Source organism: Ruegeria sp. CDSA077, assembly GCF_059612265.1.
Map to the genome: position 1 here is coordinate 895,570 of NZ_JBXWQG010000001.1, position 56,202 is coordinate 951,771.

Genomic DNA, 56,202 nt, shown 5'->3' on the forward strand with positions numbered 1-56,202 from the left:
GCGTGGATTGGGACCGGGCAATCGACTTTCCGGCAACAAAAATGTCCGTCCCCGAGGCTGATGCATATTGCAGACAAGAAGGCCAACGCCGCCTGAAGTGACTGTTGTGTGGCCGGGCAATCAGCCCGGCCCGCCATTCAACGATTACGAAATAACCCGCCCAGAATGCCTCGGACGATCCTGCGCCCGGTTGTTCCCTTAAGCTCTTTAATGACGGCCTCGCTCATGGCGGTGGCAAAGGTGTCTTTCTTTCGCACGATCCGCGAAGAAGACCGCGTTACTTTGCTACCTGAGTATCGGCGAGCCGTGGCAAATTCGCGTTCTGCAATCGATTGAGACTCAAGCTGTTCTTCTGCCTCGGCTGCGGCCTGTGCTGCGGCATCAGTCCGTGCCTGGAGTATCTCAAAGGCTGATCTGCGATCTATGCGGGTTTCGTATTTGCCTTTCATCGGAGACGCATTCATTACCGTTTGCCGTTCGGCAGCGGTAATCGGCCCCAACTGTGACCCAGGGGGACGGATCAAAGTGCGTTCGACGATGCCCGGAACCCCTTTCTTTTGCAGCATGGATGTAACCGCCTCGCCCACGCCAACCTCACGGATGGCGGCCTCTGTATCAAAGGTTGGATTCTCGCGGTAGGTTTCGGCCGCAAGGCGAAGGTTTTTCCTGTCTCGGGCGGTGAAGGCTCGCAAAGCATGCTGTACCCGGTTACCCAACTGACCCAGAATGTCTTCTGGGATGTCTGCCGGGTTTTGCGAGATGAAATAGACCCCTACGCCCTTTGATCGGATAAGGCGGGCGACCTGCTCGACCTTGTCCACAAGCACTTTGGGCGCGTCTTCGAACAACAGATGCGCTTCGTCAAAGAAAAATACCAGCTTGGGTTTGTCCGGATCGCCGACTTCGGGCAACTCTTCAAACAGTTCGCTCAGCAGCCATAACAAGAACGTCGCATACAGTCGAGGTGATCCCATCAGCTTGTCAGAGGCCAGGATGTTCACCATGCCATACCCGTTGGCATCGGTGCGCATAAGATCGGCCAGTTCCAGGGCAGGTTCGCCAAACAGATTGGTGCCCCCTTGATTTTCAAGAACCAACAACCGTCGCTGGATGGCACCGATCGAGGCGGTTGAGACATTCCCATAGCGCAGCGAAAGATTTGCTCTGTTCTCTCCGATCCAGACCAACAGGGCTTGCAGATCTTTCATATCCAACAGGGGCATACCTTCTTCATCGGCAACCCGAAATGCAATGTTAACAATGCCTTCTTGTGCTTCGCTCAGGTCCATCAACCTGGACAACAACAAAGGTCCCATCTCGGATACTGTGGTTCGAACCGGATGGCCTTGCTGACCGAACAGATCCCAGAAAGTGACCGGGCAAGCGGCATATTCGTAATCCGTGAATCCGATGGTTTCGGCACGCTTCTGAAATGCCTCATGTAGCTTGTGACTTTCACTGCCCGCCAACGCCAACCCAGACAGATCACCTTTGACATCAGATAGAAACACCGGCACCCCGGCCTTGGAAAACCCCTCGGCCAGGATCTGAAGCGTCACGGTCTTGCCAGTGCCGGTTGCACCGGCAATCAGGCCGTGGCGGTTGGCGTATTTCAACGACAACGTCTGCGGTTGGCTATAGTCCGCGCCACCACCGCCAAGAAATATGTTCTCACTCATATGCTTAAGGCCCTGTTTCCTACCGATCTCCGCCCAGCATACAAAGTTAACCTTTGGCTGCGATAGTTTTCTGGTTGTTCGTGTATGAGAATTGCGCGGTCAACAAACTTCCTCCCTGTCGACTGGCCGCGCGTTCACGCGCGGCCCTTTTTCCACCATAGCTTCATAATTAAATTTTCAGGTTAGCAGTTGACCACCGCGCCGCCCTCTCGTAACGTCTGCTCATAATTAAGTCGGCCGGTCCGACGGGGAGAAAAATTCATGAAAGGGAGCCGCTCCACCGGCTCCCTTTTATCTTGGCCACACGTGTTGCCCACGGGGCCTCAGGCGAGATTCCGATCACTTCTGTCTTTTTACGCTGCATAATGCCTGACACTGCGCGCCAGTGGTGCTAGACCCGGCGAAAAGCCACATCAACAATCACGAGGCAATCATGTTCAGGACACCGATAAAGCTTGTTGCGGCAGCTTTTCTTTTTAACGGCGCCGCCCTGGCGCAAGAGACCACCGACACGACAGAACCTGCCACCGAATCCCCTACGACCGAGCAGGTGGACAATGGTCTCGACCTGGGGCAGCCGGTCGATGAAACCGTCAAGGTCGGACAGCGCTATGACAAAGAAAAATTCGGCGACTGGAGCCTGAACTGTTTGAAGATGAACGCGGGCAAAGATCTGTGTTCGCTGCTGCAGGTCATAAATGGCCCGCAAGATGTGCCTATGGCTGAGTTTTCCATGTTCCGCCTACCCGAAGGCGGTTCGGCCGTAGCCGGAGCAAATATCTTGGTTCCGCTTGAAACCCTGTTGCAAGCGCAGCTGACCCTCTCAATCGACGGGGCGCCTGCCAAACGCTACAACTATTCGTTTTGTAACCCTGTTGGCTGTGTTGCCCAAATCGGCCTGACCCAAGGGGATATCGACGCAATGAAGCAGGGCAGCAAGGCGACTTTGACCATCGTTCCAGCGCCCGCGCCGGATCAGGTGATCGAACTTGACCTATCTTTGTCCGGGTTTACTGCAGGTTACGACATTGTTGATGTCGCAACCAACTGAAGACTACATTTCGAGAAAGCCGTTTAACCCAGCGGCTTTCTCAAACCCGCTTCAAGGCAAGTACTGCGTTCAGACCTCCGAAAGCGAAAGCGTTGCTTAGCGCAACCTCAACTTTCGCTTCGCGTGCCTCGTTGGGCACAACGTCCAAAGCACATTCCGGATCAGGTTCTTCGTAGCCAATCGTCGGTGCAATCACCCCATCTCGCAGGGCCATGATACAGGCCAAAAGCTCTACCGCGCCGGTTCCGCCAATCAAGTGACCATGCATCGACTTTGTGGATGAGATCAAAAGTTCGTCCGCATGCGGGCCGAAAACGCCAGCTACAGCGGCACATTCCGTTTTGTCATTGGCCGCAGTACCTGTGCCATGGGCGTTGATATAACCCACCTGATTGGCATTCAGGCCAGCATCAGACAACGCCCCTGACATCGCACGGGCAGCGCCCTGCTTGCTGGGCATTACAATGTCTGATGCATCCGAGGTCATCGCGAAACCAACAACTTCGCACAAAATTTCTGCCCCACGCGCCTTCGCGTGTTCGTATTCCTCGAACACGAAGATGCCCGCTCCCTCTCCTTGCACCATACCGTTTCGGTTGGCGCTAAAAGGACGACAGGCATCCTTGGACATCACCCGCAGCCCTTCCCAGGCCTTAACGCCACCAAAGCACAACATGGATTCTGAGCCGCCGGTGATCATCGCAGGGGCCGCCCCGCTGCGCACCATCTGAAAGGCTTGCGCCATCGCATGGTTCGATGAGGCACAAGCAGTCGATACGGTAAAGCTGGGACCTTTGAGGTTATGTTCCATCGATACGTGGCTTGCCGCCGCGTTGTTCATAAGTTTAGGAACAACAAATGGATGGACCCTGTTCTTCCCGTCCTCATAGACTGAACGGTAGTTGTCGTCCCAGGTCGAAACGCCACCACCTGCTGTTCCCAGAACCACGCCAGATCGTGCAGCCAACTCACCGTGGAATTCGATCCCGGACTGATCTATGGCCTCTTTGGCCGCGGTCAAGGTAAACTGGGTAAACCTGTCATACAGAGTCATCTGTTGGCGGTTGAACCGACCCTCGGCTTCGAACCCCCGGACCTGCCCACCGATCTTGATCGCCAACCTGTCGACGTCTCGAAATTCAAGTTCCGAAATGCCACAACGGCCTTCCCGCATCGCCTCAAGCGTATCTGGAACTGAATGACCAAGCGAATTGATCGTGCCTGCCCCGGTTATTACTACCCGTTTCATTTGCTTGGGTCAGACCTTTTCTGCCACAAGCTTTTCGATCCCAGCAATGATCGCGGCGACATTTGAGATGTCAAAGTCACTGGCCGTTGGTTCATTGGCATTGAACGGAACGGTAATGTCGAACTCTTCTTCGATGGCAAAGATACTCTCAACCAGCCCCAGGCTGTCGATCCCCAGATCTTCGAGCGTACTTTCGGGCGTCACATCCGAAGGCTCCAACACGGCTTGTTCGGCAATGATGGCAATGACGCGGTCGGTGATGCTCATATCGATCCTCTGATTATCACGTTGAATGTGATTTAATCGCTCGGAGGCTGTTTGGAAACAGCCTTTTTCAACGCCTCCACGTCACGAAGCATCCGCGGCAATCTGCGCTGCGCCTTATAGACATCAGTAAAGGTTTCCATCTTCACAGCCGGGTAGCCCATCAACACACGACCGGCAGGTACGTTTGACAGGATTTTGGTACCACCGCCGACAATCACCCCGTCGCCAACGAAAATATTGTCCGAGACGCCTGACTGCCCACCCAGAACCACGTTATTGCCAAGCTCAACCGAACCGGAAATACCAGACTGACCACACAGCAGACAGTCATTACCAACGCGCGTGTTGTGGCCGATATGGACCTGATTATCCAGTTTTGTGCCATTCCCGATGCGGGTATTACGAATGGTCCCGTTGTCGATCGTACAATTCGCACCGATCTCGACATCGTCGCCAATTTCCACAGAACCAAGCGAATGAATGCGCAGCCAGCTTTGCGCGCTGGCGTCTCCTGCATCCCCCAAGGTCTTGCGCGCGTTCTCTACCCCCGATACTTCGGGCGTAACAAAACTGAACCCGTCGCTACCGATCCTTGCCCCTGGTTGCGCGATAAAACGATCCCCGATCTGCACACGGGCACCAATGCTGACCATTTCGCGCAGAACGGCGTCTTCGCCCAACACAGCATCCATGCCTATGACGCAATGCGGTCCGATATTCGCCCCTCTGCCGACCCGGGCCCGTGCACCAATGACTGCCAGAGGGCCGATTGAGACCCCATCTGCCACATCCGCAGTTGGGTCGATGACTGCCGAAGGGTGAACCCCGGACCCAAAGCCCTGCCCTTTATCCAGCATGGAGGTGATCCCGGCCATCGCCATGCGCGGTCGTCGAACGAATATTGCTGCCTTAAGTCCCAACGCCTGCCAGTCAGCACCTTCCCAAAGGATGGCGACCTGCGCCGAACCCGATCCCAGATCCTCGGCATATTTCGGCGACATCGCCATCGCCAGATCGGTGGCAGTTGCATCCGACGGTTCAGCAGCAGCATGTACGACCAAGCTGGCGTCGCCCTGGAACTCAGCGTCAAGGGCATCTGCGATTTGTTGAACTGTATATTTCATGTGGGGCTTCCCGGAACTAGGACCTGCCCCCGGTGATTACCCCTGAACGTCCGGCAGGACCACCCCTGCTTTCTGCAGAGCATTCCAGATTTTCTGATCACGGCCATAGACGTCGCGTCGGTACTGTACCTCACCTTTCGGGCCAATAAAGGCAGTGCGGTAAATCAAGTGGACAGGAACATGCTGCTCAAGTTTCACAGTGGTCTCTTTTCCAGTCGCGAGAATCCGATGGAAAAATGCCTTTGGGTTTTCTTCTTGCTTCGCCAACAGTGCGTAAGCGAATTCGAAAGGCTGCGCCAATCTGATACAGCCATGCGAGAAGGCACGGGATTCCCGAGCGAACAGACTTTTCTGCGGTGTATCATGCAGATAAATGTTGTGCTTGTTGGGGAACATGAACTTCACCAGCCCCAGGGCATTGCTTTTGCTGGGCGGTTGGCGCATCGCAAATGGAAAGTTGCTTGCGGTGAACTGGGTGAAATCTACTGCCCCGCGATTGACCTGGCGACCACTGCGATCGGTAATCTGAATATGCCCGACGGCATTTGGATTGGACTGCAGCTTTGGCAAGTATTCCTTGGTGATGATCGAGCGTGGAACATACCAGCTGGGGTTAATGACCATATGCTCCATCTTGTCGGAAAACTCGGGGCTCCGACGATCATGGGTGTTCTTGCCGATCACAGCGCGGGTTTCAAAGGTAATAAAGCCGTCATCAACAATCTTGGCTGAGAAATCAGCCTGATTGACCAGAATGTGGCGTTCACCGCGCTCGCGCGGCAACCAGCGCTCACGCTCCAGCGCGACATAGACGGCCTTCAGACGTTCCGAGGCAGTGCGGTTCAGCTCAGTAATTGTGCCCGGACCCGCGACGCCATCTGCGGCAAGACCATGTGCGGTCTGAAACCGTTGAACACCTGCCAGCAAGGCATCGTCAAAAACCGGACTGGCGGTTGGGTTCATAAAACCCATTTCAACCAATCTGTTACGCATCGCTATTACGGCGGGTCCCGTGTCTCCCAGCTCTAGCTTTGCTTGCGGAACAGTAGTTCCCCAACCGCCTTGGCGAACCAATTCTTCCAGCGCAAGTTTCTGCTTCATCAAAGCCCGGTACTGGGTCGAGCTTGGCGCCAACTGATCGAAATAGGCTGCATCCTCCGAGGTCGTCAGTCCACGCAGATGCCCTGCTGTCGAGGTCGGCTCGACCTTCCTGACCAATCCATCGTCTATATCGGATGGGCGTAAAAGGCCTGTCCTCATGTCCTGAGCATAGGCTGCAAAAACGCGCGTCAACTCGACCTCGACGGCCCCAAGCTCACGCGCTGATTTTGCTGATTGAAGCCGGTCAACCAAGCCCTGCGCATCATAGGCGTTCGCGGGTAGCCCGTGTAATTCGACCGCAGAAAGCCCCTCAATCAACCGTTGACGACGTTCAGCATGTGCAGCCGTGTCGCCAACCCAAACAGGTACGAATCCTCTTTCACGGTAGAAATCGGCAATCTCAGACCCGGAAGGTGCAAATTCGGCAACCGCCATCTGGAATGCGGTTTCAGGCTTGGCCTCAGTGTTCGCCATCGCCGAAGACGTCAGAAAACATGCGGCCAAAGCAATACCGGTGCTTGCACGAAGAACAGAGAACATTTGGAGCCCTTGAATTTTCTATATAATACGCCGTTTCAGGCAATGCCGAACAATTATGGTTTTGCTTGAAACCCATTGTCTATTCACAAATGCATCAATTTCGTGCTTATACCCAAGCGTGATGCTTGTTTGCATCGGACAGGTTTCCGCGACGGCCTAAGACGTTGGATCTTTGCCATTTTGCACCACCTGCGCAAAAAACTGCCGAAATTTCCCCCTTGAAAAGATGAATTTGAAAGACTTCTTGGCCGCCCTTCACGACTGTGTCATAAATCCCTCATCTGGGATGGGAATAAATTAATACAGCGCGCGTAACATCGTGTGCAGGCAGGAACAGTACGGGACGAAACACAAAATGACGACGAGCAGTTCCTCGGGTTTGACCCGGCGTGCTTTATTGGGCGCATTCGCAGCTACAGCAGTTGTAGCAACTCCAACCTACTCCAATGCAGCAGGATTCCTTCGTGGCGGTGGTGATATTCGCCGTATTCGCATGTATTCCGGACGCACTGGCGAGCGGATCGATATGATCTATTGGGTTGACGGTAAATACATCAAAGACGCGGTCAAAGAAGTGAACCACTTCATGCGCGATTGGCGCACCGACCAGGCCAAAGATATGGACCTCCGCACGATCGACATCATGGCGGCGTCGCATAATCTGTTGGATGTCAACGAACCCTATATGCTGCTGTCGGGCTATCGCTCGCCACAGACCAACGCGATGCTGCGGTCACGGTCGCGACGTGTTGCCAAAAATTCGTTGCACATGAAAGGCCAGGCAGCCGACCTCCGCCTGTCATCTCGTTCGGTCTCGCAAATGGCCAAAGCGGCGATGTCTTGCCGTGCTGGTGGTGTTGGCAAATACCACCGCTCGAACTTCGTGCATATGGATTGCGGTGTGGTAAGAAGCTGGGGCGGTTGATCCGCCCCGCCCGTCGTCAAGAGAAGTTTGTCGGTCACGTAACCGTTTGAATGAGCAGATTTATCTGCCATTGCGGAGGTGCCATTCCACTCAGGCAGCCTCATAAACCCTGCGCAAACCGGCTGTTGCAGGTGATCTTCAATACGAGCCCAAATATTCAAGAAATGGCGCACCTGAGAGGATTCGAACCTCTGGCCTCTGCCTTCGGAGGGCAGCGCTCTATCCAGCTGAGCTACAGGTGCCTGAGCCGTTAGCTAACCTTGTTCCGGGCCGGGTGCAACTGAAAATCGACCCGGATCAAACAGGTTTCACGCGAACAGATCATGCGCAAGTTCAAGCGCTTCGATCAGGGTATCGACCTCATCTTTCGAGTTATAGAGACCAAAACTGGCGCGGCATGTCGCGGTGACTCCGAGGAAATCCATCAATGGTCCAGCACAATGGTGCCCGGCCCGAACAGCGACGCCCTTTTTATCCAAAATCGTCGAAATGTCATGTGCGTGGCCTGCACCGTCCAAAGTGAAGCTAAAGATCGCCGCTTTGTCCGGCCGTGTCCCCTGAAGCTGAATCCAATTCAGCCCTGCAAACCTCTGCATCGCATAGTCTCGGATCCCGGCCTCATGAGCAGCAACGTTGTCCATCCCCAAATCCATCAGATAGTCCAGAGCGACGCCCAGTCCGATGGTTTGCACGATGCCAGGAGTTCCCGCCTCGAATTTCATCGGTGGATCATTGTAGATCACCTGATCCTTGCTGACCTCTTTGATCATGTCACCGCCACCGATAAACGGGCGCATTTCGGCCATCCGGTCAGATTTGATGTAAATCGCTCCCGATCCCGATGGGCCATAAAGCTTATGCCCGGTGATGGCGTAGAAATCGCAGCCGATATCCTGGACATCGACCGGCATATGCACGGCGCCTTGACTGCCATCCACCAGCACCGGGACGCCTTTGGCATGGGCGCCTTCGGTGATTGCTTTGACATCCACAACCGTGCCCAACACGTTCGAACAATGGGTCACCGCGACCAGCTTGGTTTTTGGACCGATGGCATCAATGACAGCTTGCGGATCAAGCCCGCCCTCCGCATCCACATCCACCCATTTCAGCACTACTCCCTGACGCTCGCGCAGGAAATGCCAGGGTACGATGTTTGCATGATGCTCCATCACACTCAGGACGATCTCGTCCCCTGCCTGAAGACGCGGCATCGCCCAGCCATAGGCGACCAGATTGATGCTTTCGGTCGTGCCCGAGTTCAGAACAATTTCATCTTCATCCGTTACGCCCAGAAATCGGGCAATAGTTCCACGAACGGATTCGTATTTCTCGGTCGCCAGATTGGACAGATAGTGCAGCCCGCGATGCACATTTGCATATTCTTCGGTATAAGCCCGCGTCACAGCGTCAATGACAACCTGTGGCTTCTGAGCTGATGCTCCATTGTCCAGATAGGTCAGCGGCTTGCCGTTTACCTCTCGGGATAGGATCGGAAAGTCAGCGCGAATTTTCTGCAGATCGAACATCGTATTTTTCTTCCCTAGACCGGGCCGTTGGGTGTGAACATGAGGACAAATGAAATTGAAATCAGTGCGGATAACAGAATGACCCCAAAAGATTTCAGCATCGAGTTGAACTTATGAGCTTCATTCAGGAAGTGCATTGAGACGTAAAGGCTGACAAGTGCGGTCGCCAGCAAAAACATGACCATCATAAATGGAACAACCATCGAAACGATCAGCGTCACCGACATCGCTGCGATCTGAAGGAATTGCAGCCAGATCGTCAGGATCAGGATATCTTTGAATGTCGCAACGCCCCCGATAGTACGACCAACAAAAAGAAGAGCCACCACGCTGAGCAGCATCGCGCCTGACGAACGCAAAAGGTTCAGAATAACAGGATCAGAAACGGGAAGCGGTTCACCCTGCGGGACAGGGACCATCTGTTCGATACCAATTTGGATGGCACCGTTCAGAACGACAGCCAGAAAGAATGCCAGCCAGACAACTTCACGCCCGGGACGCAGATCCAGCAGCCGTCTTGCCGCTTCGGCAGGGTTGGTCAGGGTCAGAACAGCAATCTGACTCAGCACAGCCGGATTCATTCCGCATACCTTTGCGCTTGCCTAAGGCCCGAAAACCAGAACCACAGGAATACGACGAACCAGACCAACCCGACAGTGGTCATGGTTGTCCCCGGACCGATAAAACCAGCGACAAGGCCGTTCAGCAAAATCAACGGCGTCGAGGATAGCAACGCCCAGAACAGAGCCAACCTTGCGCCATAGGCAGTCCCCTTACCGCCGAACAGACGCGCCGCACCGTGGGACACGAAGGCCAGAAGGTAGAAGAACAGCGGCAAGATAATGACCGTTCCAAGCAAGGCACCGCCCAACAGCATGTTAAGCTCGAGGTCTTCGAGATGCGCCCGCCGCGACAAACGTGGCAGTTGCGCAATGAATGCCACCACGCAGAACGCCATTACAAAGACCAAAGCGCGGTCCTCACGTTCGCCCAAATCCAGAAGCCGGCTTACAACCCGGCCTGGTCCACGGTATGTGGCCACTATATCCGACGTTACCGGCATCAGCTTCGCCGAGAAAGCCAGCCTTCAAGGCGGTCAACCATAGCCTCCGCAAGGCCTTCATCCTCGATCTCTTCCACAGCCTCGGCCAGGAACGACAAGGTCAGCAAATTTGTTGCCTCTTTGACGGGCACACCCCGAGACCGCAGGTAGAACAGAGCCGTTTCATCAAGCGCACCTGATGTCGAACCGTGCGAACAGACAACGTCATCGGCATAGATCTCAAGCTCGGGCTTGGCGAGGAACTGACTATCATCATCGAGTAGCAAAGACTGGCTGATCTGATACCCGTCTGTTTTCTGGGCGCCCTCTTTCACAAGGATCTTGCCCTGAAACACGCCGGTCGCGCCGTTCCGCAGCACCTTCTTGAACACCTGGCGGCTTTCGCAACCAACCGCGTCATGGGTGACGAATACCGTGTCGTCATGGTGAAAGTCGCCATCTCCGACGCAGGCACCGGCGACGTGCGCCACCGCATCATCGCCGGTCAATTCGATCACCTGTTCGTTCCGGGTCAGAACACCGTTCATGGTCAGGGTGAAGGATTTGTAGACCGAATTGGCACCCAACCGTGTAAACATATGCGTTGCCGCACGACGCTCGTGGTCACGACCCTGGGCCCGCACATGGTGCAGCGAGCCACCATCGGCAACGTCAATTTCCATACATTTGTTGAAACGCGATGCCGCCGGCCCGTTTTCGAGAATGGTAACCTCGGCGTCAGTTTCGACCCGCACTACGTGATGCAGGATCGCATCCGAATCCTCGGACGCATGGCGATAGATCAGGCTGATCGGTTTCGATGGCTTACCGGTCACATGGATGGCCACGCCGTCTGATGCAAATGCGGTGTTCAATGCGGCCAGAGGGCGCTGAACCGGGACTTGTCCATTTGCTTCAAGAACGCCGTACAAGTCTTTGGCCCAATGGATATCTTTGCAGCAAATATCTTCAAGCCGGTCGATCGAAACACCTTCGAGTGTCAGATCATCGGACTCTTCGGGATTGAACACTCCGTCAACGAAGACAATCTTCAAGCGGTCGAATTCATCGAACATTTGCGGCTCGTCCGACTCGAACAGCGCCGCATGCGCTGCATCAGCCGATACGAGCGTATCGGGTTGGGTGTATTTCCAGTACTCGTCGCGCCGGCTGGGCAAGCCCATTTGACGCACACGGGCAATCGCGTCCTCGCGCGCAGCGCGAGTACATCCGGCATCGGGCAACGACAGGACGGCCAACCGCTCCTCTGTCGCAGTCTGTTTTGCTTGGGGCAACGCCATCAGTTCACCTCGGCCAAAATGTCGGCATAACCGTTGTTTTCAACCTCAATTGCCAACTCGGGACCGCCAGTTTTTACAATCCGCCCATCGGCCATGATATGTACGACATCAGGTTTGATGTGGTCCAGAAGGCGCTGATAATGCGTGATAACAAGGAAGCCACGCGCTTCGTCGCGCAGCGCGTTCACGCCCTCGGCAACCAGTTTCATCGCGTCTACATCCAAACCGGAATCTGTCTCGTCCAGAATGCACATTTTGGGCTCGAGCATGGCCATTTGCAGTATTTCGTTGCGCTTTTTCTCACCGCCAGAAAAGCCAACATTCACAGGGCGCTTCAGCATATCCGCATCGATCTTTAACGATTTGGCCTTGGCGCGCACCTCTTTCAGGAAATCGGCTGCTGAAAGCTCTTCTTCCCCGCGGGCCTTGCGCTGTGAATTCACAGCGGTGCGCAGAAAGGTCATGTTGCCAACGCCCGGGATTTCAACCGGATATTGGAACGCCAGGAAAACACCGGCTGCTGCGCGCTCTTCCGGTTCCATCTCGAACAGGTTCTCACCACCAAGGGTCGCCGAGCCTTCGGTCACTTCATACCCATCCCGGCCGGACAGCACATAGCTGAGTGTCGATTTGCCCGAGCCATTCGGCCCCATGATCGCATGTACCTTGCCAGCCTCAACCTTCAGGTCGACACCTTTGAGGATTTGCTTGTCTTCTTCTTCAAGTTTGACGTGCAGGTTTTTGATTTCCAGCATGTTTATTTCCTTTGGCGTATCGCAAGAGGGTCATGCCCCCTGTATGTTCTGAATTCAGGGAAAGTCGGGATTAACCCACAGATCCTTCGAGACTGATGGCCACCAACTGCTGGGCCTCCATCGCAAATTCCATTGGCAGTGCCTGTAGCACGTCCTTGCAGAACCCGTTGACAACAAGGGCCACGGCCTCTTCCTCGTCCATTCCGCGCTGACGGCAATAGAATAGCTGATCATCATCGACCTTCGACGTCGTCGCTTCATGCTCGACGCGCGATGAGTTGTTCTTGACCTCGATATAGGGCACCGTATGCGCCCCGCATTTGTCGCCGATCAACAGGCTGTCACACTGGGTGTAATTGCGGCTGTCCTTGGCTTTCGGATGCATCGAGACCAACCCGCGATAGGTGTTCTGTGCCTTGCCCGCGCTGATCCCTTTCGAAACGATCCGAGACTTGGTGTTCTTGCCGAGGTGGATCATCTTGGTGCCAGTGTCGGCCTGCTGATAGTTATTGGCAATCGCGATCGAATAGAACTCACCCTGGCTTTCATTGCCGCGCAGGATGCAGGACGGGTATTTCCATGTCACGGCCGAGCCGGTCTCCACCTGCGTCCACATTACCTTGGACCGGTCGCCGCGGCAATCCGCGCGCTTGGTCACAAAGTTATAGATGCCGCCCTTGCCATTCTCATCCCCGGGGTACCAGTTCTGAACGGTCGAGTATTTTACCTCGGCATCTTCCTCGATAATGATTTCGACCACGGCAGCATGCAGCTGCGCAGTGTCGCGCTGAGGCGCAGTACAGCCTTCCAAGTAGCTGACATAGCTGCCTTTATCGGCAATGATCAGGGTGCGTTCAAACTGACCGGTGTTCTCCGCATTGATGCGGAAATAGGTGCTCAGCTCCATCGGGCAGCGTACGCCCGGCGGGATGTAGACAAATGACCCGTCCGAGAACACGGCCGAGTTCAGCGTGGCATAGAAATTGTCCGATACCGGAACCACCGTGCCAAGGTATTTCTTGACCAGCTCGGGGTGCTCTCTGATCGCCTCAGAAATCGAACAGAAGATCACTCCGGCCTTTTTCAATTCGGCCTGAAAGGTTGTGCCAACGGACACCGAGTCGAACACCGCATCCACGGCCACTTTGCGCCCTTCGGCGGGCATATCCTCGGCACCTTCGACGCCAGCCAGAATCATCTGTTCTTTCAGTGGGATACCAAGCTTTTCGTAAGTAGCCAGCAGCTTCGGATCCACCTCATCCAGCGATTTCGGCTTTACCTCCATCGATTTCGGACGGGCATAGTAATACTGGTTCTGAAAGTCGATTTCGGGATAGCTGACCATCGCCCATTTCGGCTCTTCCATCTTGGTCCAGCGTTCGAACGCGGCCAGACGCCATTCGGTCATCCATTCCGGTTCTTCATTCTTGCCCGAGATCAGACGGACGATATCGGGGTTCACGCCTTTTGGGGCGTATTCCATCTCGATATCGGTGTTCCAGCCGTATTTATAGGTTCCGGCCTCGCGCACCGCATCAACGGTTTCCTGATCGACACCTTCTTTTACCTGAGTCTGGTCCAAAGCGGCCATGACTTATCCTCCGTCAGATCACGCGGCACGCGCGCGATGCTTTTTCTCTTTTTCCAGCCACGTATCCGCAAAACGCAGCACATCATCTTCTGTCGTCCAAGGGCCGAGCGATACGCGAATTGCGCTGGCTGCCGTTACCTCGTCATATCCCATTGCCGTCAGAACTCGGCTGGTCTTTACCTTGCCACTTGAACAGGCCGAACCTGCGCTGATCGCAAATCCAGCCAGATCCATCTGCATAACCTGCGTCTCCCCTTTCCATCCGGGAGTTGCGAAACACAAAGTGTTGGGGAGTCGCTCCTGATCTTTCCCGACAAAAATAGTCGCTTTCGATCCGGCCTCAAGTGCGTTCTCTAGAATATTTCTAAATTTAGCAACATTTTCCCAAACACCGTTAGCCAGATCTTTCACTGCGGCCTCGGCAGCGGCACCAAAACCCGCGATTCCAACAACGTTTTCCGTCCCGGAGCGCCGGCCCATTTCCTGCCCGCCGCCAACCGCAAGCGGGTTGATGTCCAGCCCTTGTTTTAGGATCAGGGCGCCAACACCCTTAGGACCGCCGATTTTATGCGCCGAAAGAACCGCCATATCCGCATCGCTCCAGGCGAAGGAAAAGGGAATACGGCCAACAGCCTGTGTAATATCCAGCAACAACCAATCGGCGCGCCGTGCGCCATAGGGCCACTGACCTTCGACCTTTTTCGGTGGCAAGGTAACGATACCTGTTTCCGAATTCGCCAACCCCATTGCTAAGATGTGACCAGGTCCGAACGGGCGTTCGTTGCAGTTCGATAGATCAAGATGCGACCAAAGCGCGTCATGCGCCGTTGCATCGACGAACACATCGCAATTATTCGGTCTATTCTGCAGGACCCGAGCCGCTTCGGTCGCACCTGAGGTGAAAATAACTTCCTGCGGTCGGCACCCGACAGCTTCGGCCACCTGCGACCGTGCACGCTCGACCATGGCCTTTGCCCCTCGTCCTTCAGCGTGAACCGACGAAGGGTTACCGATCTGATCCATTGCCGTGATCATCGCATCGCGCGCTTCGGGGCGAATTGGCGTTGTGGCGTTATGATCCAGATAAACACGATTCATGGATGCACCTTTTGGCAGCCAAAGGGACTTGGACAAAGCAAATTCATCTTACTCGTCCACGACCGCAAACAGATTAGGAACAGCCGGACAGGGCGCCAAGTCGTTCCTGATCACATCAGAAAGCCGCGTTTGATGCAGAAACACATAAACATGGGCACTCAGCCCTTCCCACAATCGGTTGGTCAGCGATTGCGCACGACTGCCCGATGAGGCCCCGGATGCCCCTGCCCCTTTTTTCAACGCGTCTACAGTTTCGTCGACGGCGGACAGAATTTCGACTACACGGATTTCCGACGCAGGGCGCGCCAACCGATAACCTCCGCCCGGACCGCGCACTGACGAGACAAGCTCGGCCCGGCGCAGCTTTACGAACAGCTGTTCAAGATAAGGCAACGAGATGTCCTGCCGTTCGGAAATTTCGCTCAGCGTTACCAGTCCGTCAGAAGACTGAAGAGCGATATCAGCCAAGGCCACCATCGCGTAACGACCCTTGGTCGAAAGCTTCATTCTCATTCCCTTATGGCAGTTAACGCGCGAAATCATTGACGCCGCCGCTGCCAGTGCGTATCTCCGACTGACAGCGCCCTTGCGCCGACTATCACAATTAGAACCGTTCTAAGGTGTCCGACGATTATCGTCAAGTATTTCCGGACACCCAGAAGAAAAAGACAGGACCTATGCACACATGCCCGAGGTGATTTTTCCCGGACCCGAAGGCCGCCTGGAAGGCCGCTACCACCCGCAAAAGGAAAAAGACGCACCGATCGCCATCGTGTTGCACCCGCATCCTCAATTTGGCGGGACCATGAACAACAAGGTGGTCTATAATCTGCACTATGCGTTCTACAACATGGGTTTCACCGTGTTGCGGTTCAACTTTCGCGGTGTTGGCCGCAGCCAGGGCGAATATGACCAGGGCGTAGGCGAGCTGAGTGATGCGGCATCGGCACTGGACTACCTGCAGTCGATGAACAACAATTCGAAACACTGCTGGGTCGCAGGGTTCTCGTTCGGAGCCTGGATCGGGATGCAGCTGCTTATGCGCCGCCCTGAGATTACCGGTTTCATCAGCGTTTCTCCGCCAGCCAACATGTATGATTTCTCGTTCCTGGCGCCCTGCCCCTCTTCGGGTCTGATTATCAACGGATCCTCTGATCGGGTAGCCCCGCCTGCAGACACCACTGCATTGGTTAACAAGCTGCATGAACAGAAGGGCATCACAATCACCCATAACGAAGTTGAGGGTGCAGACCACTTCTTTCAGGATCGCCACATGGATACGCTGATCACTGATGTAAGTGACTATGTGAAACGGCGGCTGACAGAGAACACGCGCTAATGTCCGACACGATCATCAGGCTTGCTTCCAAGCTGGCCGAAGACACAATGAAAGTGATGGACGAAACCGGAAACGACCGCTTCTTCATGGAAGTTGGCGAAGTGATCGGGGCGTCCTCACAAACATTGGAAGAAGCATTCCTGACCGAGATCCGTGTCCGGATGGCCGAACGTAAGGCCCGCAAGTTTGTCGTCGAGAAATTGACCGAACATCGGTCAAAACTGAAAGCTATAGAAAAACAATGACGCAAAGATTGTCCGCGCAAATCGACTTCCTTAAACGCGCGGACAGGCTGAAATCTGTCAATCGCGCCAACGCCTTGTTGGATCAGTCCCGCCCAGAGAACGCGGCAGAGCATAGTTGGCAACTGGCGCTTTGGGCCCTGGTTTTGGAACCGCTTGCCGGGTCAGGCGTAAATATCGACCGGGTGATCAAAATGCTACTGCTGCATGATCTGGTCGAAATCATCGTAGGCGATCACCCAATTCACTTGAAAACAGATTGGAAAGCACTGGAATTGGCGGAACAAACAGCTGCTGAAGAGCTGTTTGGCATGCTGCCTGCGGATCAGGCCACGACGTTTCTTGCTCTTTGGCAAGAATTCGAAGCCGACGCCACGCCGGACGCGAAATTCGCCAAGATTCTGGATCGGTCGCAACCGATGTTTCAGGTGCTGTGTGCAGAACGGCCAAACCCAGAGCATTTAGCTGTCGTGAATGACAACCTGAAACAAGGTCGCGCTGCCTATCTGCAACAAGCTTTCCCGGACGCATATAATCTTGCCCAAGCACTGCTGAATGGAGGCAAACTCGAAACCTCCGAGCTTTCTTTGCGTTTGGGTTTCTTGTCCGAAACTGACCAACTCAAATCGGTTCAGCGCGCATCGCGTCTGCTCTATGATAACCGGTTTGAGAATTCAGCCGAACATTCCTGGCACATCATGCTTTTTGCCTGGGTCCTGTCCGAATATGCAGCCTCATCCGTTTCTGCAAACCGCGCCCTCAGAATGCTTTTGCTGCACGACATTGTTGAAATTGACGCCGGTGATCACCCAATTCATGGGCAGGTCGACCACGCGGCACAAGCCGCCGAGGAACTTGCTGCGGCGCAAAGGTTGTTTGGAATGCTCCCAGAGGTGCAAAATCAAGAATTCATGTCGATCTGGCAGGAGTTTGAACAGGCTGAAAGCCCCGATGCCTGTTTCGCCAAAGCGATTGATCGCTTCCAAACCCCGGTTGGCAACCTCGAGACAGGAGGCGGTTCCTGGATTGATTACAACGTCACATACGAACAAATCCACAGCCGTGTGGGCACGGTGATTATTCCCGGTGCACCAGCCCTGTGGGCATGGCTGGATCCGTTGCTTCGGGGTTACTTTTCTGAGACTGCAGAAGGCTGAAAACACAGCGGAAAAAGGAGCATAACACCCCTTTTTCCTGTATTCGGCAGTCGCTTAAACCGATGTACCAATCAATCGCTCAACATTTCGGGCTGCTTTTGTTTCGACGGACCCCCCGCCAGCAAGCCACCCAAGCGCAACAATAAGTGCCGAAAGAGCGATGACGTATTTCGCAAATTTCGTCATGGCGATACTCATAAAAAAACACGATAAAACCCGGACAAAGTATCACATTGCCGAAAATCCACATAGTCGGGTAATCCTGACCCCTGACGGATGCCTGTAAACTCCTGCTATCGCTTGCGCGTATCGGTCATTTCGTGCTCAACCCAATGCAACCTTATTGAATGCGAGACCACCGTGCCCAAAGCATATCTTCTACTGCTGTTGGCAGTTGTTGCCGAAACGATTGGTACAACTGCACTTCAGGCCAGCCAGCAATTCAGCCGGTTCTGGCCGTCAGTGCTTGTGGTTGTTGGCTATGGAATTGCCTTTTATCTGATGGCCCTCACGCTCAAATACATGCCGGTTGGTATCGTCTATGCAATCTGGTCCGGTCTTGGAATCGTGCTGATTGCCATCATCGGTTTCATTGTCTTTGGTCAGAGGCTGGATTTACCCGGGATTGCTGGACTCAGCATGATTTTGGGTGGAATACTAATCATACACCTCTTTTCCGGTACAGCAGGACACTGACGATCGGTTAGGGCTGGCATATTTCGCCGAGCCGCGTTATGCGCGCGTCAACTTCCCGTTCAAAGGCTGACCTCTCATGGACCTGCGCAATATCGCAATCATCGCTCACGTGGACCACGGCAAAACGACGCTGGTCGATGAGCTGCTAAAACAATCCGGTGCGTTCCGGGAAAATCAGGCTGTCGCAGAACGCGCCATGGACAGCAATGACCTCGAGCGTGAGCGTGGTATCACCATCCTTGCAAAGGCCACTTCGGTGGAGTGGAAAGGCACGCGGATCAATATCGTCGATACGCCGGGCCACGCCGATTTCGGCGGCGAGGTTGAACGCATCCTCAGCATGGTCGACGGCGTTGTCCTGCTGGTCGATGCTGCCGAAGGTCCGATGCCGCAGACCAAATTCGTGACCTCCAAGGCGCTGGCGCTGGGTCTGCGTCCGATTGTGGTGCTGAACAAAGTCGACAAGCCCGACGCCGAACCAGACCGCGCGCTGGACGAATGCTTTGATCTGTTCGCAAACCTTGGTGCCGATGACGATCAGCTTGATTTCCCTTCAATGTACGCCTCAGGCCGGTCGGGCTGGGCAGATATGGAGCTGGAAGGACCCCGCAAGGATCTGTCAGCACTGTTCGACCTGATCGTTGACCACGTCCCTGCTCCCAAACAGATCGAACGCAAGGGCGAACCCTTCCGGATGCTTGCCACGACACTGGGCAGCGACCCGTTCATCGGCCGCATTCTGACTGGCCGTGTCGAAAGTGGTACGCTTAAGGCAGGTGACACCCTCAAGGCGCTCAGCCGGGACGGAACACTTATCGAGAACTTCCGCGCCTCAAAAATCCTGGCTTTCCGCGGTCTGGGGCAGCAACCCATTGATGTGGCCGAGGCGGGCGATATCGTCACCATCGCAGGTATGAGCAAAGCGACCGTGGCAGATTCGCTTGTTGCCCCGCAGGTCGAAGACGCTCTGCCTGCGCAGCCGATCGACCCGCCGACAATCACAGTGACCTTTGGTATCAACGATTCGCCCCTTGCCGGCCGAGACGGTAAAAAAGTTCAGTCCCGTGTCATTCGCGACCGCTTGATGAAAGAAGCAGAATCAAACGTCGCCATTCGCATTACCGACACTCCGGGCGGTGAGGCCTTCGAAGTTGCGGGACGCGGCGAATTGCAGATGGGTGTTCTGATCGAAAACATGCGCCGCGAAGGGTTCGAGCTGAGCATCTCTCGCCCACAGGTCCTGTTCCGCGAAGAAGACGGACAGCGCCTGGAGCCCATCGAAGAAGTCACCATTGACGTGGACGACGAGTATTCCGGCTCGGTCATTGAAAAGATAACAGGTGTCCGCAAAGGTGAACTGGCCGAGATGCGGCCTGCTGGTACAGGCAAAACCCGCATCATCGCCCATGTGCCGTCACGCGGGTTGATCGGTTATCACGGTGAATTCCTGACAGATACACGCGGTACTGGCGTTTTGAACCGTGTGTTCCACGACTGGGCACCGCATAAAGGACAAATTCCGGGCCGCCGCGCAGGCGTTCTGATCTCGATGGAGAACGGACAGGCAGTTGCATATGCCCTTTGGAACCTCGAAGAGCGTGGCCGCATGTTTGTTGGCCCTCAGACCGATGTATATCAGGGCATGGTAATCGGCGAGCATTCGCGCGACAACGATCTTGAGGTTAACCCGCTGAAGGGGAAAAAACTGACCAACGTCCGGGCCAGCGGATCGGATGACGCTGTGCGCCTGACACCCCATATTCAGTTCTCGTTGGAAGAGGCGATCGCCTATATCGACGATGACGAACTTGTCGAAGTGACCCCGAACGCAATCCGTCTGCGCAAACGCTTTCTGGATCCGCACGAGCGCAAGCGTATGGCAAGATCTGCCTGATCATTGCAGTGATGCAGTTCACAGATTGGAAACAATAACACAATCGTGACATATTTGCGCACACGCGTATTAAGGCCCATCCTGGAAGGCTCGCTCTCAAAGCGGGCCTTCTTTTTGTTTTACCTACACTTTCTTCTTTAAGTTGTTTCACTTTTAACATTCACAATTTTAGGAAACTTGTAATTCTGGCTCAAAAGGGATGTATTTGTGTCCAAAGTATGGCACCTGTTTGCCTGCCAAGTTTTGAGTAATGAGTATCAAGGAGTAGCGCCATGCGCATTAAGTCTCGCTTACTTTCAATAGTATTTGTTTCAGCAACATTCCCAGTTATTTCAGCTGTATCCGCTTCAGCTTCAGACATGTGTACAATACGAACAGCCAAACAGTCGGTATCGACTGAAACGCTTTGTGCATGTTCTGTTGTAGACGCCCGGATGCTGCGCTATTTGCAGCGACGCTCAGATTTCGAGGACATCTTGTCCCGTACATTGGAGAGTTGCCCAGCTTTTGCAGCAGTTCTAACTGACTTTCCAACCGCATCTATTCTCGGAAATGAGCAACGATCAGGAGACGGCCCTGCTGATGAAAATGGCGGTGGTGGTTCCGGCGGCGGCGGCGGTGGTACCGGCGGTGGCGGCGGGGGCGGTGGTACCGGCGGCGGCGGCGGCGGCGATGGTGACGACGGCGACGATGGTGATGACGGCGACGGTGGTGACGGCGGTGACGGCGGCGACGGTGGTGACGGCGGCGACGGTGGTGACGGCGGCGATGGTGGTGACGGCGGCGAAGGTGGTGACGGCGGCGAAGGTGGCGACGGCGGCGAAGGCGGCGAAGGTGGCGACGGCGGCGAAGGTGGCGACGGCGGCGAAGGTGGTGACGGCGGCGAAGGCGGCGACGGCGGCGAAGGTGGTGACGGCGGCGAAGGTGGTGACGGTGGACCCAAGGGCAACCGTTCTGGCCATAGCGACGGAACCAATCCAGGCGGCCAATCTCAGAACCCGAACGGTACCAACAATCCGGGCAACCCTAAGTAAGCTAATTTAGTACTACAGAAAATGGCGAAGCTGCTGCTTCGCCATTTTTGCATTCTAACCAGCTGAGATTAGCTTTCCTCAGCTTCTGCCGAAGACCCCAACCCATTTACTGGGCCGCCGAGGGTCCTGCATCCGCAGAAACAGATATCGTGTCGCCGACCAGGGCTTGATGCGGTTGGTCAAGTTATCCAGAACCAGATCGCCACTGGCCGAGCGATAAACCAAAACCGCATGAGAATTTCGCTGCGTATCCAGTACAGTTGCGATCAAAAGTTTGCTCGGATCGACGCCCGCACGGATAAGATCCCTTTTCTTCAACAGAGCAAAGTCTTCGCAATCTCCACCGCGCGAAGTCGGCAGTGCCCAACGTTCACGAGTTCTATATTGGGCCTGATCAGTAACTGAGCGGGTGGTCGCGTTTACCTGCCGGTTGACCTTTTTGATGATCTGCATCTCTTGCTGGCTCGACATTGAATTCGAAGCCTTGCTGGAACATGCCCAAGAGTATTGACGGCACAGTTGCCGCGCTCCAGACGGCGGGGGCGATGATGCGACTGTGCGGATAAAGTTGCCTTCCCGCGCTTGCGCATCTGGTGCCACAACCGAGGTCCCCAACACCAATGCGAGGATTCCTAAAGTTCTACCAAAACCAGTCCAGATCCGCGCATTAACGGCCCTAAATTCCGTACCCATGGTCGCCATGCCTGTCCCTCGATCCGTGTTTTCCCTGCGATTGCCGCAAAACAGGACCATATTCCGTTTTCCGAAACTATCGGTAAACACGCCTAATTGTGCAATCTGTCTCAAATCTTGCAACGAAAAGAGGCGGAATTCCGTCATTGAAAATGGCATTTTTGGGTAAGAATCTGGCGCTGCTCGCCACATTCGAAACACGAACCCCTTGGCAGGCCCGACATCAAGACCTGTTAACTACTTGTAAATAAAAAATTTATGGGACTTCAGGTCGACGCTTGCCGCAACGTCATAATTGGGCGGCCATCTTTTGGCTGAAAACCGCCCAATGAATAAGCTGACAGGGGTATTAAATCCCTGATCGCACGGGGTGATTCTAATCTGTGATCTCTACGACCACCAATTCCCGCTCACTTGCACCACGCGCGTGATCCAGTGCTTGCTGATATTCCACCGAATTATAACACTCTACAGCGGCTTCCAATGAGGGGAATTTGGCGACAACGTTGCGCGGCCGTTCTTTGCCTTCCAACTGCACGTATCGCGCCGCACGCGCGATAAACGTACCACCGTGTTTGGCAATCGCAGGCCCGGCGAGCTCGGCATATTTTCCATAGGATTCGGCGTCAGTAACACTGACATGTGCAATCCAAAGTGCGGACATTTTGTTAACCTCCAAGAATATTCTCTGCAGCCTTGATCGCGGCATCAGCATTCGAAGCGTCCTTGCCACCACCCTGCGCCATGTCAGGGCGTCCACCGCCACCTTTTCCACCAAGTTCAGCAACCGCCGCCCGAACCAGATCCACGGCCGAGATTGCATCCGTCAGATCAGCTGTGACACCGGCCGCGACGGCTGCTTTGCCGCCGGTATCCGCTATCAGCAACACAGCACCCGATCCAAGTCGGCTTTTGTGTTCGTCAATCAGCGCGGGCAAGTCCTTGCCAGATACGCCAGTAAGGGACTGAGCCAGGAACGAGATACCGTTTACCGTTTTGGCCTCAGCGCTACCGCCCTGCCCCGAACCACCAGCCATCGCGAGATCGCGGCGCAGCTGCGCAACTTCATTTTGAAGGGATTTACGTTCATCCAACAGAGCTTTGACACGAGATACAACGTCATCCGGTTGCGCTTTCAGTTCAGATGCGATCTGCCCCAAACGTTGGTCCTGGTCGGTCAGGTAAACCATGGCTTCGTCACCGGTAAGCGCTTCGATCCGCCGGACACCGGCACTGCTGGCGCTATCCCCCAATACAACAAGCGCGCCAATATCACCGGTCTGGCGAACATGCGTTCCACCACACAGTTCGATCGACCAGGTCTCACCATCCTGGCCTTTGCCAGTTGGCGCTTTGCCCATCGAAACCACGCGAACTTCGTCGCCGTATTTCTCACCGAAAAGGGCCTGCGCACCCATTTCCCGGGCATCATCTGGTGTCATGATCCGGGTCTCGACGGTCGAGTTCTGGCGGATGAAAGCGTTGACCGAGCGTTCAACTTGCCGAATTTCCTCGGGGCTCATCGCCTTCGCGTGGCTAAAGTCGAACCGCAGCCGGTCAGCCGCATTCAAAGAGCCGCGCTGCGCAACATGGTCACCCAGTGTTTCCCGCAATGCTTCGTGCAGCAAATGTGTGGCCGAATGGTTGGCCCGGATGGCGGTGCGGCGAACATGGTCTACCTCAAGCTCAACTGCGTCTCCCTTGGACAAGGTACCGTGATCGACCGTGACCCGATGCGCATAGATTTTGCCATCCGCAAATTTCCGGGTGTCCTCGACCCGCGCGACATCATCACGCTCTTCCAGACGACGAATTTCGCCGGTGTCTCCTATCTGACCACCGGATTCACCATAAAACGGGGTTTGGTTCACAACGACCCAGCCGGAACAACCTGTCTCGATCTTGTCGACCAAAGCGCCATCCACGACCATTGCCGCGACCTGTCCTTCAGCCTTTTCTGTATCGTATCCAAGAAAATCCGTAGCGCCCGCGATATCCAGAACGTCAAACCAAACGGCTTGGTCCGCTGCTTCCCCTGATCCAGCCCAGGCAGCGCGTGCCTTGGCCTTTTGCTCGGCCATCGCCGTTTCAAACCCGTCGGTATCAACCGTCCGGCCTTTTTCACGCAGTGCATCTTGTGTCAGATCAAGCGGAAAACCGTATGTATCATACAGCTTGAAAGCGGCCTCTCCAGACAGTGCCGCACCCTCTGGCAGGTCAGAGACCTCGTCATCCAACAACTTCAGGCCGCGATCCAATGTTTGCTTAAAGCGGGTTTCTTCCAGCAACAGCGTCTCTTCGATCAGCGACTGAGCCTGGCCAAGTTCGGTGTACTGAGCACCCATCAGTTGGACCAATGTCGGCACCAGCTGATACATCACCGGATCCTTCGCACCCAACAGATGCGCATGCCGCATCGCACGACGCATGATCCGCCGCAGCACATAGCCGCGCCCGTCATTGCTGGGCATTACCCCGTCTGCAATCAGGAACGAGGTCGACCGCAGGTGATCCGCAATCACGCGGTGATGTACGTTTTGATCCCCATAGGGATCGACATTGGTGGCACTCGCCGAGGCCTCGATCAGGGTCTTGAACAGATCGGTGTCATAATTGTCATGGCTTCCTTGCAATAGGGCACCAATCCGCTCCAGCCCCATCCCGGTGTCGATAGACTGCATGTCGAGCTCGACCATCGAGCCGTCCTCGAACTGTTCGTTCTGCATGAAAACGATGTTCCAGATTTCGATGAACCGGTCACCGTCTTCCTCGGGCGAACCCGGAGGGCCGCCCCAGATATGATCCCCGTGGTCGTAGAAAATCTCGGTGCAGGGACCGCACGGGCCGGTCGGTCCCATCTGCCAGAAATTGTCACTGGTTGCGATACGGATGATCCGATCTTCGGGGACGCCCACCTTCTTCCACATCTCGAACGCTTCGTCATCGGTGTGGTAAACCGTTGTCAGAAGGCGGTTTTTATCGACCCCGAATTCTTTGGTGATCAATTCCCATGCGAATGGAATTGCTTCGGGCTTGAAGTAATCGCCGAACGAAAAATTGCCCAACATCTCAAAGAATGTGTGGTGACGCGCAGTATAGCCGACATTGTCCAGGTCGTTGTGCTTGCCACCGGCCCGAACACATTTCTGTGCTGTCGTCGCGCGCTGATAGTCACGGGTTTCGACACCGGTGAACAGGTTTTTGAACTGCACCATACCCGAGTTGACGAACATCAATGTTGGGTCGTTGCGCGGCACCAGGGGACTGGATGCCACAACTTCGTGCCCCTGTTTGGCAAAGTAGTTCAAAAAGGTCGATCGGATTTCGTTCAACGTTGACATAGGGCTCTCTCGGCGCGCAATCAGTTTGTTTCAAAAAGGGTTTATCCGCCTCCCCCGGGATAGTCCACAGGCGAGCGTCGCAGAACGGAACAAGGCGGCCCCGACGGACCGCCTTGTTCGGAATATGGTTCGTTCTTAGGAAAGAGCTGCGAAAATCGCTTTCTTCCCGAACCACTTATGCCTCGAGGATATCATCCTCTTCCGCGCCGGGCGGCGCATCGAATTCCAGCCCATGTGCCGCGCGAATCTTGTCCTCGATCTCAAACGCGATGCGGTTGTTGTCGCGCAGATACTGCTTGGCATTCTCACGCCCCTGCCCGATCCGCTCATCACCATAACTGAACCACGAACCCGATTTCTCGACCACACCGGCCTTGACGCCCAGATCCAGCAGCTCGCCCATTTTACTGATGCCTTCGCCATACATGATGTCGAATTCAACTTGCTTGAAGGGCGGTGCCACTTTGTTTTTAACGACCTTCACACGGGTCTGGTTGCCAACAACCTCATCCCGGTCCTTGATCGCACCGATCCGACGAATATCCAAACGGACCGAGCTGTAGAATTTCAGGGCGTTACCACCGGTGGTGGTTTCCGGGCTGCCGAACATCACGCCGATTTTCATCCGGATTTGGTTGATGAAGATCACCATACAGTTCGAGCGGCTGATCGAACCCGTCAGTTTACGCATTGCCTGGCTCATCAGCCGGGCCTGCACACCAACGCTGCTGTCGCCCATATCGCCTTCGAGTTCAGATTTCGGCGTCAGCGCCGCGACCGAGTCAACCACGACCATGTTCACCGCGCCCGAACGGACCAGCGTATCGGTAATCTCAAGCGCCTGTTCGCCAGTGTCAGGTTGCGAAATCAGCAACTCGTCCAGGTCGACGCCCAGTTTGCGCGCATATTGCGGGTCCAACGCATGTTCCGCATCGACAAATGCGCATACACCGCCATGTTTCTGCTGTTCTGCGATGCAGTGCAGTGTCAGCGTAGTTTTGCCTGAACTTTCCGGGCCATAGATTTCAACGATCCGGCCCATCGGCAGGCCGCCGATTCCCAGAGCGATATCCAGACCCAGCGATCCGGTCGAACTGGCGTCGATGTCCTGCTTGGAATCCTCGCCTAGCTTCATGATCGAGCCTTTGCCGAACTGCCGTTCGATCTGTGCCAGCGCGCTGTCGAGCGCCTTTTGCTTATCTGCGTTTTTCTTGTCGCTCATCGTCAGAAGATCCGCCATTGTCCTGTCGCCTTCCCTTTTGTCACACCCTTGAACGGGCGGCAATCGCTGCTTTGTTCGCCTCTTGTTCCTTATGGGACCAAAAAGAGAACATTTCAACTAAAACTTACATTACTTACTGTTCTGTAATTGTATTAAGGAGTCGTTTACGCCAATCTGAGCTGGAGATAATTACTGCCGATGGACGAATAAATGCTTGTTTTTTATGAAGAACGCCTTGCGTTTCTGGCTGTCCCAAAAACCGGCAGCACCGCTTATCATACGGCTTTGCGGGACCGTGCCGATCTGGTTGTCACCGATCCGCCAGATCTGAAACACGCACCTGTCCGCCGGTATGATCGGTTTTTCCAGAACATTTTCCGTAAAATGTACGATACTGAGATGGAAATCATGGCGGTTGTTCGTGAACCGGTCGATTGGCTAGGCAGTTGGTACAGGTTTCGCGGCCGCCAAGAGCGTCTTGACCACCCGCATTCAACACATGACCTGAGCTTTGATGATTTCATCCAGGCCTATATGCGCACACCCCGACCTGAATTTGCCGATGTCGGCAGTCAGAGCCAATTTTTTCGCACCCGCAACAACGGGCGTGGCGCCACCCATGTCTTCAAATATGAAAACCAGGACAAAATTCTCGATTTCCTGCAAAACCGCTTGAATATGGATATCCGGCTGCAACGCGAAAACGTGTCACCCACACGAGACCTAACACTGGGCGCAGAGACATTGACCAAGTTCCGCAACACACACTCCGCGGAATTCGATTGCCACGCCTCGGCACTTTGAAACCCTAATTGATCTGCTGAAAAACAGCTTCGGTCAGTTGGTTTAGTGAAAATGGTTTGGGCAGGAAAGTTGAATCGGAAATCTCTGGTCCGGAATCGCCAAACGCACCCTCTGTGTATCCAGACATGAATATGACCCGGACATCTGGCCTGTTCTGCTTAGCCATACGAACCCAGGTCGGACCATCCAATCCGGGCATGACCACATCGGTGACGAATGCGTCGACATTCAATGTGCCATCTTCGAGAAGCCTCAGAGCCTCTTCTCCCGAATCGGCCTCGAGCACAGTGTAGCCTTTCAACCTCAGTGCGCGGGTAGCAAAGGCCCGAACCGGGGCTTCGTCTTCGACCAGCAGCACGACACCCTCACCCTGGCGAACCGTTGGATTCTCAGGGGATTGCGCAGGTGCTGCCTCGGTTTTTTTGGGGGCGGTTGAAACCGGCAGGTACACAATAAACTCGGTCCCTCTCCCCTGTATGCTGTCGACAAAAATAAAACCGCCGGTTTGCTTTACAATTCCGTAGACAGTCGACAGGCCCAAACCTGTCCCTTCACCCGTGCGTTTGGTTGTAAAGAAAGGCTCGAACACTTTCTGTAGCTTATCGGGGGCAATCCCCGTACCGCTATCAATGACTTTGACGGTGACGTATTCACCAGGTTGTACCGTAGCGCGATCCCTTGTGAAGCGTTCTGTCAGCACGACCACTTCGGTTTCGATCCTGACCTCACCACCTTCAGGCATTGCATCGCGGGCATTTACGACAAGGTTCATCAACACCTGCTCTAGCTGGCGTTTATCCGCACGAACCGCTTTCAGAACGGGATCGTGGCTGAGTGTCAGCTTAATCTTTTCTCCGACCAGACGATTTAGCAGATGAATAAGGTCTGAGATCGTATCTCTGAGATCCAGAATTTCCGGCTGCAAAGTCTGTTTGCGCGAAAAGGCCAGCAGTTGGCTCACCAAAGCTGCAGCACGGTTTGCGTTCTGATTGATTTGTACAAGATCCCCGTAGTCAGGGTCATTCTGGTCGTGCCGCAAAAGCAGAAGATCGCAATGTCCGGAAATCGCCGTTAGCAAATTGTTGAAATCATGCGCTACACCCCCAGCGAGTTGGCCAACGGCTTGCATTTTTTGTCCCTGCACAAATTGCGCCTCTAAAGTCTTGAGTTCGGTAGCATCATTCAGAACCGCAATCAGTCTGACTTCTCCCTCGCTCAGCACACGTTTCAATGTGACCTGTACGAATATCTCGCGGTCTTCCCGTGTCAGCCTCAGGAATTCAGATCGTGAAACGGCGCCCTCATTTGAAGCCAGCGTCAGCCAGTCCAGAACCGGATACCCCAGACCATGCATGATATGCACAACATTGGATTCTCCGGGCTCTATGTTTCCGACAAGACGCGTTGCCAGCCTGTTGGCCTCAAGGATGCTCCCGTCGGGAGACAGGGTCATTACCGGGACCGGAAGATCCACAAATGACGCGCCAATTCCACTTTCCTGTGCACGATCAAGCGGTAGAACAAGCAGATCGCGCGTGGTTCCCGACCGAGACAGTACGGCCATCGTAGCCGGAATTGGCCCCTGTGCCGTCTGTACCTGCACAACCTCACCCAATTCGGGCTGCGCGCCAGTCAGAACCTGTGCAAGGTTGTCGGGTCGTTGTCCCAGGATTTGTTCCGCCGCCCCGTTGATCCGCAGCAATGCTCCGTTTCTGCCTTCGGTCAAAATGGGTACAGGCACAGCATCCCACTGACCTGTTCCATCCAGATGAAACCGCCAAAAGAAAAAGTTATTCCCAACACCGAGAACAGAAATCGGTACGGTTGTCTCTAAAGTGACAACGTCTTCTCTTGCACGGCCATGGATCTCGGCCAAAGACTGCAGGCGCAGCAGAATTGCCGACGGATTGGCAAAAATAGACTTTAGACCTTCATCCAGCCGATTGCCGGGAAAAACATGAAGCTGAGCCCGGGCATGAGAATTGCAAATCAGAACATCACCCTGTGCATTGGCAATCGCGCAAGGGTACAGCTCTTCTTCGGCAAAAACCTCCATAACCCTAAGCTCTCGACGTACCGAGGCGTCGGAAATCAGCGCCCTCACCACGACCAACAGTGATGCAGCAAGCAAAGACACACCTGCCACCACAAGGCCGAGATTCCAAGCTTGGGGGATGATTCCTGCCAGCGGCAGCAGTGAGAGCAACACCCCTAGCGCAACCAATGGCGCTAGACGCAAACCACTTGGTGTATTTCGTAACTTTGGGTCAGAATAGAAATCTGCGGTATCGGACATTAAATACTCAACTTGCCGGGTTAGGTGTAACCCAACGCAAAAGGATTAACGCCCACTTAACTAACAAAGTGAGCAATTCTCCTTTAGGTTGCTATTTGTCCGACGACTACCGCGTCAAGTGTGACGTGAAAAACCCGTCAGTACCGTGTGATACATACCACGTTTTGCGAAACTTCTCGGTCCATTCGGAGTGCGCCGCCACGAACGCATCGACCACTGCACCGTTTTCGACCTCGAGCATGGAACATGTTGCATATGCAAGAACACCCGCTGGCCCCACCAAAGGCGCGACATCATCAAGGATCGTCCGCTGCGTTTCCGTAAGCCGGTTCAGTCCATCTTGTGTAAGAGACCATTTTCCCGCCGGGGCGCGACGCCAGGATCCGCTGCCTGAACAGGGGGCATCCGTCAGCACAATGTCGAATGGTGCCTGCGCAGAGATCTCGTCATTGGTCAGGAGCTTTATCTGTGCACCCGCTCTTTCGGCTCGGGCGGGCAAATCACGCATTCGCGCCGCATTAACGTCATGCGCGAAAACATCTACACCGTGATGCGCGGCCAAGGACAAGGCTTTGCCGCCACCGCCGGAACAATAGTCCAGAACCCGCATTCCGGGGTTTAGGTCCAATGATTCAACGACGGCCTGGCTCGCCGCATCCTGCAGTTCGACCAATCCATCAGTATAGGCGCGGCTTCCTGAGATTTTCCGCTCGCCCTCGACAACTTCGAGTGCGGTCGAACAAGCGGGATGTGGCCTCGCTTGGATGCCGTCCGCCAGCAAGACCGAGACCGCCTGATCGACACTCGACTTAATCAGATTGACCCGCAAATGAACCGGGGCCCGAGCGCGCAATGCCTCGGCCACTGGAAGGGTCAAATCACCCAAAGACTCTTGAAAGGTTGGCCAAAGCCATTCCGGTATGTCGTATTTCTGGGCGTCGGATTCACATGGTTTAGCCTGTTCGTGTTCATCTAAACTGGCTGGTGCGTACCCTTCGCCATTGAATATCTGATCCAGATCGACTTCTTGCATGCGCATCGCGCCGATCATCAACCCCCGACCGGTTTCCACCCCACCTGCCGCCGCAAATGACCTTTTGCACCGCAAAGCACCAAACACGTGGTCGCGAATAGCAGCCCTGTCTTTGGAACCGGCGAAACGGCTGCGCCGCGCCCAACCGGTCAGGGCCTTTTCGACAGGGGCACCCGAAAGAATCTGATCAAGAATTTCGATGGAGGCCTGAACACGTGCGGCGGGGGTCATTTCATTCTCCGATATGGTGCAGGGCAAAAACGCAAAGCGGCGCCCTCACCGGGGCGCCGCAGTTCAGGTTCCGGCAATTTACATCACTCGATAATTCGGGCTTTCGCGTGTGATTTGCACGTCATGCACATGGCTCTCCTTCAGGCCAGCCCCTGTGATTCTGACGAAGTTGCAGTTCTTTCGCATCTCTTCGACCGTGGCGCAGCCGGTATAGCCCATGGCTGCGCGCAGGCCGCCGACCAGCTGATGCACAACCGCGCTGGCCGAGCCCTTGTAAGGCACCTGCCCTTCAATCCCTTCGGGCACCAGCTTGTCGCTGGCGGCATCCTTCTGGAAATAGCGATCCGCAGAGCCACGTGCCATCGCGCCTAGGCTGCCCATGCCGCGATAAGATTTGAACGACCGGCCCTGATACAGGATCACTTCGCCCGGACTTTCATCTGTTCCGGCGATCATTGAGCCAACCATGGCACAGGACGCACCCGCCGCAATCGCTTTGGCAAAATCGCCCGAGAATTTGATACCACCATCCGCGATAACCGGCACCTCGCCGGCGGCCGCGGCGCAATCCATGATCGCAGTCAGCTGCGGCACGCCCACACCGGCAACCATCCGCGTAGTACAGATCGAACCCGGCCCGATCCCCACCTTGATGGCATCCGCGCCTGCGTCGATCAGCGCCTTGGTTGCGTCCCCAGTGGCGACGTTACCGGCAATGATCTGCACCTCGTTCGACAGGGTCTTGACCCGCTTCACCGCGTCCAGCACCCCTTGAGAATGCCCATGAGCGGTGTCTACAACGATAATGTCGACACCGGAATCCACCAGTTGTTCGGATCGTTCGAAACCAGAGTCACCAACCGACGTCGCTGCCGCGACTCTCAGACGCCCCAGCCGGTCCTTGCAGGCCGTTGGGTTCAGCACCGCCTGTTCGGTATCTTTCAAAGTCAGCAGACCCGTCAGCTTGCCCGCCCCGTCCACAACCAGAAGCTTTTCGATCCGTCGCGCTCGCATCAGGCTTTTGGCCTCTTCCAGATCGGCGGGTTCCTGAAGCATCGCCAGATTGTCCGAGGTCATCATCGCGTGAACCGGCGTATCATCCGAGGTCGCAAAACGCATATCACGGTTGGTCAGAATACCGACCACGCGGCCTTCTTCGTCCACCACGGGAAAGCCGGTGAAGTTATAACGCTGCACCAACGCGTTGGCGTCCGCCAGCGTCTGATCCACCCGCAGTGTCACCGGGTTGTAAACAATACCGGATTCAAATCTCTTGACCCGCCGAACCTCTCGGGCCTGTTCTTCGATCGACAGGTTCTTGTGCACCACGCCGATGCCGCCCGCCTGCGCCATGGCGATGGCCATGCGCGCCTCGGTCACCGTGTCCATCGCCGAGCTGAGCAGCGGGATGTTCATGGTGATTTCCCGCGTCACGCGCGTGGTCGTATCCGCCGTGGCCGGCAGCACAGAAGATGCGCCCGGAACCAGAAGAACGTCGTCAAAGGTGAGTGCCTCACGAATCTGCATCTGTTAACCCCATGCAAAAGCCCGTTTGACGGTGACCCTATTGCATGGATTGCATCTAAGGAAAAGCCCCCGACATAAACTAGTTTTTACCTGCTGGTCGGTGCTGCGGCAAAAAACGACGCAACGCACACAAAACGTGCCGCTGAATGGCCTTTCCCTTTGCGTACAAAACCATATCTTGCCCGACATAGGCGCGAATATAAAAGGCAGGCCAATCATGACCACCGACCCTCTTGTTGTCTTTACCCCATCGGGCAAACGCGGGCACTTTCCCGTAGGCACTCCGGTTCTGACTGCGGCACGGCAACTGGGTGTGGATCTGGATTCCGTTTGCGGTGGACGCGGGATTTGTTCGAAATGCCAGATCACACCAAGCTATGGCGAGTTTCCCAAGCACGGCGTGACCGTAGCCGACGGTGCACTAAGCGAATGGAACGCGGTTGAACAGCGCTATGACGACAAGCGCGGATTGAAACCCGGCCGCCGTCTTGGATGTCAGGCCACGGTTCAGGGGGATGTGGTGATCGACGTGCCACCAGAAAGCCAGGTGCACCGTCAGGTCGTACGCAAGGCCGCCACAGCACGCGCCATCACAATGGATCCGGCCACCCGGCTGTATTTTGTTGCGGTAGAAGAACCCGACATGCATTCACCAACCGGCGATCTGGAACGTCTGGAACGCGCTCTGCGCGAGCAATGGAACGTCGAGGCCGTTACGGCTGATCTTTCCTTGTTGTCCAAACTGCAGCCCATATTGCGCAAGGGTAAGTGGGAGGTCACCGTTGCGGTGCATAAAGGCCACAAGGACGAGGTCGCACGGATCGTGGAAATCTGGCCTGGATTGCACGAGAACGGACTTTTCGGTCTGGCCATCGACCTCGGCTCTACCACGATTGCAGCTCACCTGACCGATCTGGACACAGGCGAGGTCAAGGCATCTTCGGGACTGATGAACCCCCAAATCCGCTTTGGCGAAGACCTGATGAGCCGCGTATCCTATTCGATGATGAACCCCGGCGGCGACAAAGAGATGACCCGAGCCGTACGCGAAGCGATAAACGATCTGACAACATCCATCGCGGATGAGGCCGGGATTGACGCCAACCTGATTGTCGAAACAGTGTTCGTCTGTAACCCGGTCATGCACCATCTGCTGCTTGGGCTGGATCCGGTCGAGCTGGGCCAAGCGCCCTTTGCCTTGGCTACGTCCGAAAGCATGTCTTTGCCCGCGCGCGAGATGGATCTGACCAACATGAACCCACGTGCGCAGGTCTACATCCTGCCCTGCATTGCGGGTCATGTGGGTGCGGATTGTGCGGCGGTTGCCTTGTCGGAAGAGCCCGGCAAATCCGAAGATCTGGTTCTGATCGTAGATGTCGGCACCAATGCCGAGATTTTGCTGGGCAATACCAGCCGGGTTCTGGCGTGCTCCTCACCGACCGGCCCGGCCTTTGAAGGCGCGCAGATTAGTTCTGGTCAGCGTGCCGCCCCCGGTGCGATTGAGCGGATCGAGATTGATCCTGTCACTAAAGAACCCCGTTTTCGCGTCATTGGGTCCGAGAAATGGTCGGATGAAGAGGGTTTTGATCAAGACATCGCAACCACTGGCATCAGTGGTATCTGTGGATCAGGCATTATTGAAGCTGTGGCGGAAATGCGTATGGCGGGCTTGCTGGATGAAAGCGGCCTGATCGGATCCGCAGAACAAACGGGCACATCACGCAACGTCCCCGAGGGGCGCACCCATTCCTATCTGATCCACGACGCAAGCGCCGAAGGCGGCCCGCGTATCACAGTCACTCAGGGCGATATTCGCGCGATTCAACTGGCGAAATCCGCGCTTTATGCAGGCGCGCGGCTTTTGATGGACGAAATGAACGTGGATACTGTCGACCGCATTGTTCTTGCTGGTGCCTTCGGCGCGCATATTTCGACCAAACATGCCATGGTTCTGGGAATGATCCCCGATGCGCCCTTGAACAAGGTCTCAAGCGCAGGCAACGCCGCCGGTACGGGCGCCCGGATTGCCCTTTGCAACATCGGGTCGCGGAGTGAAATTGAGCGCGTCGTACGCGAAATCACCAAGGTTGAAACCGCCATCGAGCCCAAGTTTCAGGATCATTTCGTGGCAGCGAACGCGATCCCCCATAAGACGGATCCCTTCCCGGAATTGGCCAAAGTGACGACCCTGCCCTCGCCCTCGTTCAACACCGGTGGCGGCGACGAAGATAGATCCGGCCGTCGGCGTCGCAGACGGTCATAGTCGTTTCAGACGATGTACCTGACCATGATCGCGCGATCTGAGGCCGGACCGAATGTGGAGTTTTGGAGCGGGTAACGGGAATCGAACCCGTAACAAGAGCTTGGGAAGCTCGTGTGATACCTTTTCACCATACCCGCAGCTGCGTCTTGAATAGCACCGGTTCAAGATCGGGTTCAAGGCGTTTCGGCCCCGATCATTCAGACGAAACACATTTGCCAAACAAAAAAGGCCGGATCAAAAGATCCGGCCAGAATGTTGTTTTATAACGTTTATGCGCGGCGACGACGGCCACCACCGCGACGACCACCTCCAGTCCCTTCGGCACCGGCTTCGCTGGGGGCTTTGTTGAACTTGATCCAAGCCCCGCCATGCGGATCGTTATTGGTCAGCAAGTTGGCGGCGCGGATGGCCTCCATCTCTTTACCGGCGCGCGGCAAGGTCGAACCCAAGCCAAACAGCTGGCAGAAGGTCTCATCATCCATGTCCGCAGGCAGGATGATGCCCTTTGCTTCAACTTCAGCCTTCTTCTCGGCCAGTTTCTTGGGACCAACCGGCAGAGCCACCGGGTTCATGATCGCTGAGGTCATGCCAGCGCCCATCGCCATCGGCAGGAAGGCGTTGTTGATGCCATGACGGTTCGGCAGACCGAACGAGACGTTGGACGCCCCGCACGTGGTGTTCACACCCAGCTCTTCGCGCAAACGACGAACCAGAGCGAACACCTGCTGACCCGCAGTTGCCATTGCGCCGATGGGCATCACCAGCGGGTCGACCACGATGTCATGGGCCGGGATGCCGAAATCAGCGGCGCGCTGGACGATCTTCTTGGCAACTTCAAACCGCACATCGGGGTCCTCCGAAATCCCGGTATCGTCGTTGGAAATCGCCACAACCGGCACGTTGTATTTCTTGACCAGCGGCAGAACCAGTTCCAGACGATCTTCTTCGCCGGTGACCGAGTTCAGCAGCGGACGGCCCTCTGCCGCCTCAAGACCCGCTTCCAGAGCTCCCGGAACCGATGAATCGATACACAGCGGCACTTCGACCAGCCCCTGCACCATTTCGACGATCTTGCGCATCAGCGGCGGTTCGGTCTCGTTCGGGTTGGGGTTCGAGTTGTAGACAACGCCCGCGTTGATATCCAGAACGGTCGCGCCAGCGGCAACCTGCGCGAGGGCGTCCTTTTCAACGGTCGAAAAATCGCCTGCTTCCAGTTCCGCCGCCAGTTTCTTGCGGCCTGTCGGGTTGATCCGCTCACCGATCACGCAGAACGGTTCGTCAAAGCCCAGGACGGCGGTTTTTGTTTTTGATTCTACGACTGTACGGGTCATGTCCGATCCTTAGGAGTTTACAGGCTTTGCCGAAGCGCCGCCGTTGTTGATGGCCCAGTTGGCGTTTGTCTTGATGCCACCAAGCGGGAAGAAATGTACGTTTGCAATATTGAAATCAGGGTTGGCCGCTTTGTGGTTGGCCAATTCGGTGATCACATCCGTGGGCTCATAAGGCAGCAGCAGCTTGGACACATCCATAGCGCGCTTTTGCAGAACCTTCAGCGATGGACCAACGCCGCAGGCGATGGCGAATTTGATCAGTGTTTGCAGTTTTGCCGGACCGGCGATGCCGATATGAACCGGAATGTCGATCCCCGCCTCTTTCAGGCTGTCGGCCCAGGCGATGATCGGTTTGGCGTCAAAGGCGAACTGAGTGGCCAGCGCCATTTCGGCATCCGTGGTCTCAGAGAACTTCTGTTTCCAACGCAGCGCGTCGTCAACATTCTTGGTCGATCCGTCAGGGTCGATGTCCTTGTTGCCTTCAGGGTGGCCCGCGACGTGCAGACGATTGAACCCGGCCTTGTCAAACAAACCAGTTTCCAGCAGCTGCATCGAGCTGTCGAAATCACCATGAGGATTCGCGACACCACCGGCCAGCAACAGCGCCTGATCCACACCTGCTTCACCCTGGTACATAGAAATCCAGTTTTCCAGCGTCGCCGTGTCTTTAATGATCCGCGCCGGGAAATGCGGCATAACAGGATAGCCGTCCGCCGCGATGCGCTTGGCGGTCTTGACCATGTCTTCGATCGGAGTGCCTTCGATATGGGCTATATAGACGCGTGTGCCTTCAGGCAACAAAGCGCGAAAATCCTCGACCTTCTCGGCGGTGCGCGGCATCACCTCAATCGAATAACCCTGCAGGAAGGCTTCGACGGTTGGATTTACCGGACCGTTTTCGGCGGCATCACGTTTCTTGAAGTTCAGCAAAGCCATAGCGGCCTCCCATATAGATTTCGAGCTCATGCCCAACCGTCATTGGCGATCAGAGCCTTGATACGGTCCTGATCATATTCCGTTTCCAAACGCACAGCCTGCTGTTCGGCAATTTCGGACGGATCGCCCTCAACCGCAAAAGGCGCGGCCTTGCGCCATTCGGCCAGATAGGCATCGCTGTCCTTGGCGTTCACCTTCATGGCGGCGCGGTCAATGGCTTGCTCGAACCGTTCTTCCAACTGCCGTTTTGCGCCCCGGCGGCCCTTGCCGACGATGACTTGGGCGGGAATGTCGCGCCAGTATACGATGGTGACGTCAGGCATCTGCTTTGATTCCTCCTAACCAGATGGACCGGTTCTAAACTTCAATGTGGTCGCAGGTCGGTCGATTTTCGACACAAGGCGCATTTCAAACGACGTTTTCACCTACAACGGGATACACGGCTTGTAACGAATTGTTCCTGTAAACCTCACCTCAAAATTCTCATCACTTTAATGAGTATCTTGCACGAACCAAAAGGCCGACCTATGGTCGGGGTAACTCGTAAATCGGAGGGCGTTGAAGATGGCGCCCAAGCGTCCCAAAGGTGCGGGCGCGTTCCCGAAGGCGGTCGAAAGCCCCGCGCCGGCAAGACCCGATCCTGATGCGCTTTATGCCGCGCTGGATTTGGGAACAAATAGCTGTCGCATGTTAATTGCCCAGCCCAAGGGCAGCGGGTTTCATGTGGTGGACAGTTTCTCTAAATCCGTGCAGTTGGGCGCGGGCTTAGAGCGGACGGGGCGTTTGTCTCGGTCGTCGATGGCGCGCACCATTCAAGCGTTGCGCATTTGCCAGCAAAAGCTGAAACGCAACAAGGTCAAGCGGATGCGTCTAGTCGCAACCGAGGCTTGTCGCCGTGCAAAAAATTCACGTGAATTCATTCGCCAGGTAAAGGGTGAAACCGGGTTGACGCTTGAGATCATCCAGCCCGAGGAAGAAGCGCGCCTGGCCGTAATATCCTGTGCCCCGCTGGTGTCCACTAAGACAGAACAGTTGTTGGTTGTGGATATTGGCGGCGGTTCGACAGAGCTTGTCTGGATCGACATATCCTCGCTTCCGCGTCGGGATCGCCCGGCGGCGATTATGCGTCTGCATAATGGATTTCATACAACAGATAGCCCGTTTCCTGCAGCCAAGGTTGTGGATTGGATCAGTGTTCCCCTCGGCGTTGCGACGCTGCGCGATCAGTTCCATGATGTCGAAGATGATGCGGCGCGGTTTGCTTTGATGAGCTGGTTTTTCGAAGAAAACTTGGCCGATTTTGCGCCTTATAAGGATGAACAAGCCCGCGAAGGTTTTCAGATCGTCGGCACCAGTGGCACGGTTACGACAGTCGCAGCCTCACATCTGGGATTGAAGCGGTATGACCGGACCAAGGTAGACGGTTTGCGCATGACAAGCGATCAGATTGACAAAGTGATACGCGGGTATCTAGAACTCGGCCCACTGGGGCGGCGGAGAGATCCGCGTATCGGCGATGACCGCCAGGCCCTGATCATGTCCGGCTCGGCCATATTGCAGGCTTTGTTACGATGTTGGCCAACCGACCGTCTTTCAGTGGCGGATCGGGGGCTGCGCGAAGGCCTGCTTTATGCGCAGATGAGCGCGGACGGTGTATTGGAAGACGGACCGTTCTGATGGCGAAGACACCTACTGGCAAAAACAATTCGGGCCGCGGGCAGCGCGACCTGAAGGTTAAGGTCAAAACCGCCCGCGGGCGCAAAATCAGCTCGACCCGGTGGTTGGAACGTCAGCTGAATGACCCCTATGTCAAGCGCGCGCAGGTCGAAGGCTATCGTGGGCGTGCAGCGTTCAAGATATTGGAACTGGACGATAAATTCCGCTTCCTAGTTCCAGGTGCGCGCATCGTCGATCTGGGTTGCGCCCCAGGCGGCTGGCTGCAGGTTGCGGTCCAGCGCGTTAATGCATTGGGTGAGAAAAGCGGTAAGAAAATCGGCACTGTTCTGGGTGTCGACATACAAGAGGTCGAACCGGTGGCCGGGTCCGAGGTTCACCAGTTGGACTTTATGGAGGACGATGCCGACCAGAAGGTCAAAGACTGGTTGGGTGGCAAAGCTGACGTGGTGATGTCAGATATGGCTGCTGCGTCCTCGGGGCATAAACAAACCGACCATTTGCGGATCATGGCCTTGTGCGAAACCGCCGCCTATTTCGCCTTTGATGTGCTTGAACAGGGCGGCACGTTTGTCGCCAAGGTTCTGGCCGGAGGGGCCGAAGGGGATCTGCAGAAGATTCTGAAACAGAAGTTTGACAAGGTGGCGCATGTTAAACCACCGGCATCCCGCGCCGACAGTTCGGAAAAATTCGTTGTGGCAACAGGATTTCGCGGCTGAAGTTAATCTGCGAAGTCAGCCAGAGAACGCGCAAGGCGCTGTTCGCGCAGCGAAGATATTGCGTTTCCTTGCAACAACAATGCTTCACCGTGACTGATATCCGTCGCCGGTTTTGCCCGTAATTCTTCAATCCGCCGGGTCAGCGACGATGGATTTTGCGATTTCGCGCTTTCGGGCAGTTTGGTCATGAGGCCTCACCTTGATGCGTATGGGGTCACAGTCCCATGCAGTTTGGGTAAGAAACGTGCCGATTTCATGACGCAAACCGGGCTTTGAATTGCTATTTACAGCCCCGGCTACCCTGCCCTTTAGGTTTGTCCGTTACTTTGATCCTGCAAATCCATCAGCGCGCCGTTGAATTCAGCGCCCAGAATCAGGATGGCCGCGCATAGATACAGGAAAATCAACGCAGCCATCGCCCCCGCAAGACCAGCATAAGTAGCGCTGTACGAGGCGAACTGTCCGATATAGATCGAAAAGCCCCAACCGCCCATCGCCCACAGAGCGAGTGTCAGTACAACGCCCGGAAGGATTTGCCACAGCCGATGGCGGCGCGTCGGCAGCACAAGATGTGCAACGATAACCGTGCCCGCAGGAACCGCGACAGTAAAGGTCCAGCGCAATCGATCCACAGACAACCAGTCTGACACGTTAACATCCGTCTTTTCGGACACGAGGCGCGTGTAGACCGGCAAGACGACTTCGACGGCGGCGATGGCCAGAATGGCCGCCCCGCCAACAATCACCAATCCCAGGCACAGCAAGCGTGTCTTCCAGAATGGCCAGGCGTCATGATCATGATAGGCCTGGTTCATGGCCGCCCGCACCGCAACTACGCCGTTTGAGGCAAAGAAAATGGCCAGCAAACCGCCCAGGGTAATTACCCCCGAACCTGATTCCGCCAGGACCGAGCGCAACTCTCCCACAATCGGGCCGGCGACATCTTTTGGCCAGGCGCCAAAGATCAGTTCGATCAGCTCGTCCGTGACATAATCCTGAGACAGCGTACCAGCCAGTGCCACAGTGAACAGAACAAACGGAAACAGGGCCAGCATCAGGGACATGGCAACGTGGCTGCTCATGACCATGCCGTTTTTGGCCCCAAATCGCCCCAAGGCCAGCCAAAGGGCTCGAATTACTCTTCCAGTCAGGGGAATCAAACTTGTCGTCATCCGAAAACTCTACCCTGACTGTATTCGAACCAGAACCGGCAAAACCCGACTGGACGCAATTAACCAACTCCAAATGTTTGGTTGCATTGCATAATCCCTTTGTCCCGTGCAGGATCGAAACGGAACCTACACAAAGCCGGGCGAAAAATGCCAACCAGCGACCAGGACCCAAGCATGCCGAACAGGTTGCGCCTATCGGTTGTCCGCGACACCGCGATTGTCGTGTCACTGATCGTATTGGGGCTTTATGCAGGTTCCGCTTTTCTGATCCCGCTGACCATGGCCTTGCTGATCAACGTCCTGATCATCGCGCTGAGTGACCGGGTTATTGCGCTGACCAAGGCTCCGGTCTGGTTGGCTAACCTGGCTGGAGTGACCGTGGTTTTGGTCGGGTTGTTCATGATCATGTATATTCTGGGCAATCAGGCGACGCAGTTTGCACGCTCGATCAATACATACGAAAGCCAGTTCGACGAGGCCGTTAACCGCATAAACGACCTTGTGGGCAACGATATCACGGCCTTCATCAGGGACAATCTGGTCAACATTGATATGTCTTTCGTCGCCCGGATGTTGCTGGGCAGTGCGACGTCCTTGCTGAACCAGTTTTTCCTCATCAGCCTTTACGTTGCCTTCCTGATGGCCGAACGTCTGGCGTTCCGAAAAAAGATCCGTATGGCCGCCGGTGACCCTAAAACCGGTGCCGAGTTCGCTTTGGTTCTGGACGCGATTTCCTTTAGTCTGCAGCGTTATGTCGGAGTGAAGACCTTTATCAGCCTGATAACGGCTGGAATCAGCTATGTGGTCTTCAAAACCCTTGGTCTTGAGTATTCCGAGACATGGGCCGTGCTGACATTTGCCTTGAATTTCATACCCTCGATTGGGTCGATTATTGCCGTTTTGTTTCCAGCGGCGATTGCGCTGGTCCAATTTGAAAGCATCGGGCCGTTTCTGATCATAGTTTTCGGCTGTGGCACGCTTCAGTTCATGATCGGTAATTTTCTGGACCCGGCCATGCTGGGCCGATCGCTGAACATGTCGACATTTCTCGTCATTCTGGCACTTATGTTCTGGACCACGGTCTGGGGTCTGATCGGAGCCTTCCTGAGCGTTCCGCTGACCGTCTGCATCCTGATCATCTTCAGCCATATACCCGCATTGCGCCCGATCGCAATTTTGATGTCCCTGAATGGTGAACTCGGCGACGAAGGGCCACCATCGGGGAATACAGTCTGAACAGGCCAATCCCCAATGCAACTTGAAACACTAAGGAAAATGCCAGGATCGAATCATCTATGCTGACACTCTTTGTTTCCCTCTTTGTCCTATGTTTGTACCTGACCGCCGCGGTCTTTTCGATACGCGCCGCTCAAACAGCGCGCACACCCCAGGGTGCCGTGGGATGGGTGGTCTTTTTGATCTCGGCACCGATAGCTGGCGTACCACTGTACTTGTTTCTGGGACATCATCGTTTTCGCGGGTATCGCATGGCCCGAAAGCACGCTGAGACTGTTGTCGAAGGGATAAAGAGCTTTGCGGATTTTTCGCGCCCAGATCCGGGCATGATTACGATCAACCCACTCCCTTTCGAAGAGCTTGCGCATCTACCCATATCACGCGGCAACGGTGCAGAATTGCTTGTCGATGGGCAGGCAACCTTTGACGCTATCTTTCAGGCTATCGACGCGGCTCAGGACTATGTGCTTGTCCAATTCTACATCGTGCGTGATGACGGATTGGGGCGGCAACTGCAAAGCAAACTGATCGCCGCCGCAGAGCGCGGCGTGCAAGTTCGCTTTATGACCGACGCCGTGGGCAGTTATGGCCTACCGACAAGCTACATCACGTCGCTGCGCGCGGCGGGAATTCACGTTGCCGGTCAGCATGAAAAGCGTCATCCAGGGCAGCGATTTCAGCTAAACTATCGCAATCACAGGAAAACGGTGATCATAGACGGTGAAATCGGCTTTATCGGCGGCCACAATGTCGGCGACGAATATCTCGGTCAGTCCGCAAAGTTCGGACATTGGCGGGACACACACATAAGGCTGACTGGACATATCGTGCGCCAACTACAACTGATCTTTACGGAGGACTGGTACTGGGCGCATCAAGAAGACCTGATAGATCAACTGGCCTGGGCGGGTCAGGAATCTGATCAGGACATGAACGCCCTTCTCGTCGCCACAGGTCCGGGGGACGAAACCGAAACCGGCGCCATGATGTTCTTTTCTGCAATCACGGAAGCAAAGGAACGATTGTGGATCGCATCCCCCTATTTCGTTCCTGATATCGACATCATGACCGCACTACGCCACGCCGCAATGCGCGGGGTAGATGTTCGCATTCTGGTTCCCGACGTGATTGATCACCGCTTACCTTGGCTGGCGGCCTTTGCCTATTTCGACGAGATCAGGGAATGCGGCGCGCGGGTCTACCGGTACACTGATGGATTCATGCATCAAAAAGTATTTCTGGTGGACGACACTCTGACCGCTGTCGGCACCACCAATCTGGACAATCGCTCTTTCCGCCTGAATTTTGAGGCGATGGCCCTGTTCTTTGACAAAGACGCGGCCCATGCGGTTCACAACATGCTGCTGATGGACTTTGAATCCAGCTATGAGCTGGACAAAACCTTACCCGAACAACCGGCCTATATTCGGTTCGGCTCGCCTCTGGCGCGGTTGTTCGCACCAATCCTTTAAAGGATCGACTCTTCCTGCAGCACCCGCGACATGACCGCGACCAAAAAGGCTGTGGACAGCCCAAATGCCAAAAGCCCGGTGACCGAGGCAAAGGCACCAAAAATGCGCAGCCCGTCGTCCAGAACAATGTCGCCGTAACCCAGCGTTGTGAACGTAACCAGAGAGAAATACAGCGCCGAGTTCCAGTCTGCCAGAACATCCCCAAAGACCCAGACAATCGCCCAAAGCCAGACCTGAAAGGTATGGATCATCACGATAAAAATCAGCGCGATAGTCAGCGGGCTTGCAATGGTGACGAACCTTTTGCTTTTTTCCAGTTTGATCGACATCACGCGGATGATCTGCATGCACCAAGTCAGCAGGGCAATTTCGATCAAAAAGCAGATACCCAAATAAACGCTTCCCCAGATAATCTGCTCGGATAAGGTCACCGGCGCCCATCCCCTCTGTTTTTAGGTCTCGTCACAATCGCTTCAAATGCAGGATTGGGCAACCCTGCGTCTGCGACGAATGGAAACGATTGCCCCATTGAACTGGACACCGCTTCGGTCGGCTGCAAATTGTGAATGGCAGAATACAGGGCGCCTATGAATGCTGCTTACAATAACTGATGTCCATAAATCATATGCAAACGGTCGACCGATTTTGAACGGAGTATCTCTGTCGTTAGACCATGGCCAAACGCTTGCCCTAACCGGGGAAAGTGGCAGTGGCAAAAGCACGCTTCTAAATCTCGCAGGTGCGCTGGACATATTCGATGCGGGCGAAATCTCACTGGGCGGAACCAACCTGTCTACACTAGACGATACCGGGCGCGCAGCCCTTCGGCGCGAGCGTGTGGCGCTGGTATTCCAACAGTTCAATCTGATCCCGTCGTTGACGGTCGGCCAAAACCTGTCCTTCCATGCCAGGCTTGCCAGTAAACATGATCCGGACTGGTGCGATCATCTTGCTGACAAACTGGGATTGCGGGACCTGCTGGACCGCTTTCCCGAGAACCTGTCAGGCGGCCAGCAGCAACGCGTTGCCATCGGACGCGCCCTTGCGCCGCGCCCCAGTCTTTTGCTCGCGGATGAACCAACAGGAAATCTGGATGAGGTCGCAAGCACTAATGTATTGGATTTGATGCTTGCGCTGGTCGCCGAAACCAGCGCCGCCCTGCTTTTGGTGACACATTCGCAGGACATCGCGGCCCGTCTGGATCGGCAGGTCCGCCTGTCCGGCGGCCTAATCTCGTGACTTTGGCCATCATACAGGCGTTGGTGTCGCACTGGCGTGCCCATTGGCTTCAGCTGTTAACCTTGTTGACCGGCATTGCGCTTGCGACCGGGCTATGGTCGGCAGTTCAAGCCATAAATTCCGAGGCCCGGGCAAGCTATCAACGGGCCAATGATCAACTCTCATTTGGTCAATACGATGAATTGCACGCCACCTCGGGGAATTTGACGATCGACCATTATGTCAGCTTGCGTCGGGCTGGCTGGCAGGTCGCTGCGGTGCTTGAGGGGCGTTGGCGCCATAGCGGGCGCAATCTGCAGGTCATGGGGGTCGACATGGTCGCCTTTCCACCCCTGCCCGCCCTTAGCCGTCTGGAACAAAGCGATACGCCGCCCGATCCCGCAGACATGCTGACCGCGCCCGGCAGGATACTGGTCGCGCCGGAACTGGCCCAGGTTCTGGAGCAAGCCAGCGACCTGCCGCCGATCCTGTCCAGCGACGCGCTGCCGCCTGATCTGGTCTTTACCGATATTGGCATCGCCGAACAGCTGCTTGACAAAAAGGGGCAGATTTCACGTCTGGTCATCCTGCCTGATCAACCCCGAGCGATCCCTCCGCTTGAGCAGATCGCTCCTGATCTGACACGAATTGCAGCCTCAACCAGATTGGACACGGCTCAACTGACAGAGAGCTTCCACCTCAACCTCTCTGCCTTCGCGCTTTTGTCCTTTGCCGTTGGGCTGTTCATCGTCCATGGCACCGTCGGGTTGGCTTTTGCGCAGCGCCGAGCGATCATCCGGACAATCCGTGCGCTGGGCGTATCGATGCGCCGGATCATCTGGATCATCCTGGCCGAACTGTCGCTGTTGGCCCTGATTGGAGGGGGCGCCGGTCTGGTCCTGGGGTTCTTGCTGGCCGGGGCCTTGCTGCCCGACGTGGCATCCACACTACGCGGGTTGTATGGTGCACCAGTTGAAGGTCAGCTATCGCTTCAACTGCACTGGGTTCTCGCGGGCTTGGCCATGGCCCTGTTCGGAACGCTCTTGGCCAGTTCTCAGGCTTTGTTCCGATTGGCTCGGCTGCCGCTGTTATCAAGCCCGGGTCCGCAGGCCTGGCGGGGGGATGACACTGCAACCAAAAGATTGGCTCTGATCGGAGTATTCCTGATTGGGTTGGGGATCGTTTCAATCTTTGTGGCCGACGGTTTGGTCGCAGGGTTCGTGCTGGTTGCCGGAATCCTGACGGGTTCTGCGTTGATTTTACCGTTTCTCTTGCTGATCGCAGTAACCGGACTTCAGAAGCTACAGAACGGCCCGGTCAGACAATGGGTATTCGCCGACATGCAGGCGCAACTGCCCGGTCTCTCTTTGGCCCTGATGGCATTGATGTTGGCATTGGCCGCGAACATCGGCGTGGGCACCATGGTGTCGAGTTTCCGGCTGACATTTACCGGGTGGCTTGACCAACGACTGACATCAGAACTGTATATAACCGCATCCGACGAACAACAGGCGCAGGACATCAAGAAATGGCTGCTGCCTCAGGTCGACGCCGTTTTGCCGATCCGCAGCGTCGAGCTGTCGCACGGAAGCGGCCCCTTGTTTCTTTACGGGGTGGTGAACAATCCGGTTTATCAAGAAAACTGGCCGCTGATCGCCTCAGTGCCCGGAGTATGGGATCAGGTGATGTCCGGAACCGCCGTTCTGATCAACGAACAGCTTGCGCGCAGATCCAGTCTGTGGCCCGGAGATCAAATCACGCTCCGCCCGGGTCACAAGCTGGTCATTGCAGGGGTCTATTCTGATTATGGCAATCCAACCGGACAAGCCATCGTGTCGATGGAGCTTTTGGAAGACATCGCACCCAATACCGAGGAACGGCGATATGGCGTTCGCATGCCCCCTGATCAAGCCAGCGATGTTGCCGAAAGGCTTCGGGCGGAATTTGACCTTCCTCCGCAGGCAGTCGTTCATCAAGCTGACATGAAGGCCCGATCCACGGAAATCTTCGAAGACACATTTGTGGTGACCTCTGCGCTGAATATCCTGACGCTCGGGGTTGCTGGATTTGCAATTCTGACCAGCCTGCTGACGCTTTGGACGCAACGGCTTCCACAGATCGCGCCGGTCTGGGCGCTTGGCCTGACGCGGGCGCAGCTGGCGCGGTTTGAACTGACGCAGAGCGTGCTTCTCGCCTCTCTGACCGCTGCGCTGGCCTTGCCGCTTGGGTTGGTTCTGGCCTGGACGTTGCTGACGGTCATCAATGTCGAGGCGTTTGGCTGGCGGTTACCAATGTACCTATTCCCAAGCGACTGGTTCTATCTATTTCTTCTGACCTTACTGGCCGCTGTTATCGCCGCTGCGGTTCCAGCCCTTCGGTTGCTGCGCATCCCGCCTGCCGAGTTGTTAAGAGTGTTTGCCAATGAACGCTAAAGCCTGGTTCCTAATTCTGGCCCTGCTATTGCCCGCCCAACTTCGGGCGCAGGGCTTTTCCGGTCTTGGAGGTGAGGCCGACGGGTTCGACGTCCCCCAGCTTGGGTATCAGTTGAGCTTTCCGCAGGATCACGGTCCCCATCCCACTTTCAAGATCGAATGGTGGTATCTGACCGCAAACCTGAAAGGAGAAGACGGGCGCGATTACGGTGTGCAATGGACGTTGTTCCGCTCGGCGCTGAAACCCTATGAAGAGCAATCCTGGCAAAGTCCGCAGTTGTGGTTGGGCCATGCCGCCTTGACCACTCCTGATGCCCATTACTTTGCTGAACGTCTGTCGCGGGGCGGTATCGGTCAGGCCGGGGTAACCGCCACCCCATTCGAAGCCTGGATCGACGAATGGTACATGCGCGGAACCGACTTTAATGCGCTGAAGATTAGGGCCAACGGTTCTGAGTTCGGATACGATCTGTCAATGCGCGCAACGGGGCCTTTGGTCTTTCACGGGGATGCCGGGTATTCGGTCAAGTCTACGCAGGGGCAGGCAAGTCATTACTATTCACAGCCGTTTTTCGACCTGACAGGCACAGTGCATCTGCCGGATGGGGATGTTGCGGTAACCGGACAGGGTTGGCTGGATCGGGAATGGTCCTCGCAGCCCTTGGCCGAGGATCAAAGCGGATGGGATTGGTTCTCGCTCAGCTTTGAAGGCGGCGACAAGCTGATGGCCTTTCGCCTGCGAGGAGAGGCTGAGGATTTCACCTCTGCCACGTGGATCGGCAATGATGGCGAAACCACCGCGCTTGCCGATGGCTCTGTTTCTTTTGAACCGCTTCAGACCGCTCATGTCGCCGACCGGGATATCCCGATTGAATGGCGTGTCACACTCCCCGCCCGCGGGGTGGATATTGTCGTCAGCGCCCTGACACCCAAAGCCTGGATGGCAACCCGCTTTGCCTATTGGGAGGGGCCCGTTACGGTCTCAGGCAGCCATTCAGGCCGTGGCTATCTTGAAATGACCGGGTATTAGATCATCGCACCACGTAGACCGAGACTGTCGAATGCCGCACGACGCGCGCAGCATTCGGACCCAGCAGGTAATCCTTGAAGTCCGGCTTATGCGCCCCAATGACGATCAGGTCAGATCCGGCGCTTTCTGCGGTTTTCAGGATCTCCTGATAGGCCGTGCCCGTGGCCACCACATGGCGGATCTTTTCATTGCGCTCACTGCCCAATGTTGATGCGCACAGCTCAGTCAGTTGTTTCTGCGCCTCGGCCAAAGCCTTTTCATGGAAATCCGCCTGGAAAAAGCCGGACACCCAGCTTTCTCCAAAATCGGGCAGAACACTGACCACATCCAGCTGCGCCCCCTCCAAATCGGCCAATGCAGCGGCCTTTTGAAGGACCGGGCCATCAATTTTGCCATTGCTGATATCAACAGCACACAGAACAGAACGTGTCATGCGGGCACCCCTTGTCTGGCGGCACGGCCGCGTTGCAGGAAGGCGATCAGACCCAACAGGATCATCGCCGGGATATAAACCAGCTGCTTGGGTGGCTGGCTTGACGGCAGGCTGACCGAGGTCAGGCGCACGGCCTCATCCCCGTAATAGTCGAAGATGCTCAGATCATCGGCAACAGGCGCGCCGAACAGCGGCTCTTCCAGCTTGATCAGACCGTCCTCTTCGATCAGCAGTAGACCCATCGCATCAACCCGTGCAGGACCGCCGTCTTCGTCGCCGACAGAGACGACAACCGTGGTATCCACCATCTCAAGCGTGTCGAAATCCGGGCCGCTGATGACCAGACGCACCTCGGTTCCGGGCGGTGTTTCCCCGATCGTTTCGGTGAAAGCTGCCGGTTCAACGGTCTGATATGGGGGTGAAATCCTGTCCATAAAGTAATCCGGACGGAATAGTGCGAAAGCAACCGCGACCAAGGCAACGCTTTCATAGATCCGGCTGCGGGTCAGGAAGTAGCCCATCGTGCCCGCCGTAAAGACAAGGATCGCTATCGTCGCAAATATCGCAACGATTATCCCTTCGACCCAGGTCACATCAATCAACAGAAGGTCTGTGTTGAAGATGAAGACAAACGGCAACGCGACCGTGCGCAGGCTATAGAAGAAGGCGATGAATCCGGTCTTTATCGCATCGCCCCCCGATACGGCAGCAGCGGCGAAACTGGCCAGCCCCACAGGCGGCGTCACATCCGCCATGATGCCAAAGTAGAAGACAAACAGATGCACCGCGATCAGCGGCACAATCAGCCCGCTCTGCGCGCCCAGCTCCACGACCACACCGGCCATCAAAGAACTGACGACGATATAGTTCGCAGTGGTCGGCAGGCCCATGCCCAGGATCAGGCTGAGGATACCGACCATGATCAGCATCAGGATCAGATTGCCGCCAGACAGGAACTCGACCAGATCGGCCATCACTTGGCCCACACCGGTAAGGGTAACGGTTCCCACGATCACACCCGCCGTGGCCGTCGCCAGCGCGATACCGATCATGTTGCGCGCGCCGTCGATCATGCCCTGCCACAGATCCGCGACACCGTCGATGAACGCGTTGTAGAGGTTGCTTTGCCCCCGGAACATCGCCTTCAGCGGTTTCTGCGTCAGCAGGATCACAAACAGCAAGGACGTGGCCCAAAAGGCCGAAAGACCGGGCGATTTCTGTTCAATCATCAGGAAATAGACCAGCACGATGATCGGCAGAAGGTAATGCAGACCGGCCTTGTAGATCTCGCTAATGACCGGCAGCGTCACCTCTTTGGCATTCGGGTCATCGGGTTCCAGATCGGGCACCTGTGCGGCCAGATACAGCAGCGCCACGTAAATTGCGCAGATGATCAGGCTGAGGACCAGACCGGCCGAGTTCGGCATCCAATTTGTCACCGCCTCCACAGGGAATTGAGAGCCATAGCAGAGCCCAGCAAAAACAATGAAGAACGAGAACATACCAACCACGGTACGTGCCAGCTTCACTTCGCGGTCGCCCAATGTGGGCATGTTCCGCTTTACGGCTTCGAGATGCACGATATAGACCAGAGCAATGTATGAGATCGCCGCTGGCAGGAAGGCGTGGGTGATCACCTCGACATAGGAAATACCCACATATTCTACCATCAAGAAGGCTGCAGCGCCCATGACGGGTGGCATGATCTGCCCGTTCACCGAACTGGCGACCTCGACCGAACCTGCTTGTTCGCTGCTGAACCCAACACGTTTCATCAATGGAATGGTGAAGGTACCAGTGGTCACAACGTTTGCGATGGACGAGCCCGAGATCAGGCCGGTCGCAGCTGAGCCCACAACCGCCGCCTTGGCGGGGCCGCCGCGCAGGTGACCCAGCGCGCCAAAGGCCATCTTGATGAAATAGTTCCCTGCCCCGGCCTTATCCAACAAGGCGCCAAACAGAACAAACAGGAATACAAACTTGGTCGAAACACCCAAGGCGATACCGAACACGCCCTCGGAGGTGATCCACATGTGGCTCATCGCCTTTTTCAGGCTAGCGCCTTTCCAGCGGATGACTTCGGGCACCCATTCGGATGATCCAAAGAAGACATAGGCCAAAAAGATCGTCGCAATGATCGCCATCGCCGGGCCAAGCGCACGGCGCGCGGCCTCGAACAACAGCAATAGCCCACCCAGCGCGATCCACTTGTCAGTGTTGTCTGCCAGCCCTCCGGCATCGACGATCTTGGTATAGAAGAAATATCCGTACAGCGCCACAAACGCGCCCAGAAGGCCCATGATCCAATCTTGCACAGGGATATAATCCCGTGGGCTGGATTTCAGCGCCGGATAGGCTGCAAAGGCCAGAAACATAGCAAAGGCCAGGTGAAACTGACGCGAATTGTTAACCACGCTGCCGGGCAACACATAGTTCGCCAGGGGCGAAGCAAGTACGACCTGAAAGATCGACCAGATCGCCGCCACGATCGCAAGGAAAACGCCTACATTCCCAACCGGATTACGCCCTCCGGCATCTGAAGATGCGACCAGATCCTGTAGTTCTTCTTCGGATAGCGGGCGGTTCGATTGTGTCTCGGAACTCATGAAAATGTCTCCCCGTCGTGGCCATTTGCGGCCTTCTGAATCACCCGCTTGATACGGGTTTTGTGCGGGGCGCCCGACGGGCACCCCACGTCAGGTCTGGCTTATTGAATCCAGCCTTTTTCTTTATAGTACTTCTCGGCACCCGGATGCAGCGGGGCTGACAAGCCGTCCGCGATCATCTCTTCGGGCTTGAGGTTGGCAAATGCCGGGTGAAGCTTTTTGAAGTCATCGAAGTTCTCGAAAACCGAGCTGACAACCGCATAAACCGCATCATCCGACACGTCCGCCGAAGTCACGAAGGTCGCGCCAACGCCGAATGTCGCGGTATCACCATCCGACCCGCGGTACATGCCGCCGGGAATGGTAGCTGTACGGTAGAACGAGTTGTCGTTGACCAGCTTGTCCACGGCCTCGCCGCTGACATTGACCAGAACCGAGTCGCAAGCCGTCGTGGCTTCTTGAATCGAGCCCGAGGGGTGACCCACGGTATAGACCATTGCGTCAATCTGGTTGTCGCACAGGGCTGCGGACTGTTCCGCCGCTTTCAGTTCGGTCGCCAGTTCGAAATCGTCAGTGGACCAGCCCATTTCGCCCAGCAGAACCTCCATGGTGCCACGCTGACCGGAACCGGGGTTACCGATATTTACGCGCTTGCCTTTCAGGTCTTCGAAATTGGTCACACCGGAATCGGCACGGGCCACAACGGTAAACGGTTCGGGGTGAACCGAGAAGACGGCGCGCAGGTTTTCAAACGGGCCGGCCTCTTCGAATTTCGAGCTGCCGTTATAGGCGTGGTACTGCCAGTCGGACTGCGCGACACCAAACTCCAGCTCGCCTTCGCGAATGGTGTTGATGTTGTACACGGAACCGCCGGTCGATTCGACCGAGCAGCGCACGCCATGTTCCTTGCGCCCTTTGTTGACCAGACGACAGATTGCACCGCCAGTTGGGTAATACACCCCGGTCACGCCACCTGTGCCGATCGTGATAAACTCTTCGGCATAGGCCGCAGGCGCCATCAGAGCCGCCGTGACAACCGCGCCGAGGCTAAGCTTGCTGCTGTTTTTCATAAGTGAACTCCCATTATTTTTCTGGTGGGAGACACATCAAAGCGCCGGATAAATGGCCCTGCGATATGCAACAACGCCCGCTATGCAGCAGGCATATCTTTGATTTTTCAGAATCTCCCAACCCGTAAGAGGTTTCATTCTGAGCATTAGCTTGTCAAGGCCAGCAGGTCACCAAAGCAGGCGTATCCTCAGATTTGACAAGCCCCCCTGAATTTTCCCCGCCTTTGAAGCTTTTCTTGCGCATCTGCCCCGCAGTGACCGCAAACACATCCAATTATGCGCTTTTGACATCGGAAATTCTGACCAGAACGCGAAAGTGTGAGTTGGGAATGCGAGCAATTAGAACTGCCGGAAAGAAAAAACAGAAGGCAGGTTCCCCTAACCCTCTGTTTTTACTTTGGTACCCAAGGCCGGACTCGAACCGGCACGGTATCACTACCGGGGGATTTTGAATCCCCTGCGTCTACCATTCCGCCACTTGGGCCACGGACACTGAATTAGCGTTCAAAATCGAGAAGGTCCAGAGGCAAAAAACACCCTGATTGAGGAATGTTCCAGCCTGCAAGGTTGACGGCCTGCGGGGCGCATGATTTGGCTTACCCAACACATGTACAGGGAAATTGCACCTGATGCTGCGACCTCTTTATGACTGGACCATTCGTCTGGCAGAACACCCGAATGCCTTGTGGGCGCTGGCTATTGTTTCCTTCATCGAAAGCTCTTTCTTTCCGATACCGCCGGACGTTCTGATGATTCCCATGATCCTTGCCCGACCCTCCCGGGCCTGGCTGATTGCTTCTGTAGCACTGGTAGCTTCGGTTTTGGGCGGAATGTTAGGCTATGCAATCGGCGCGTTCTTTTATGAAAGCCTCGGTCAGCCCATCCTTGAATCCATGGGCAAAGCCCACGCCATGGAAGAGTTCAACACACGGTTCAATGACTTTGGTTTCTGGGCTGTTCTGGCCGCTGGGGTTACGCCTTTTCCCTATAAGGTCATCACCATCATGTCCGGCTGGACAGGGATGCCCCTGGGCACCTTCATTGCCACCTCGATTCTGGCCCGAGCGATACGGTTTTTCATTGTCGCAGGTTTGCTTTGGGGCTTCGGAGAGCCGATCCGCAGCTTTATAGAAAAGCGGCTGGGCCTAATGTTTTCCCTGTTTATCATCCTTCTGTTTGGCGGTTTCCTAGCGGTGAAATTCTTATGACACGACGAAATTTACTGATCCTGATTGCGACGCTTGGGTCTATGGCGTTGTTACTTGGCGCCTTTGCCTTTCAGTATCTTGGTGGGCTTCCACCTTGCAAACTGTGCATTTGGCAACGCTATCCACATGGCGTCGCCATCCTGATCGGCGCTGTGGCGCTGGCATTGCCACGACATTCTGTCTTGCCCCTATTGGGTGCACTGGCGGCGCTGACCACTGCGGTCATTGGTGTCTATCACGCTGGTGTAGAACGCGGTTTGTGGGAAGGTCCGTCAAGCTGCACATCAAGCAGCATCGGCGGTCTGTCGGCAGAAGAACTGCTGGATCAGATCATGTCGGCACCACTGGTACGCTGTGATGATATTCCATGGGAGTTTTTTGGTGTTTCCATGGCCGGATGGAATGCCGCTTTGTCTTTCGTTCTGGTTCTGCTCTGGTTCGCCGCGTGGCGTGAAGGCCGTTAGAGCTCGTCCAGTTCCGCATCCCAATAGAGAAAGTCGATCCAACTGTCATGCAGGTGGTTCGGCGGGAATTTACGTCCCACGTTGCGCAACGCCTCGGCATCCGGCTGGCGCGGCGGTTTGCGCAGCGACATTCGTGCCTGCCGCAGTGATTTCGACCCTTTGCGCAGGTTGCAAGGGCTGCAGGCCGCCACAACGTTCTGCCAGCTTGTTACGCCCCCCGCAGCGCGTGGGATAACGTGGTCAAAGGTCAGATCACCACGGCTGCCGCAATACTGGCAGCGGAATTCGTCCCTCAGAAATAAATTAAAGCGCGTGAAGGCCACGCGCTTTCTGGGTTTTACATAATCTTTCAGCACAACGACCGAGGGTATTCGTATCTCGGTGCTCGGGCTGCGAACAACTTCGTCATATTCGGCGACGATATCCACCCTGTCCAGCCAGGCAGCTTTTATGGCCTCCTGCCACGGCCAGAGCGATAGTGGATAGTAGGACAAGGGGCGGTAATCGGCGTTCAAAACCAATGCCGGATGATGCTTGAGCGCACCGGGTTCCCTGACAAATTCGGTCCTGAAGTCTCCGTCCATATCAGAATCGCTCCACGCTCTGCTCTGCCTCTTTTGACATCAGAGCGGAGAACCCCCGCCCCGGCCTTAGCTTTACTATATATCGTGTTAAAGCTCTGACAAGCCCTGAGTTTCCACAATATCTCGGGGATTGAGTATTCCGAATCCGTAACGGGCCGATGACAGTTATCCACAGGTTGCACCAATTCGATCGCCGGGCTATGGCGGGTGAATGTCCTGGTTCATCCGCTTCAATAAACCATTCAATGTATTGCCGCAGTTCACGGATCGCGCGAATGCGGAGTCTCCGCGCAGTACGCTGTCGGATTTCATTGATCTGCCGGACGTGTATCCGGCCGGGCGATTGGACCGTGATAGCGAAGGTTTGATGCTGTTGACGGACAATGGCCGTCTGCAGGCGCAGATTGCCGACCCCAAACATAAAATGGCCAAGACCTATTGGGTGCAGGTCGAAGGGCTGCCTGACGCCGCCGCCCTGAAGGCGCTGCGCGAGGGTGTTGAGCTGAAGGACGGCATGACCCGCCCCGCCAAGGCGCGATTGATGGATCAGCCCGACGAGTTATGGCCACGCGATCCGCCGATCAGAGTGCGGCAGACAGTGCCGGATTGTTGGGTTGAATTGGTCCTGCGCGAAGGCCGCAACCGGCAAGTGCGCCGAATGACAGCGGCCGTGGGGCACCCGACCCTGCGCCTGATCCGCGCCCGGATCGGTGACTGGACATTGGACGGGTTAGAGCCCGGAAAGTGGGACAGCCTGCCTGCACCAACCCTGAGCTCACCCCCACCACAAAAACGGGACCGGCGCCCGCGTCGGTGACCGAAACGCCCATTTGTGCTAGGATACAGGGATGAAGGTAACACCTGACATTCCGCAGCCAACTGGCCTTTTAGAGGCGTCACTTTATGTGGGCGACCTGGATGCAGCAGAGCATTTCTATGGTGATGTTCTGGCGCTAGAGCAAATCCAGCGCGTCGCCAACCGGCATGTGTTTTACAGGGTGGGCGGTTCGGTGTTGCTGCTGTTCAACGCGGCGGAGACGAAAAAGCCGCCGAGCAACCCGCGCCTGCCCGTTCCCGCACATGGCGCCGAAGGTCCAGGCCATGTCTGCTTTGCCATGGCGCGCGCCCAAATCGAGATGATGCGCAAACACCTGATTGACTGGAACGTGCCGGTAGACGCTGAATTCGAATGGCCGAACGGAGCATTGTCACTCTACGTTCGCGACCCGTCCGGAAACTCCATCGAATTCGCCGAGCCCACCTTATGGGGTTAGGATCACCGCAGCGGCTTCTTGTCGCCGCCGGTGATGCGATAGATCTGACTTTCGGTCACTCCGACCGTGCCCAGAACCTCCTGAAACCTCGCCTTATGCGGCGTGGCAAAATGCGCCTCGAGCGCGGCCTGGCTTTCCCATTCTTCGTAGATCCGAAACCGATTGGCATGACCCAGAATTTGGCTGAACTCATAAACCAGACAACCCGGTTCCTTGACTGTCTCGGCGACCATCTCTTGCGCGGCTTTGGCAGCTTTTTCAACACCTTCCGGCGCGACTTCAACTGTTCCCGTCACGATCAGCACAGCGTGTCCTTCCT

Annotated in this window: 54 protein-coding genes and 3 tRNA genes (2 of these 57 cut by a window edge); 21 read left to right on the forward strand and 36 right to left on the reverse strand. The window is 55.6% G+C overall.

All coding sequences use genetic code 11. The features are described 5' to 3' along the window. A protein-coding gene (locus tag AC2FLE_RS04530) for a hypothetical protein (RefSeq protein WP_142633761.1) crosses the window boundary here: on the forward strand, positions 1–101 show its 3' end. The gene continues 151 nt to the left of window position 1, outside the view; 101 of the gene's 252 nt are visible here — the last part of the coding sequence; its start codon lies beyond the left edge, outside the window; its stop codon occupies positions 99–101. 36 nt (positions 102–137) lie between these two features. Here AC2FLE_RS04530 and AC2FLE_RS04535 read toward each other — a convergent pair whose 3' ends face one another. Beyond that, complete coding sequence (locus AC2FLE_RS04535) at positions 138–1,679, reverse strand: helicase HerA-like domain-containing protein (RefSeq protein ID WP_496695485.1); 1,542 nt, start codon at positions 1,677–1,679, stop codon at positions 138–140. Between the two features lie 433 nt (positions 1,680–2,112). Here AC2FLE_RS04535 and AC2FLE_RS04540 point away from each other — a divergent pair, with 433 nt between their 5' ends. Further along, positions 2,113–2,730, forward strand: a complete 618-nt coding sequence (locus AC2FLE_RS04540; RefSeq protein WP_142633757.1) for an invasion associated locus B family protein — start codon at positions 2,113–2,115, stop codon at positions 2,728–2,730. 40 nt (positions 2,731–2,770) lie between these two features. Here the strand turns inward: AC2FLE_RS04540 and AC2FLE_RS04545 are convergent, their stop codons facing one another. Genes AC2FLE_RS04545 through AC2FLE_RS04560 form a run of 4 tightly spaced genes read right to left on the reverse strand, consistent with a single transcriptional unit; the run spans position 2,771 to position 7,011 of the window. Continuing rightward, the gene (locus AC2FLE_RS04545; protein ID WP_496693155.1) at positions 2,771–3,979 is read right to left on the reverse strand and encodes a beta-ketoacyl-[acyl-carrier-protein] synthase family protein; all 1,209 of its coding nucleotides are present in this window, start codon (positions 3,977–3,979) and stop codon (positions 2,771–2,773) included. Between the two features lie 9 nt (positions 3,980–3,988). After that, on the reverse strand, positions 3,989–4,246 hold the full coding sequence (locus tag AC2FLE_RS04550; RefSeq protein WP_142633752.1) for an acyl carrier protein: 258 nt from the start codon (positions 4,244–4,246) through the stop codon (positions 3,989–3,991). 32 nt (positions 4,247–4,278) lie between these two features. Further along, the gene (gene lpxD / locus AC2FLE_RS04555; RefSeq protein ID WP_271947158.1) at positions 4,279–5,370 is read right to left on the reverse strand and encodes a UDP-3-O-(3-hydroxymyristoyl)glucosamine N-acyltransferase; all 1,092 of its coding nucleotides are present in this window, start codon (positions 5,368–5,370) and stop codon (positions 4,279–4,281) included. 36 nt (positions 5,371–5,406) lie between these two features. Then, positions 5,407–7,011: a L,D-transpeptidase family protein gene (locus AC2FLE_RS04560; protein ID WP_496695488.1), complete on the reverse strand. Its 1,605-nt coding sequence runs from the start codon at positions 7,009–7,011 to the stop codon at positions 5,407–5,409. A gap of 355 nt (positions 7,012–7,366) precedes the next feature. On the opposite strand from AC2FLE_RS04560, the gene mepK reads away from it, so the two are divergent. Further along, complete coding sequence (gene mepK / locus AC2FLE_RS04565; protein WP_142633747.1) at positions 7,367–7,936, forward strand: peptidoglycan L,D-endopeptidase MepK; 570 nt, start codon at positions 7,367–7,369, stop codon at positions 7,934–7,936. A 165-nt stretch (positions 7,937–8,101) separates the two neighbouring features. Here mepK and AC2FLE_RS04570 read toward each other — a convergent pair. The 9 genes from AC2FLE_RS04570 to iscR all read right to left on the reverse strand — a co-directional run bounded on the left by AC2FLE_RS04570 (position 8,102) and on the right by iscR (position 15,759). Next, positions 8,102–8,178 (reverse strand) — tRNA-Arg (locus AC2FLE_RS04570). A 66-nt stretch (positions 8,179–8,244) separates the two neighbouring features. Then, positions 8,245–9,465 (reverse strand): cysteine desulfurase, encoded by a 1,221-nt coding sequence (locus AC2FLE_RS04575; protein ID WP_496695490.1) that lies wholly within the window; start codon positions 9,463–9,465, stop codon positions 8,245–8,247. Positions 9,466–9,479: 14 nt separating this feature from the next. Further along, positions 9,480–10,046, reverse strand: a complete 567-nt coding sequence (locus tag AC2FLE_RS04580) for a YIP1 family protein (RefSeq protein ID WP_496695491.1) — start codon at positions 10,044–10,046, stop codon at positions 9,480–9,482. Beyond that, positions 10,043–10,528 (reverse strand): YIP1 family protein, encoded by a 486-nt coding sequence (locus AC2FLE_RS04585; RefSeq protein WP_142633741.1) that lies wholly within the window; start codon positions 10,526–10,528, stop codon positions 10,043–10,045. Before AC2FLE_RS04585 ends, AC2FLE_RS04580 begins: the two co-directional genes overlap by 4 nt. Beyond that, positions 10,528–11,808 carry a Fe-S cluster assembly protein SufD gene (sufD, locus tag AC2FLE_RS04590; RefSeq protein WP_496695493.1) on the reverse strand — a complete coding sequence of 427 codons (1,281 nt, stop codon included), beginning with the start codon at positions 11,806–11,808 and terminating at the stop codon, positions 10,528–10,530. The genes AC2FLE_RS04585 and sufD overlap by 1 nt, the downstream gene beginning before the upstream one ends. Continuing rightward, positions 11,808–12,563, reverse strand: a complete 756-nt coding sequence (sufC, locus tag AC2FLE_RS04595) for a Fe-S cluster assembly ATPase SufC (RefSeq protein ID WP_496695495.1) — start codon at positions 12,561–12,563, stop codon at positions 11,808–11,810. Before sufC ends, sufD begins: the two co-directional genes overlap by 1 nt. 70 nt (positions 12,564–12,633) lie before the next feature. After that, positions 12,634–14,154 carry a Fe-S cluster assembly protein SufB gene (gene sufB / locus AC2FLE_RS04600; RefSeq protein WP_496695497.1) on the reverse strand — a complete coding sequence of 507 codons (1,521 nt, stop codon included), beginning with the start codon at positions 14,152–14,154 and terminating at the stop codon, positions 12,634–12,636. Between the two features lie 18 nt (positions 14,155–14,172). Further along, positions 14,173–15,252 (reverse strand): cysteine desulfurase family protein, encoded by a 1,080-nt coding sequence (locus AC2FLE_RS04605; RefSeq protein ID WP_496695499.1) that lies wholly within the window; start codon positions 15,250–15,252, stop codon positions 14,173–14,175. A gap of 48 nt (positions 15,253–15,300) precedes the next feature. Further along, positions 15,301–15,759 (reverse strand): Fe-S cluster assembly transcriptional regulator IscR, encoded by a 459-nt coding sequence (iscR, locus tag AC2FLE_RS04610; RefSeq protein ID WP_142633731.1) that lies wholly within the window; start codon positions 15,757–15,759, stop codon positions 15,301–15,303. 178 nt (positions 15,760–15,937) lie between these two features. Between iscR and AC2FLE_RS04615 the strand changes: the two genes are divergently transcribed. The 5 genes from AC2FLE_RS04615 (at position 15,938) to typA (ending at position 20,580) form a co-directional block, all read left to right on the forward strand. Next, complete coding sequence (locus AC2FLE_RS04615) at positions 15,938–16,591, forward strand: alpha/beta hydrolase (RefSeq protein ID WP_142633729.1); 654 nt, start codon at positions 15,938–15,940, stop codon at positions 16,589–16,591. Then, the gene (locus AC2FLE_RS04620; RefSeq protein WP_142633727.1) at positions 16,591–16,836 is read left to right on the forward strand and encodes a hypothetical protein; all 246 of its coding nucleotides are present in this window, start codon (positions 16,591–16,593) and stop codon (positions 16,834–16,836) included. Before AC2FLE_RS04615 ends, AC2FLE_RS04620 begins: the two co-directional genes overlap by 1 nt. Continuing rightward, entirely contained in the window at positions 16,833–17,990 is a 1,158-nt protein-coding gene (locus tag AC2FLE_RS04625) for an HD domain-containing protein (protein ID WP_496695502.1), read from the forward strand. The genes AC2FLE_RS04620 and AC2FLE_RS04625 overlap by 4 nt, the downstream gene beginning before the upstream one ends. 360 nt (positions 17,991–18,350) lie before the next feature. Further along, entirely contained in the window at positions 18,351–18,686 is a 336-nt protein-coding gene (locus AC2FLE_RS04630; protein WP_142633723.1) for a DMT family transporter, read from the forward strand. 76 nt (positions 18,687–18,762) lie between these two features. Beyond that, a complete protein-coding gene (gene typA / locus AC2FLE_RS04635) occupies positions 18,763–20,580 on the forward strand; it encodes a translational GTPase TypA (RefSeq protein ID WP_496695504.1) in 1,818 nt (605 codons plus the stop codon). A 563-nt stretch (positions 20,581–21,143) separates the two neighbouring features. Here the strand turns inward: typA and AC2FLE_RS04640 are convergent. From AC2FLE_RS04640 to recA, 5 genes are all read right to left on the reverse strand, one after another. After that, positions 21,144–21,542 carry a hypothetical protein gene (locus AC2FLE_RS04640; RefSeq protein ID WP_496695506.1) on the reverse strand — a complete coding sequence of 133 codons (399 nt, stop codon included), beginning with the start codon at positions 21,540–21,542 and terminating at the stop codon, positions 21,144–21,146. A gap of 150 nt (positions 21,543–21,692) precedes the next feature. Further along, positions 21,693–22,499 (reverse strand): transglutaminase-like cysteine peptidase, encoded by an 807-nt coding sequence (locus AC2FLE_RS04645; protein ID WP_496695508.1) that lies wholly within the window; start codon positions 22,497–22,499, stop codon positions 21,693–21,695. Between the two features lie 184 nt (positions 22,500–22,683). Further along, the gene (locus tag AC2FLE_RS04650) at positions 22,684–22,971 is read right to left on the reverse strand and encodes a DUF1330 domain-containing protein (RefSeq protein WP_496695510.1); all 288 of its coding nucleotides are present in this window, start codon (positions 22,969–22,971) and stop codon (positions 22,684–22,686) included. A gap of 4 nt (positions 22,972–22,975) precedes the next feature. Next, the gene (gene alaS / locus AC2FLE_RS04655) at positions 22,976–25,648 is read right to left on the reverse strand and encodes an alanine--tRNA ligase (protein ID WP_496695511.1); all 2,673 of its coding nucleotides are present in this window, start codon (positions 25,646–25,648) and stop codon (positions 22,976–22,978) included. A gap of 175 nt (positions 25,649–25,823) precedes the next feature. Continuing rightward, positions 25,824–26,888: a recombinase RecA gene (gene recA, locus AC2FLE_RS04660; protein ID WP_496695512.1), complete on the reverse strand. Its 1,065-nt coding sequence runs from the start codon at positions 26,886–26,888 to the stop codon at positions 25,824–25,826. 192 nt (positions 26,889–27,080) lie between these two features. Between recA and AC2FLE_RS04665 the strand changes: the two genes are divergently transcribed. Further along, positions 27,081–27,674 (forward strand): sulfotransferase family 2 domain-containing protein, encoded by a 594-nt coding sequence (locus AC2FLE_RS04665; protein WP_281972075.1) that lies wholly within the window; start codon positions 27,081–27,083, stop codon positions 27,672–27,674. Between the two features lie 4 nt (positions 27,675–27,678). On the opposite strand, the gene AC2FLE_RS04670 is transcribed toward AC2FLE_RS04665, so the two are convergent. The 3 genes from AC2FLE_RS04670 to guaB form a co-directional block, all read right to left on the reverse strand. Next, the gene (locus AC2FLE_RS04670) at positions 27,679–29,970 is read right to left on the reverse strand and encodes a hybrid sensor histidine kinase/response regulator (RefSeq protein WP_496695515.1); all 2,292 of its coding nucleotides are present in this window, start codon (positions 29,968–29,970) and stop codon (positions 27,679–27,681) included. 106 nt (positions 29,971–30,076) lie between these two features. Beyond that, positions 30,077–31,234 (reverse strand): RsmB/NOP family class I SAM-dependent RNA methyltransferase, encoded by a 1,158-nt coding sequence (locus tag AC2FLE_RS04675; protein ID WP_496695517.1) that lies wholly within the window; start codon positions 31,232–31,234, stop codon positions 30,077–30,079. A 78-nt stretch (positions 31,235–31,312) separates the two neighbouring features. After that, complete coding sequence (guaB, locus tag AC2FLE_RS04680) at positions 31,313–32,761, reverse strand: IMP dehydrogenase (protein ID WP_496695518.1); 1,449 nt, start codon at positions 32,759–32,761, stop codon at positions 31,313–31,315. Positions 32,762–32,978: 217 nt separating this feature from the next. Here guaB and AC2FLE_RS04685 point away from each other — a divergent pair, with 217 nt between their 5' ends. Further along, complete coding sequence (locus AC2FLE_RS04685; RefSeq protein WP_496695520.1) at positions 32,979–35,024, forward strand: ASKHA domain-containing protein; 2,046 nt, start codon at positions 32,979–32,981, stop codon at positions 35,022–35,024. 63 nt (positions 35,025–35,087) lie between these two features. On the opposite strand, the gene AC2FLE_RS04690 is transcribed toward AC2FLE_RS04685, so the two are convergent. The 4 genes from AC2FLE_RS04690 to AC2FLE_RS04705 form a co-directional block, all read right to left on the reverse strand. Next, positions 35,088–35,161 (reverse strand) — tRNA-Gly (locus AC2FLE_RS04690). A gap of 132 nt (positions 35,162–35,293) precedes the next feature. Then, a complete protein-coding gene (locus tag AC2FLE_RS04695) occupies positions 35,294–36,355 on the reverse strand; it encodes a methyltetrahydrofolate cobalamin methyltransferase (RefSeq protein ID WP_496695521.1) in 1,062 nt (353 codons plus the stop codon). Between the two features lie 9 nt (positions 36,356–36,364). Next, positions 36,365–37,291: a methylenetetrahydrofolate reductase gene (locus tag AC2FLE_RS04700; protein ID WP_496696090.1), complete on the reverse strand. Its 927-nt coding sequence runs from the start codon at positions 37,289–37,291 to the stop codon at positions 36,365–36,367. A gap of 26 nt (positions 37,292–37,317) precedes the next feature. Further along, positions 37,318–37,614, reverse strand: coding sequence for a virulence factor (locus AC2FLE_RS04705; RefSeq protein WP_142633696.1), 297 nt, complete (start codon positions 37,612–37,614; stop codon positions 37,318–37,320). 241 nt (positions 37,615–37,855) lie between these two features. On the opposite strand from AC2FLE_RS04705, the gene AC2FLE_RS04710 reads away from it, so the two are divergent. Further along, positions 37,856–38,968 (forward strand): Ppx/GppA phosphatase family protein, encoded by a 1,113-nt coding sequence (locus AC2FLE_RS04710; protein WP_142633694.1) that lies wholly within the window; start codon positions 37,856–37,858, stop codon positions 38,966–38,968. Beyond that, positions 38,968–39,684, forward strand: coding sequence for an RlmE family RNA methyltransferase (locus tag AC2FLE_RS04715; protein ID WP_142633692.1), 717 nt, complete (start codon positions 38,968–38,970; stop codon positions 39,682–39,684). Before AC2FLE_RS04710 ends, AC2FLE_RS04715 begins: the two co-directional genes overlap by 1 nt. Before the next feature lie 2 nt (positions 39,685–39,686). Here AC2FLE_RS04715 and AC2FLE_RS04720 read toward each other — a convergent pair whose 3' ends face one another. Continuing rightward, on the reverse strand, positions 39,687–39,872 hold the full coding sequence (locus AC2FLE_RS04720) for a hypothetical protein (RefSeq protein ID WP_142633690.1): 186 nt from the start codon (positions 39,870–39,872) through the stop codon (positions 39,687–39,689). Between the two features lie 120 nt (positions 39,873–39,992). After that, positions 39,993–40,856 carry a YihY/virulence factor BrkB family protein gene (locus AC2FLE_RS04725; RefSeq protein ID WP_142633688.1) on the reverse strand — a complete coding sequence of 288 codons (864 nt, stop codon included), beginning with the start codon at positions 40,854–40,856 and terminating at the stop codon, positions 39,993–39,995. 174 nt (positions 40,857–41,030) lie between these two features. Between AC2FLE_RS04725 and AC2FLE_RS04730 the strand changes: the two genes are divergently transcribed. Together AC2FLE_RS04730 and cls are read left to right on the forward strand one after the other, a co-directional pair. After that, entirely contained in the window at positions 41,031–42,092 is a 1,062-nt protein-coding gene (locus AC2FLE_RS04730) for an AI-2E family transporter (RefSeq protein ID WP_496695524.1), read from the forward strand. 59 nt (positions 42,093–42,151) lie between these two features. Beyond that, positions 42,152–43,564 carry a cardiolipin synthase gene (cls, locus tag AC2FLE_RS04735; protein ID WP_496695526.1) on the forward strand — a complete coding sequence of 471 codons (1,413 nt, stop codon included), beginning with the start codon at positions 42,152–42,154 and terminating at the stop codon, positions 43,562–43,564. Here the strand turns inward: cls and AC2FLE_RS04740 are convergent. Then, the gene (locus AC2FLE_RS04740) at positions 43,561–43,995 is read right to left on the reverse strand and encodes an ion channel (protein ID WP_271947221.1); all 435 of its coding nucleotides are present in this window, start codon (positions 43,993–43,995) and stop codon (positions 43,561–43,563) included. The genes cls and AC2FLE_RS04740 overlap by 4 nt on opposite strands. A 160-nt stretch (positions 43,996–44,155) precedes the next feature. Between AC2FLE_RS04740 and AC2FLE_RS04745 the strand changes: the two genes are divergently transcribed. The 3 genes from AC2FLE_RS04745 to AC2FLE_RS04755 are packed head-to-tail and all read left to right on the forward strand — an operon-like array spanning position 44,156 to position 48,244. After that, positions 44,156–44,803: an ABC transporter ATP-binding protein gene (locus AC2FLE_RS04745; protein WP_281994586.1), complete on the forward strand. Its 648-nt coding sequence runs from the start codon at positions 44,156–44,158 to the stop codon at positions 44,801–44,803. Continuing rightward, positions 44,800–47,214, forward strand: coding sequence for an ABC transporter permease (locus AC2FLE_RS04750; protein ID WP_496695528.1), 2,415 nt, complete (start codon positions 44,800–44,802; stop codon positions 47,212–47,214). Before AC2FLE_RS04745 ends, AC2FLE_RS04750 begins: the two co-directional genes overlap by 4 nt. Continuing rightward, the gene (locus AC2FLE_RS04755) at positions 47,204–48,244 is read left to right on the forward strand and encodes a lipocalin-like domain-containing protein (RefSeq protein WP_496695530.1); all 1,041 of its coding nucleotides are present in this window, start codon (positions 47,204–47,206) and stop codon (positions 48,242–48,244) included. The genes AC2FLE_RS04750 and AC2FLE_RS04755 overlap by 11 nt, the downstream gene beginning before the upstream one ends. A gap of 1 nt (position 48,245) precedes the next feature. Here AC2FLE_RS04755 and AC2FLE_RS04760 read toward each other — a convergent pair whose 3' ends face one another. The 4 genes from AC2FLE_RS04760 to AC2FLE_RS04775 form a co-directional block, all read right to left on the reverse strand. After that, positions 48,246–48,677 (reverse strand): universal stress protein, encoded by a 432-nt coding sequence (locus AC2FLE_RS04760; RefSeq protein WP_271947228.1) that lies wholly within the window; start codon positions 48,675–48,677, stop codon positions 48,246–48,248. After that, on the reverse strand, positions 48,674–51,283 hold the full coding sequence (locus tag AC2FLE_RS04765) for a TRAP transporter permease (RefSeq protein WP_496691202.1): 2,610 nt from the start codon (positions 51,281–51,283) through the stop codon (positions 48,674–48,676). Before AC2FLE_RS04765 ends, AC2FLE_RS04760 begins: the two co-directional genes overlap by 4 nt. A gap of 101 nt (positions 51,284–51,384) precedes the next feature. Then, positions 51,385–52,353, reverse strand: coding sequence for a TAXI family TRAP transporter solute-binding subunit (locus tag AC2FLE_RS04770; RefSeq protein WP_142633669.1), 969 nt, complete (start codon positions 52,351–52,353; stop codon positions 51,385–51,387). Positions 52,354–52,751: 398 nt separating this feature from the next. Next, a tRNA-Leu gene (locus tag AC2FLE_RS04775) sits at positions 52,752–52,837 on the reverse strand. 145 nt (positions 52,838–52,982) lie between these two features. Here AC2FLE_RS04775 and AC2FLE_RS04780 point away from each other — a divergent pair. After that, positions 52,983–53,561, forward strand: coding sequence for a YqaA family protein (locus AC2FLE_RS04780; RefSeq protein WP_281972062.1), 579 nt, complete (start codon positions 52,983–52,985; stop codon positions 53,559–53,561). After that, on the forward strand, positions 53,558–54,025 hold the full coding sequence (locus AC2FLE_RS04785) for a disulfide bond formation protein B (protein WP_496695533.1): 468 nt from the start codon (positions 53,558–53,560) through the stop codon (positions 54,023–54,025). Before AC2FLE_RS04780 ends, AC2FLE_RS04785 begins: the two co-directional genes overlap by 4 nt. On the opposite strand, the gene AC2FLE_RS04790 is transcribed toward AC2FLE_RS04785, so the two are convergent. After that, positions 54,022–54,609, reverse strand: a complete 588-nt coding sequence (locus AC2FLE_RS04790) for an HNH endonuclease (RefSeq protein ID WP_496695534.1) — start codon at positions 54,607–54,609, stop codon at positions 54,022–54,024. The genes AC2FLE_RS04785 and AC2FLE_RS04790 overlap by 4 nt on opposite strands. A gap of 211 nt (positions 54,610–54,820) precedes the next feature. Between AC2FLE_RS04790 and AC2FLE_RS04795 the strand changes: the two genes are divergently transcribed. Together AC2FLE_RS04795 and AC2FLE_RS04800 are read left to right on the forward strand one after the other, a co-directional pair. After that, entirely contained in the window at positions 54,821–55,426 is a 606-nt protein-coding gene (locus AC2FLE_RS04795; RefSeq protein WP_496695536.1) for a pseudouridine synthase, read from the forward strand. 31 nt (positions 55,427–55,457) lie between these two features. After that, positions 55,458–55,883 carry a VOC family protein gene (locus AC2FLE_RS04800; protein WP_496695537.1) on the forward strand — a complete coding sequence of 142 codons (426 nt, stop codon included), beginning with the start codon at positions 55,458–55,460 and terminating at the stop codon, positions 55,881–55,883. A 2-nt stretch (positions 55,884–55,885) separates the two neighbouring features. On the opposite strand, the gene AC2FLE_RS04805 is transcribed toward AC2FLE_RS04800, so the two are convergent. Together AC2FLE_RS04805 and AC2FLE_RS04810 are read right to left on the reverse strand one after the other, a co-directional pair. Next, complete coding sequence (locus tag AC2FLE_RS04805; RefSeq protein WP_496695539.1) at positions 55,886–56,188, reverse strand: putative quinol monooxygenase; 303 nt, start codon at positions 56,186–56,188, stop codon at positions 55,886–55,888. Then, positions 56,182–56,202, reverse strand: partial view of a GNAT family N-acetyltransferase gene (locus tag AC2FLE_RS04810; RefSeq protein WP_496695540.1) — the final stretch only. Its footprint extends 483 nt past the window's final position; the window shows 21 of its 504 coding nt (coding positions 484–504); its start codon lies beyond the right edge, outside the window; its stop codon occupies positions 56,182–56,184. Before AC2FLE_RS04810 ends, AC2FLE_RS04805 begins: the two co-directional genes overlap by 7 nt.

What these genes read in the sequence shown, in the direction of transcription:
- AC2FLE_RS04535 (WP_496695485.1), bottom strand. Translation starts at nt 1,679, where the DNA reads ATGAGTGAGAACATATTTCTTGGCGGTGGTGGCGCGGACTATAGCCAA.
- AC2FLE_RS04540 (WP_142633757.1), top strand. Translation starts at nt 2,113, where the DNA reads ATGTTCAGGACACCGATAAAGCTTGTTGCGGCAGCTTTTCTTTTTAAC.
- AC2FLE_RS04545 (WP_496693155.1), bottom strand. Translation starts at nt 3,979, where the DNA reads ATGAAACGGGTAGTAATAACCGGGGCAGGCACGATCAATTCGCTTGGT.
- AC2FLE_RS04550 (WP_142633752.1), bottom strand. Translation starts at nt 4,246, where the DNA reads ATGAGCATCACCGACCGCGTCATTGCCATCATTGCCGAACAAGCCGTG.
- lpxD (WP_271947158.1), bottom strand. Translation starts at nt 5,370, where the DNA reads ATGAAATATACAGTTCAACAAATCGCAGATGCCCTTGACGCTGAGTTC.
- AC2FLE_RS04560 (WP_496695488.1), bottom strand. Translation starts at nt 7,011, where the DNA reads ATGTTCTCTGTTCTTCGTGCAAGCACCGGTATTGCTTTGGCCGCATGT.
- mepK (WP_142633747.1), top strand. Translation starts at nt 7,367, where the DNA reads ATGACGACGAGCAGTTCCTCGGGTTTGACCCGGCGTGCTTTATTGGGC.
- AC2FLE_RS04575 (WP_496695490.1), bottom strand. Translation starts at nt 9,465, where the DNA reads ATGTTCGATCTGCAGAAAATTCGCGCTGACTTTCCGATCCTATCCCGA.
- AC2FLE_RS04580 (WP_496695491.1), bottom strand. Translation starts at nt 10,046, where the DNA reads ATGAATCCGGCTGTGCTGAGTCAGATTGCTGTTCTGACCCTGACCAAC.
- AC2FLE_RS04585 (WP_142633741.1), bottom strand. Translation starts at nt 10,528, where the DNA reads ATGCCGGTAACGTCGGATATAGTGGCCACATACCGTGGACCAGGCCGG.
- sufD (WP_496695493.1), bottom strand. Translation starts at nt 11,808, where the DNA reads ATGGCGTTGCCCCAAGCAAAACAGACTGCGACAGAGGAGCGGTTGGCC.
- sufC (WP_496695495.1), bottom strand. Translation starts at nt 12,563, where the DNA reads ATGCTGGAAATCAAAAACCTGCACGTCAAACTTGAAGAAGAAGACAAG.
- sufB (WP_496695497.1), bottom strand. Translation starts at nt 14,154, where the DNA reads ATGGCCGCTTTGGACCAGACTCAGGTAAAAGAAGGTGTCGATCAGGAA.
- AC2FLE_RS04605 (WP_496695499.1), bottom strand. Translation starts at nt 15,252, where the DNA reads ATGAATCGTGTTTATCTGGATCATAACGCCACAACGCCAATTCGCCCC.
- iscR (WP_142633731.1), bottom strand. Translation starts at nt 15,759, where the DNA reads ATGAAGCTTTCGACCAAGGGTCGTTACGCGATGGTGGCCTTGGCTGAT.
- AC2FLE_RS04615 (WP_142633729.1), top strand. Translation starts at nt 15,938, where the DNA reads ATGCCCGAGGTGATTTTTCCCGGACCCGAAGGCCGCCTGGAAGGCCGC.
- AC2FLE_RS04620 (WP_142633727.1), top strand. Translation starts at nt 16,591, where the DNA reads ATGTCCGACACGATCATCAGGCTTGCTTCCAAGCTGGCCGAAGACACA.
- AC2FLE_RS04625 (WP_496695502.1), top strand. Translation starts at nt 16,833, where the DNA reads ATGACGCAAAGATTGTCCGCGCAAATCGACTTCCTTAAACGCGCGGAC.
- typA (WP_496695504.1), top strand. Translation starts at nt 18,763, where the DNA reads ATGGACCTGCGCAATATCGCAATCATCGCTCACGTGGACCACGGCAAA.
- AC2FLE_RS04640 (WP_496695506.1), bottom strand. Translation starts at nt 21,542, where the DNA reads ATGGCCAGAACGGTTGCCCTTGGGTCCACCGTCACCACCTTCGCCGCC.
- AC2FLE_RS04645 (WP_496695508.1), bottom strand. Translation starts at nt 22,499, where the DNA reads ATGTGGCGAGCAGCGCCAGATTCTTACCCAAAAATGCCATTTTCAATG.
- AC2FLE_RS04650 (WP_496695510.1), bottom strand. Translation starts at nt 22,971, where the DNA reads ATGTCCGCACTTTGGATTGCACATGTCAGTGTTACTGACGCCGAATCC.
- alaS (WP_496695511.1), bottom strand. Translation starts at nt 25,648, where the DNA reads ATGTCAACGTTGAACGAAATCCGATCGACCTTTTTGAACTACTTTGCC.
- recA (WP_496695512.1), bottom strand. Translation starts at nt 26,888, where the DNA reads ATGGCGGATCTTCTGACGATGAGCGACAAGAAAAACGCAGATAAGCAA.
- AC2FLE_RS04665 (WP_281972075.1), top strand. Translation starts at nt 27,081, where the DNA reads ATGCTTGTTTTTTATGAAGAACGCCTTGCGTTTCTGGCTGTCCCAAAA.
- AC2FLE_RS04670 (WP_496695515.1), bottom strand. Translation starts at nt 29,970, where the DNA reads ATGTCCGATACCGCAGATTTCTATTCTGACCCAAAGTTACGAAATACA.
- AC2FLE_RS04675 (WP_496695517.1), bottom strand. Translation starts at nt 31,234, where the DNA reads ATGACCCCCGCCGCACGTGTTCAGGCCTCCATCGAAATTCTTGATCAG.
- guaB (WP_496695518.1), bottom strand. Translation starts at nt 32,761, where the DNA reads ATGCAGATTCGTGAGGCACTCACCTTTGACGACGTTCTTCTGGTTCCG.
- AC2FLE_RS04685 (WP_496695520.1), top strand. Translation starts at nt 32,979, where the DNA reads ATGACCACCGACCCTCTTGTTGTCTTTACCCCATCGGGCAAACGCGGG.
- AC2FLE_RS04695 (WP_496695521.1), bottom strand. Translation starts at nt 36,355, where the DNA reads ATGACCCGTACAGTCGTAGAATCAAAAACAAAAACCGCCGTCCTGGGC.
- AC2FLE_RS04700 (WP_496696090.1), bottom strand. Translation starts at nt 37,291, where the DNA reads ATGGCTTTGCTGAACTTCAAGAAACGTGATGCCGCCGAAAACGGTCCG.
- AC2FLE_RS04705 (WP_142633696.1), bottom strand. Translation starts at nt 37,614, where the DNA reads ATGCCTGACGTCACCATCGTATACTGGCGCGACATTCCCGCCCAAGTC.
- AC2FLE_RS04710 (WP_142633694.1), top strand. Translation starts at nt 37,856, where the DNA reads ATGGCGCCCAAGCGTCCCAAAGGTGCGGGCGCGTTCCCGAAGGCGGTC.
- AC2FLE_RS04715 (WP_142633692.1), top strand. Translation starts at nt 38,968, where the DNA reads ATGGCGAAGACACCTACTGGCAAAAACAATTCGGGCCGCGGGCAGCGC.
- AC2FLE_RS04720 (WP_142633690.1), bottom strand. Translation starts at nt 39,872, where the DNA reads ATGACCAAACTGCCCGAAAGCGCGAAATCGCAAAATCCATCGTCGCTG.
- AC2FLE_RS04725 (WP_142633688.1), bottom strand. Translation starts at nt 40,856, where the DNA reads ATGACGACAAGTTTGATTCCCCTGACTGGAAGAGTAATTCGAGCCCTT.
- AC2FLE_RS04730 (WP_496695524.1), top strand. Translation starts at nt 41,031, where the DNA reads ATGCCGAACAGGTTGCGCCTATCGGTTGTCCGCGACACCGCGATTGTC.
- cls (WP_496695526.1), top strand. Translation starts at nt 42,152, where the DNA reads ATGCTGACACTCTTTGTTTCCCTCTTTGTCCTATGTTTGTACCTGACC.
- AC2FLE_RS04745 (WP_281994586.1), top strand. Translation starts at nt 44,156, where the DNA reads ATGCTGCTTACAATAACTGATGTCCATAAATCATATGCAAACGGTCGA.
- AC2FLE_RS04755 (WP_496695530.1), top strand. Translation starts at nt 47,204, where the DNA reads ATGAACGCTAAAGCCTGGTTCCTAATTCTGGCCCTGCTATTGCCCGCC.
- AC2FLE_RS04760 (WP_271947228.1), bottom strand. Translation starts at nt 48,677, where the DNA reads ATGACACGTTCTGTTCTGTGTGCTGTTGATATCAGCAATGGCAAAATT.
- AC2FLE_RS04765 (WP_496691202.1), bottom strand. Translation starts at nt 51,283, where the DNA reads ATGAGTTCCGAGACACAATCGAACCGCCCGCTATCCGAAGAAGAACTA.
- AC2FLE_RS04770 (WP_142633669.1), bottom strand. Translation starts at nt 52,353, where the DNA reads ATGAAAAACAGCAGCAAGCTTAGCCTCGGCGCGGTTGTCACGGCGGCT.
- AC2FLE_RS04780 (WP_281972062.1), top strand. Translation starts at nt 52,983, where the DNA reads ATGCTGCGACCTCTTTATGACTGGACCATTCGTCTGGCAGAACACCCG.
- AC2FLE_RS04785 (WP_496695533.1), top strand. Translation starts at nt 53,558, where the DNA reads ATGACACGACGAAATTTACTGATCCTGATTGCGACGCTTGGGTCTATG.
- AC2FLE_RS04790 (WP_496695534.1), bottom strand. Translation starts at nt 54,609, where the DNA reads ATGGACGGAGACTTCAGGACCGAATTTGTCAGGGAACCCGGTGCGCTC.
- AC2FLE_RS04795 (WP_496695536.1), top strand. Translation starts at nt 54,821, where the DNA reads ATGTCCTGGTTCATCCGCTTCAATAAACCATTCAATGTATTGCCGCAG.
- AC2FLE_RS04800 (WP_496695537.1), top strand. Translation starts at nt 55,458, where the DNA reads ATGAAGGTAACACCTGACATTCCGCAGCCAACTGGCCTTTTAGAGGCG.